Source organism: Pseudomonas sp. D(2018) (genome assembly GCF_005502555.1).
GTDB classification, from domain to species: domain Bacteria; phylum Pseudomonadota; class Gammaproteobacteria; order Pseudomonadales; family Pseudomonadaceae; genus Metapseudomonas; species Metapseudomonas resinovorans.
On record NZ_SCOK01000014.1, the window covers coordinates 1 to 54,723 of the forward strand.

The following is a 54,723-nucleotide window of genomic DNA, read 5'->3' on the forward strand; positions in this document are numbered from 1 at the left end:
GGCCAGTCACGGCCAGCAGGAGGAGGAGCGCCAGGCTGCGGCCGTTCACGGCTGCGCTTCCTGGCTGCGCGGAGCGTAGCGGTCGAGGGTGGGGACCAGCAGGTTCATTAGCAGGATGGCGAAGGTCATGCCGTCTGCGTAGCCGCTCCAGGTGCGGATCACGTAGACCAGTAGGCCGGCGCCGACGCCGAACAGCAGGCGGCCGCGGTCGCTGGCGGCGCCGGAGACCGGCTCGGTGGCGATGAAGAAGGCGCCGAGCATGGTGGCGCCGCTGAGCAGGTGGAACAGCGGCGAGCCGTTGGAGTCCGAGCCGGAGCCGTTCCAGCACAGCAGGCTGGCGATGAAGAGCCCCGCCAGCAAACCGACGGGTGCGTGCCAGCGGATGACCTTGCGTTGCAGCAGGAACAGGCCACCCAGCAGGAACGCCAGGTTGACCCATTCCGCGCCACGCCCGCCAAAGCCGCCGAAGGCGGAGTGGCTGGCGAAGAGTTCGTCGATGGTCAGGCGATCGTTGTGCTTGAGGCTGTCCAGGGCGGTGGCCTGGCTCCAGCCATCCACCAGTCCGCCGCCAAGGCCCAGTACCTGTTGCAGGGACTCACTCAGGCCAGGGTGCTGACCGGGTGTGGGCCACTGGTTGAGGTGGGCGGGGAAGGCCACCAATACCAGCGCGTAGCCGAGCATGGCCGGGTTGAAAGGGTTCTGCCCGAAGCCGCCGAACAGCGCCTTGCCGAACAGCAGGGCGAAGGCGCAGGCGCTGGCGGTCAGCCACCAGGGCGAGTAGGGCGGCAGGGCCAGGGCCAGCAGGGTAGCGCTGACCAGTGCGCTGCCTTCACCCAGCAGCGGCAGGTTGAACAGGGAGGCTTCGGCGGTGACGCCCTGCCCCGGCTGGCGGTGCACCAGGGCCTCGCACAGCAGGGCGACCGAAACAGCCACCAGCAGTTGCAGCACACTGCCCCAGCCGTATTGCCAGAACAGTGCGAGCAGGCCCGGCAGGCAGGCGACCAGCACCAGCTGCATGCTGGGGCGTGGGTCGAAGGCCGGGCGCGTGGTCATGGCGACGGCGACTGTTCGGCGAGGGCCCGTTCAGCCTTGGCCAGACGCTCGCGGGCCTGGGCCAGTGCCGCCGGATCGGCTTCGGCCTGGCGCTCCAGCTTGCTGACGTCGGCGCGGGCATAGGCCAGTTCGGTCTTCATGGCACGCACGGCCGGGTCCACCGGGCGCTTGTCGATGCGCTGCAGGTTGGGTGGCTGCTTGCCCGAGGCGTCTTCGGCGGCATGCAGGGCCGCTTCGGCGTCGACCAGAGCTTGGTGCAACGTCGCCAGTTGGGCCTCATCGGCACCGCGCAGCTCGGCGCTTTTCAGCTCGGCGCGACGGCTGGCGAGGGCGATCTTGGCCTGCTTGAGTCGTGCCTCTCCTTCACTGGCGGCAGGCGCGGTAGGGGTACCCTGGAGGCCATCCAGGCGCTGCTGGGCTTGGTCCACGGCATCGCGCAGTTCGGCCAGTTGGGCTTGTTGTTCCGCTGTGGGGGATTCACCGAAGGCTTTTTCGGCCTTGCTCAGTTGGGCCCGACTCATGGCCGCGGCGATCTTCGCTTGCTTGAGGGCCGCTTCGTCCACCTGTGGGGTCGGTGCTTGCATGGCGGCTTTGAGGGCAGCCTGGGCCTGGTCATTGGCGGCGCGCAACTCGGTGACCTGGGCCAGCAAGTCGGAGGTGCCATAGACCTCGTACTGGGCCTCGGCCTTCTTCAGCGCCACCTGGGCCATGGCCGCTTCGATCTTCAGGCGCTTCTGCTGGTCGCTCAGGCTCGGGGTAGCGGCTTTCTGCGCCTTCACCCGTTCGATGGCGGCCTGCACCGCGTCCGTTGGAGCCGCAGCGCTGCTTTGCTGGGCCTGTGCTGCGCGGGCCGCACGGGCTTCGCGTTCGGCCTGGCGGCGTGCTTCTTCCCGAGCCAGACGGGTATTGCGGAATTCGAAGCGCTGACGGAACTGGTCGGCGCGATGGCGCTGGGCGCTGGCGGCCGGTTCAGCCAGTGGCAGGATGTCGATGCAGTCGACCGGGCAGGGCACGACGCAAAGCTCGCAGCCGGTGCACTCATCAGTGATGACGGTGTGCATCTGCTTGGCGGCGCCGACGATGGCATCCACCGGGCAGGCCTGGATGCATTTGGTGCAGCCGATGCATTCGGCCTCTCGGATGAAGGCGATCTGCGGCGGAACCGGGCCATTGGGGGCTTCCAGGGGCAGCGGCTGAACGCTGAGCAGGTCGGCCAGTGCGATGATGGTCGCGGTGCCGCCGGGCGGGCACTTGTTGATCGCTTCGCCCTGGGCGATGCCTTCGGCGTAGGGCTTGCAGCCGGGGTGGCCGCACTTGCCGCATTGGGTCTGTGGCAGCAGGGCGTCGATGCGCTGGATCAGGCTGGCCTGGCTCATTGCGCCCCCATGCCGTTGAAACCGAGGAAGGCCAGGCCCATCAGGCCGGCGCAGACCAGCAGCATGGGCGTGCCGCGAAAGGCGGCGGGCACCCTGGACTCGTCCACTTGCCCGAGCAGGTCGTCGAACAGGGTCAATACCAGCCAGAAGCCCAGGCCACCGCCAAGGCCAAGGCCGAGGGCTGCGCTGAAGCTGCCAGCGCTGCCGATCAGCATGGCACCCAGCGCCGCACCGTTGGCCAGCAGCAGCGGCCAGAGGCCGTCCTGAGTGAGCGCTGGGCGCAGGCGTGCGAGCAGGCGCAGGCAAAGCCAGGCGAGCGGTGCCAGCAATGGCAGGAAGAGGAACAGTCGCAACGAATCGAGACCCAATGGCGCCAGCATGAGCTGGTCGAGCAGCCAGGCAAGCGGCGTGGCGAGGGCGATCAGCGCACCACCGGCCAGGGCCAGTGCCCGGCTGCGCGGCTGGCGCAGACTGTCGGCACCCAGGGGCAGGCCGAGAATGAGGTTGTTGACCAGCGCTGCACCGAGCAGGGCAAAGATGAAGTCGGTCATAAGGCGTGGCGTCGCCGGGCTGAAAAAGGGCCGCGTATTATCCGGAATGCTGCCGCAGCGGTACAGGGGCGCGGCCGCGGTGGCCAGTGTCCTGATACAAGGCTAGCTCAGGTCCATGCGGATTCGGTTGGCGGGCTTAAGCCAGCGATCGGTCTCGCTTCGCTCCACCACAGCCTACGTATCCGGTGCTCCTGAACAAAAATGCCCGCAGGAGCGGGCATTTTTGCTGGAGCGAGTGGTGTTACTTGACGCGCTGACCCGGCTTGGCGCCGCTGTCGGGGCTGAGCAGGTAGATTTCCTCGCCGCCGGGGCCGGCAGCCAGGACCATGCCTTCGGAGATGCCGAACTTCATCTTGCGCGCCGCCAGGTTGGCGACGTACAGGGTGAGGCGGCCTTCCAGCTTGCTCGGGTCCGGGTAGGCGCTCTTGATGCCGGAGAAGACGTTGCGCTTGGCATCACCGATATCCAGGCTCAGGCGCAGCAGCTTGTCGGCGCCCTCGACGAACTCGGCCTTCTCGATCAGCGCGATGCGCAGGTCGACGGCGGCGAAGGTGTCGAAGGCGATTTCCGCCGCCAGGGGGTCTTTCTCCAACTCGCCATTGCCTTTAGGGGCTGAGGCGGCAGCCAGGTCTTCCTTGGAGGCGGCGACCATGGCTTCGATCTTCGCCGGCTCGATGCGGGTCATCAGGGGGTTGAAGGCATTCAACTGATGGTCGGCGAGCAGTGTCTCGTGGTCGTCCCAGGTCAGCGGGGCGACATTGAGGAACTGCTCAGCGGCGGCGGCCAGTTGCGGCAGTACCGGCTTGAGGAAAATCACCAGCTGGCGGAACAGGTTGACACCCGCTGCGCAGACGGCCTGCACCTCGGCCTGCTTGCCTTCCTGCTTGGCCAGGGCCCAGGGCGCCTTGTCGGCGATCCAGGCGTTGGCACGGTCGGCGAGCGCCATGATCTCGCGCATGGCGCGGGCGAAGTCACGGTTCTCATAGGCTTCGGCGATGCTCGGCACGGCGGCCTTGAAGTCGGCGAACCGTTCCGGTGCGGCGTTTTCAGCCACCAGCTTGCCGGCGTTGCCCTTGTGGATGAACCCGGCGCAGCGGCTGGCGATGTTGACTACCTTGCCCACCAGGTCGGAGTTCACCTTCTGCACGAAGTCGTCGAGGTTCAGGTCGAGGTCGTCGACGCTGCGGCTCAGCTTGGACGCGTAGTAGTAGCGCAGGTACTCCGGCTGCAGGTGGTCCAGGTAGGTGCGCGCCTTGATGAAGGTGCCGCGGGACTTGGACATTTTCTGCCCGTTCACGGTCAGGTAGCCGTGTACGTTCAGCGCGGTCGGCTTGCGGTAGCCGGCGCCTTCGAGCATGGCGGGCCAGAACAGGGCGTGGAAGTTGACGATGTCCTTGCCGATGAAATGGTACAGCTCGGCGTTGGAGTCCTTGTTCCAGAAGGCGTCGAAGTCCAGCTCGGGACGGCGCGCACAGAGGTTCTGGAAGCTGGCCATGTAGCCGATAGGGGCGTCCAGCCAGACGTAGAAGTACTTGCCGGGGGCGTCCGGGATCTCGAAGCCGAAGTAGGGCGCGTCACGGCTGATGTCCCATTCCTGCAGGCCGGCGTCCAGCCACTCGGCGATCTTGTTGGCCACCGACTCCTGCAGGGCGCCGCTGCGGGTCCATTCCTTCAGCATGGCGTCGAAGTTCGGCAGCTTGAAGAAGTAGTGCAGGGATTCCTTGAGCACCGGCGTGGCGCCGGAGATGGCGGATTTCGGGTTCTTCAGCTCGGTGGGCGAGTAGGTCGCGCCGCAGGATTCGCAGTTGTCGCCGTACTGGTCTTCGGTGCCGCACTTCGGGCAGCTGCCCTTGATGAAGCGGTCGGCCAGGAACATCTGCTTTTCCGGGTCGTAGTACTGGGTCACCGGGCGGGTGCCGATGTGGCCGGCGTCGCGCAGCTTGGTGTAGATGCTGCTGGAGAGCGCGCGGTTTTCTTCGGAATGGGTGGAGTGGTAGTTGTCGAAGTCCACCAGGAAGTCGGCGAAGTCGGTGGTGTGCTCGGCGCGGACGTTGTCGATCAACTGCTCGGAGGTGATGCCCTCCTTCTCGGCGCGCAGCATGATGGCGGAGCCGTGGGCGTCGTCGGCGCAGACGTAAACTGCCTGGTTGCCACGCATCTTCTGGAAGCGCACCCAGATGTCGGTCTGGATGTACTCGACCATATGCCCGAGGTGGATGGACCCGTTGGCATAGGGGAGGGCGCTTGTCACAAGGATTTTGCGGGGCTCGGTCATGGTGCTCGGCTACCGGATACGAAACAAAAGGGAAGTCGGCAACTATATAGGCCCGGCGCGATTTTTTCACGCCTGGAGGACCAAGCGGGCGGGTGGTCGGGTAGGATAGCCGCCTGATTTGCTCGGTCTTTATTTGGAGTCCTGCCATGAGCACCGTTTCCCGCGCCCAAGTCGAAGCGACCCTGCGCCAGTTCACCGATCCCCACCTCGACCAGGACCCGGTCAGCGCCGGTTGCCTGCGCGAAATCGATATCCAGGGCGGCAAGGTCCGTGTGCGCCTGGAGCTGGGTTACGCCGCCGGGCTGTTCAAGTCCGGCTGGGCGCAGATGCTGAAGATGGCCCTGGAGAACCTGGACGGCGTGGACAGCGCGGACGTGCAGGTGGATTGCGTGATCGAGGCGCACAAGGCGCAGGAGCAAGTGCCGGCCCTGGCCAACGTGAAGAACATCATCGCCGTGGCCTCCGGCAAGGGCGGCGTGGGCAAGTCCACCACCGCCGCCAACCTGGCCCTGGCGCTGGCCCGCGAAGGCGCGCGGGTGGGCATCCTCGATGCCGATATCTACGGCCCCAGCCAGGGCATCATGTTCGGCATCCCCGAAGGCACCCGGCCGAAGGTGCGTGACCAGAAGTTCTTCGTGCCCATCGAGGCCCATGGCGTGCAGGTGATGTCCATGGCGTTCCTCACCGACGACAGCACCCCGGTGGTGTGGCGCGGCCCGATGGTTTCCGGCGCACTGATCCAGCTGATCACCCAGACCGCCTGGGAAGACCTCGACTACCTGGTGGTGGATATGCCGCCGGGCACTGGCGACATCCAGTTGACCCTGGCGCAGAAGGTGCCGGTGGCCGGCAGCGTGATCGTCACCACCCCGCAGGACCTGGCCCTGCTGGACGCCAAGAAGGGCGTGGAGATGTTCCGCAAGGTGAACATCCCGGTACTGGGCGTGGTGGAGAACATGGCCGTGCACATCTGCTCCAACTGCGGTCACGCCGAGCACCTGTTCGGCGAGGGCGGCGGCGAGAAGCTGGCCGCGCAGTACGGCGTGGAACTACTGGCGTCGCTGCCGCTGTCCATCGCCATCCGCATGCAGTCCGATGGCGGCAAGCCCACCACCATCGCCGACCCGGAAAGCCAGATCGCCATGATCTACCAGCAGATGGCCCGCTGCGTCGGCGCGCGTATCGCGCTGTCCGACCAGGCGGCCACCGCCATGCCGAACATTACGATCAGCGACGACTGACGTTCCGGCCATCCGGCGGGGCCTTTGCCCAGGCCTGCGCCGGACTGTAAGATTCGCGGTCAATTTTTCAGCCCCTGACAGGACGCCCGCCATGACCATCAAATCGGATAAGTGGATTCGCCGCATGGCGCTGGAGCACGGCATGATCGAGCCGTTCGTCGAGCGCCAGGTGCGCGGCGCGGACGATAGCCGGGTGATTTCCTACGGCGTTTCCAGCTACGGCTACGACGTGCGCTGCGCCGCGGAATTCAAGGTGTTCACCAACATCCATTCCGCCGTGGTGGACCCGAAGAACTTCGATGAGAAGAGTTTCGTGGACATCAACAGCGACGTCTGCATCATCCCGCCGAACTCCTTCGCCCTGGCGCGCACGGTCGAGTACTTCCGCATTCCCCGCGATGTGCTGACCATCTGCCTGGGCAAGAGCACCTATGCCCGTTGCGGCATTATCGTCAACGTGACCCCGCTGGAACCCGAGTGGGAAGGCCACGTGACCCTGGAGTTCTCCAACACCACCAACCTGCCGGCGAAGATCTATGCCCACGAAGGCGTGGCGCAGATGCTCTTCCTGCAGTCGGACGAAGCCTGTGAAGTGTCCTACAGGGACCGTGGCGGCAAGTACCAGGGCCAGACCGGGGTAACCCTGCCCAAGGCTTGAGGCCGATCCGCAACGAAGAAGCCGGGCAATGCCCGGCTTTTTAGTGCCTGCGATAGACGTTCAACTGCGCTGGCTGCACTTCCACTCAGGGGGAGATGCGCCTGCCGAGCCTGATCTCAGGCCCGGTTTCATAGGTTGCGTAGAGGAACGAAACCCAACGTGTCCCTGCCCATCACCGCGCACTCTGACGGGGCAGGCCTTCGGCCTGCCCCTTCTAAAGGTAAGCGAAGAGCATCAGGCGCGAGCCACCCTTCGTCACATCAGGGCACCAGCGGCAGGATGCGCTTGTGCTGGGTGTTGTCGTAGGTGCGGACGATGGTGGCGTACGCCTCGGGGCTGACTTCCTGGCCGTGGAGGAAGGCGTCGATTTCCTCGTAAGTCACGCCATGGGCCTCTTCGTCCGGCTTGCCAGGACGCAGTTCTTCCAGGTCGGCGGTGGGCACCTTGTGTACCAGGGAGTCCGGCGCGCCGAGGTAATCGGCAATGCTGCGCACCTGGTTCTTCACCAGGCCGGAGAGCGGAGCGAGGTCGCAGGCACCGTCGCCGAACTTGGTGAAGAAGCCCATCACTGCCTCGGCGGCGTGGTCGGTACCGATCACCAGGCCGTTGTTGGCGTTGGCGATGGCGAACTGGGCGACCATGCGGATGCGCGCCTTGATGTTGCCGGTGACGAAGTCGCGGCGGGCATCGGTGAGGTGGTTCAGGTGGGTGACCTGTTCGGCCAGGCCGATCACGCTGTCGGCGATGTTGACGGTCTCTTCTTCATCGGCGCGGATGAAGTTCATCGCTATCTGGGCGTCCGACTCGTCGTGCTGGACGTTGTAGGGCAGGCGCACGGCGATGAAGCGGTAGCCTGCATCGCCGGTTTCGGCGCGCAGTTCCTCGACGCTTAGCTGGGCCAGGCGCCCAGCGGTGGTGGAATCGACGCCGCCGCTGATGCCCAGCACCAGGACCTTGAGGCCGGACGTGCGCAGGCAGTTCTTGATGAAGGCCTTGCGGCGTTCGATTTCGGCCACCAGGGCGGCTTCGTTGGCGAAGGGCGGAACAACGTCCAGGGCTTTGGCGATTTCTTGCTGGCGGTTGCTGCTCATGTGCGGAGTCCTTACTGGGCGTCGGTGACGCGGAAAACGTGTTTCAGGTAGGTGACGAAGTTCTCGTCACGGCATTGGGTCTTGCCCTGCGCATCAGAAATCTTCGCCACCGGCTGGCCGTTGCAGCCGGTCATCTTGATCACGATGTTCATGGGCTCGACGCCGGGGATGTCGCAGGTCAGGTTGGTACCGATGCCGAAGCTGACGTGAATCCGCCCGCGCAGGGCACGGTAGAGCGCCAGCGCTCTCGGCAGGTCGAGGCCGTCGGAGAATACGAGGGTCTTGGTCAGCGGGTCTATGCCGAGCTTCTCGTAATGCCGAATCGCTTTTTCCGCCCACTCCAACGGATCGCCGGAGTCGTGGCGCAGGCCATCGAAAAGCTTGGCGAAGTACAGGTCGAAGTCGGTGAGGAAGGCCTGCATGTTGATGCAATCGGTCAGGGCGATGCCAAGCAGGCCTCGGTATTCGCGCACCCAGCAGTCGAGGGCGGCGATCTGGCTGTCGATCAGGCGCGGGCCGAGTTGCTGGTGGGCCATCAACCATTCGTGGGCCATGGTACCGATGGGCTTGAGGTCGTACTCGCGAGCCAGGTGCACGTTGCTGGTGCCGACGAAACGCCCGGGAAAGTCACGCTTGAGGATGTGCACCACTTCCTCCTGGACCCGGTAGGAGAAGCGCCGGCGAGTGCCGAAATCGGCCAGTTGGAAGCCTTCCAGTTCGTCGTCGGTGGCGTTGGCCTTGAGCCAGTCGAGCTTGCGGTAGAGCTGCTCGCGGGCCTGGACCAGCCGGACATCTCGATAACGGTAGCGGTTGCGCACCTCGCTGATGATCGCCAGTAGCGGGATCTCGAAGAGGATCACGTGCAGCCACGGGCCGCGCAGGCGCACGCAGAGCTGTCCGTCCTCGATGCCCAGTTGCAGGTAGCGCAGGTTGAAGCGAAAGAGGCTGAGGAAACGGGTGAAATCCGGCTTGATGAAGGGAATGCGTTCGAGGAAGTTCAACTGGTCCGGGGTGATGGAGATGTCCGCCAACTGCTCGATCTGGTAGCGAATTTCCGCCAGGTAGGGCGTCAGGTCTTCATCGTTGCGGCAACGGAACTCCCACTCGACTTCCGCGTTGGGGTAGTTGTGCAGCACCGCCTGCATCATCGTCAGCTTGTAGAAGTCGGTGTCCAGCAGGTTCTGAACGATGCGGCCGGAAAAGGCGCTGTCAGCCATGGTCGGGTCTCGAAGCTCCGGGCAGCCGGAAAGGGGCAGGGCGCAGGATGCGGCAAGGTCCCGGCGATGTGCAAGACGGCTGGAATCGGCCAAGCCTTGTAGGGGCCAATTCATTCGCCAACCGGAATGCAGTTCCGGCCAGCGGCATCGAAGGGGGATGCGGTGCATCCCTTGGCAAACGAATTCGCCTCCACAGGAAAAGCGGCTCCCTGCCGGCGGCAGGCAAAAGAAAAGGCGCCCGGGGGCGCCTTGAAATGTGATCTATGGAGTAAGTCCACTGGATCAGAGCGACGGGGCGGTGGGAAGTTCCGCCAGCGCCCGATCATTTTTGCGGGGTCAGCATCAGGCGTTTGGTGCCGTAGACGGCATCGAGGTTCTGCGGCTGGAAGGGGAACTTCATGTAGCGCGCCTTGAGCCAGGCATCGATGCCGTCGGCGTAGTGCGGGCTGGCCGGGTTGCCGGACTGGCCGGAGCTGTTCATGCCGAGCATGGGTTCGGGCTGGCCGAAGTCGACGATGATGCGCATGGCCGGGATCAGCCAGGTGTTGAAGTCCTGCCCCCAGTGGTAGGCCGAGACGTTGAGGGTGCTGTGGTCGCCGCCGGCCGGGTAAGGGCCGCGATCCAGATAGCCCTTCAGGGCATTCAGGCCGGTGCGCTGGCTGGCGCTCATGTACGGCGCCAGTTGGGTGCTTTCGGTCACCCATTCATAGGTGTGCAGCTTGCCCCATTGCCAGGCCTTGCGGTCTGCGCCCAATCGGCTTTCGGCGTAGCTGACGGCGGCGGCCAGGCTGCGCGCGAGGATGGCCGGTTTGTCTTCCGTCTGCGGGGTGCTGACGTCGTCCCAGAACGGGCTGTCGACGCGGCCCAGCAGGTGGTCGGCCTGGGCCGAGTAGGAGAGGTCGGCGGTCTGCACCAGGGCGCGCCAGGCCGGGTTGGTTTCCGGGCCGAGTTCGTCGAGGAAGATCTGCCGCGCGCTTTCGTGGAGGAAGGCGCCGTAGTAGGCGGCGTCGGCCGACGTGGGGCTGAGACGGCCGTCGAAGGCCAGCAGGCGGTCGAGTCCTTCCTGGGCCTTGGCGCGGTCGGCGGATGGCAGGGCGTTGATGGCCTGCCTGAGTGGCTGGGCCATACCGGGGTCTTGCAGCATGGCCTTGAGCTTGGCCGGGAAGGGGCTGGTCTGGTCGTACTGCATGGCGATCATGCTCTGCCAGTCGTGCTTGCCACTGCCGGCGAGTTCGGCAATGCGCTCGGCGCGCTCCGGGTAGTACCAGGAGTTGGACAGCTGCACACCGTAGCCGCCCTGTACGGTGCGGTGGTTGGCGGTGCCGAGCCAGCCCTGGGCCGGGTCCTGGTCGTAGGGGTGGAGCATGGGGTCGGCGTAGCCGTCCCAATCGTAGCGGCCATCCCAGCCGGGGGAGGGCAGCAATCCGCGGCCTTCGCGGCGGTTCGGATAGCGGCCGGTGACCTGCCAGGCGATGTGCTGGGCGTCGGCATAGAGGATATTCAGGGCCCCGGCGCGAATGTTCCGGGTCGCTTCATGGGCTGCTTCCACCGATTGTGCGCGCGACAGGGCGAAGAAGGCGTCCAGGGACTGGTCGGCCTCGAACTGGCTGGTCTGCAGGGCGATGCCGTAGCCGCTCTTGATCTCCAGTGGCTGCAACGGGTGCTTGCGCTGCCCCAGTACCGAGTTCAGCAGCGGGCCGTGGCGGGTTTCGTAGATCACCTCACGCACCGGGCGCTCGCCCTTGATGAAGAAGGTTTCCATGCGCTCGCTGGCAGGTACCCATTTGCCGTTGGCCTGGTAATAGAGGCGGCTGCCCTCGCGCTTGATCTTTTCCAGGAACAGGTCCTGGTTGTCGCCCATGACCATGGTCATGCCCCAGGCCAGTTTGCCGTTGTAGCCGGCGACCACGGCTGGCACGCCAGCGATGGAAACGCCCGCTGCCTGGAATTTCGGCGAGCGGATCTGCACGAAGTTCCACACCGAGGGCATGGACAGCGGCAGGTGGGTGTCGTTGGCCAGGATGCTGCGGCCGGTTCGACTCTTCTGCGGTGCGATGGCCCAGTTATTGGAGGCCGCGACGCCGAGCATGTTCAGCGCAGCGATCTGGCCGGCGGCGTCGTTCAACGCGGTCAGGCCGGGAATCTGGCCACCGAGCTGCAGGCCCTTGAGCTTCTCGGCTTCTTCGAAGGGCAGCGGCTCATCCGGGTAGATTGGGGTCAGCCAGGCCAGCTTGTCGGCGCCGACCTTCTGCGCCATGACCAGGGAGGCGATTTCTTCCTGCAGGTTCACCGCCAGGCCGAAGTTCAGCAGGCTGAACACCAGCGCCGAGTCTTCCGGCTTCCAGTACGCCGGCTTGTAGCCGGACTCGGCCAGGTCCATCGGCAGTTTGTCGCGGTAGCGGTACAGGTAGGCGTTGACACCGCGGGCGTAGACCGCGAAGAACTCCTTCAGGCGCGGCGAGGCGTTCTTGTAAAGGATGTCGGCGCTCTTGCGCAGGTTCACCGCGCGCATGAAACGGTCGATTTCCAGCACACCGGGGCCGGCCATTTCGGCCAGGCGGCCCTCGGCCATCAGACGCAGGCCGACCATCTGGCTGAGGCGGTCGGAGGCGTGGACGTAGCCAAGGGTGAACAGGGCGTCGTGGAAGGTGGTGGTTTCGATCAGCGGCATGCCCAGCGGGTTGCGGCGGATCGAGACGCTCTGAGCCAGGCCCTTGACCGGTTGGATACCGGAGGTGGGCGGCAGGCTGCTGGAGTAGCGATTGTCCAGCCAGGATTGGCAGCCGCTGAGGCCGATCATGGCGCCAGCGGCGGCGGCAACGCAGAACCGGGGAAGGAAGCGCTTGAAGGCTGGCAAAGCCATGGAACGGGCTCTCCTGAGAGGGGCATCTGATCAAACGCGCTACGTTAGTGAGCCGCCCCGCGCCGTGCAAGCGCCGTCCAGCCTACTTTTTCACAGCAGCCGGATTCACCTGTTCCACCAGCGCGTAGGCGCGAACAGTAGCCGGACGGGCCTGGATGTCCAGGTACCAGCGCTTGAGGTTGGGGAACTCGTCCAGGTTCTGCTCCTGCCACGGGTGGCGGTCGATCCAGGGGTAGATGGCCATGTCGGCGATGCTGTATTCGCTGCCGGCAACATAGCTGCGGTCTGCCAGGCGCTTGTCGAGTACGCCGTAGAGGCGCGCGGTCTCTTTCACGTAGCGCTGGATGGCGTAGGGCAGCTTCTCCGGGGCGAAACGGTTGAAGTGGTGGTTCTGCCCGGCCATCGGGCCAAGTCCGCCCATTTGCCAGAACAACCACTGCAGGCATTCCTGGCGGCTGCGCAGGTCCTCGGGGATGAAGCGGCCGGTCTTCTCGGCCAGGTAGAGCAGGATGGCGCCGGACTCGAACAGCGACAGCGGCTCACCGTCGTCCGCCGGCTCGTGGTCGACGATGGCGGGGATGCGATTGTTCGGCGAGATTTTCAGGAAGTGCGGCTGGAACTGCTCGTCCTTGCCAATGTTGATCGGGTGGATGCGGTAGGGCAGGCCGGTTTCTTCGAGGAACAGGCTGATCTTGTGGCCGTTGGGGGTGGTCCAGTAGTACAGGTCGATCATCTGGAAGTCTCCAAGGGGTATTTGCTTGGTCCTGAAACGAACAGGCCCGCACTAGGCGGGCCTGGGAAAGTGCGCGGGCGTCAGGCGCCGTGGCACTTCTTGAATTTCTTTTGACTGCCGCAGGGGCAGGGATCGTTGCGGCCCACTTCTTTCAGCGGGTTGCGCACCGGCTCCTGGTGGCCGTGGTTGCAATGCGGGCCATGGACGTGGTGCTGATGATCGTGGTCGTGGTCATGGTCGTGGTTGCAGTTCGGACCATGGACGTGGGGTTCTTGACTCATGAAAGTTCTACTCCGGGATGAAACTGCCGGGGATTATCTCGCCATTGCGGCTGAGGTGCACGCTCTTGCCGAACATCAACCCGGTCTTCACTTCGCCCTGGAGGCGGTACTTGATGGGCTCGTCGGGTTTTTCCAGGAGCTTGACGATGTACTTCATGTGGCGCCACAGGTTGGTGCGCACCGGGACATCGAACGTCTGGCTGCCATGGGCAGGCACGGTGAACCAGGTGCTGGATTCGCCTGAAGCGAGCTTCACGTCATTGAGGTGAACGGTGTAGACGAGCCCGCGCACTGGCAGGCTGACATCGTTGGGATTGTCGATGCGAAAGCGCAGCACGAACTGTTGTTCCAGCAGCTTGGCACGCACCACGTCCACCTTGAGCAGGCGCACGTCGGGGTCCTGGAAGCTGTCGCTGATCCAGGTGGAACATCCGCTGAGGCCCGAAAAAGGGAGGGCCAAGAAAAACAATAGGCTGAGAATTCTTATCATTTGCGCCTGGGAAAACATTGCAATACTCCAAGTGACGCTCCAGTGTAACAAGCAACTGCTTGGCCGCAACCTGTTGTGGGCCGAAAAAAACCTGCGCCATACTGCAGGGCAATTCGGACAGGAGTGTGACCAATGGGGCGTTACGAGATCGCCTTTTCCGGGAAGCTGGTATCCGGTGCTCGACTGGAACTGGTGCAGGCCAACCTCGCCAAATTGTTCCAGGCGGATGCCCAGCGGATTGCCATGCTGTTCTCCGGGCGGCGCGTAGTCCTGAAGAGCAACCTGGATGAAGCCGCCGCAGAAAAATACCGCTCGACCCTGGAGCGCGCAGGCGCGCTGGTCGAGGTGGTGTTCATGGAGCCGGAAATCGAGGAAGTCGAACTGGCCCCGCCGCCCGAACCCCAGGTCCAGTCCGCGCCGGCAGCTTCCCGGGTCCAGTCCGCCGCGCCGGGCCGTTTGAAGGTGGCGCCGCGCGATGAGTACATGGCCGCCTTTGTCGGAGTGGATGCACCGGACTTTGGTATCGCCCCGGTCGGCGCGGACCTGCAGGACGCCAAGCCGCAGGCAACGGCCCCGCGTTTCGACCTGTCGGCCCTGAGCTTGGCGCCAGTCGGTAGCGATATGGGCCAGGAGAAGTCGCCTCCGGCTGCCCCTCCGCCAGACACCTCCCATCTGCGCCTGGAAGAGCGCAAATAGAGTGCAAGAGGCCCGCAGTTCGCGGGCCTCTTCGTTGGTGGTTCAGAAGTAACTCGAACAGCACTTCTTGAATTTCTGGCCACTGCCGCAGGGACAGGGGTCGTTTCGCCCTGCCTTGACCACGACGGTCGGGTCGAGGAAGTACCAGCGGCCATCCGTTTGGACGAAGGCGGACTTTTCACGGTGGCTGTGTTCACCCGACTGGTCATGCCAGCGCGCGGTGAAGGTGACGAAGGCGTGCTCGGGCTGGCCGCCAAGGAGCTCATGGCCTTCCACCTCCAGGCCGAGCCAGGTACTGGAAAGGCTCCAGGCGCGAATTGCATCGACGTCCAGGTCCGCGCGCTGGGCGGGCAGTGTAGTTTCCACCAGATAGTCCACCAGCCCCAACACATAGGCGCTGTAGCGCGAACGCATCAGCGCCTCGGCGCTGGCGGCGGGGTGGCCGGCGTGATGGCGTCCGCAGCAGACATCGAGGAGGTTGCCGCTACCACAGGGACAGATCGCAGTGCTCATGGCTTACCACCAGTACTTGCCGAAGTTTTCCGGGTTGGCCCAGAACTTGGCGTTCAGCCAGTCGGGGACCTGCTTGTACTCGCGCAGGTCGTAGGTGAAAAGGGTCAGGGTCTGCTGGTCGCGGCGGAAGCGTTCGCTGGCCTGCAGCGCCAGGGAGAAGAAGTCGGTGTCCTGCCAGCCACAGGCGTTGAGGTCCGCGAGCACGGCTACCCGGCTGGCATTCAGGTTGCGAATGCCACCCAGCAGTTGCAGGCCGGTGCGTTTGGGCAGGTGCTCCAGGCAGTCCGCCAGCAGCGCAAGGTCGAAACGACACCCTGCCTGCTCCGGCGGCAACGGGCCGGCGGGGACCTGCATCACCTGGCTGTCCGGGTGGGCGGCAGCAAAGGCTTCCAGTGCAGGGAGGGGGCTGTTGCCTACCAGAAGCAGGCTGCGCGGGGCATAACGTTCGAGCAGAGCCGCGAGGGCTTGCTGGGGCGTGCGGGAAGAGAAGCTGTCAGTCATTGAAAATCCTCGAACCAGTGGGGCAAGACTAGCCTGAAGGCAAGACATGGCCTAGTGCTGGCGGTTTCCGGGGCTGGCGTCTTTACTCCCTATTTGTCGGTATGGGCCGATTCTAAGAGGAGACTCGCTTATGAGCATTACACGGACAGCTTTACCCCTTCTTCTTGTGACCAGCTTGCTGACCGGCTGCGCCGGCTTGCAGAAAACCGACTGGCCCAAGTGCGCTGCAGTAGGGGGTGTGGTAGGTGCGGGACTGGGTGCGATTGAAAGCAGTACCTATGCTGGCTGGGGCGCCCTGATCGGCGCGGGTACTGCAGCCGCCTATTGCTGGGTTCATGGCGATGGCGACGAAGATGGCGATGGTGTGCTTGATAGCCGCGACAAGTGCCCTGGCACTCCGCCCGGTACCCAAGTGGACGCCGATGGCTGCCCGCTCAAGGTAGAAGAGCCGGTGGTCGAAGAGGTCGTCGAGCATGAAACCATTGTTGTCCGCGACCTGCTGTTCGCATTCGACTCCGCCAAGCTTGACCCGGCCGACGAAGCCAAGCTGGACACCGTTGCCAGTCGCCTGAAGAACGAAGCCCCCGACGCCAAGCTGACCATCACTGGTCACACCGACAGCGTTGGCTCCGATGCCTACAACCAGAAACTCTCGGAGCGCCGTGCTCAATCGGTTGCCGACTATCTGGTGAGCAGTGGTATCCCGGCTTCCAACATCCTCAGTGTGGGTGGTGCGGGTGAAAGCCAGCCGTTGGCCGACAACGCCACTAAGGACGGTCGTGCGATGAACCGTCGAGTGGAAATCCAGATCGACCGCTAAACCCCAGGGAAATCCACGGCGTACGCCTTGTGCGCCGTGGTCTCCGGGTCTTAACTCCTGTGTTACCGGTTTGGCCGGTGGCACAGGAGAATCATCATGGGCAAGCAGCTTCCCCGGGTTGCGATTTCCCTTCTTCTGGTCAGCAGTTTCCTGTCTGGTTGCGCCTCCACGTCCAGTGACGGCAGTGCGGCGTTGAATCAGGGGAATTGGCCAATCTGCAGTCTGATCGGTGGTCTGGTGGGCGGTGGCCTGGGTGCCATCGAGAGTTCCGCGTGGGCGGCCGGCGGTGCCGCAGCCGGCGCGATTGCCGGTGGACTCATCTGTTATGCCCAGGATGGCGATGCCGATGGCGACGGCGTTTTCGATCGCCGTGACAATTGCCCGAACACACCATCCGGTTTGACTGTCGACTCTCGCGGCTGCCCGGAGCGAACCTACCCACAAGCGCCTGTCGAAGCCCCGCCACCCCAGGATGAAGTGATCGTACTCAGCGACATGGGCAATGTGCTCTTCGCCTTCGATTCCGCCGAGCTGACCTCCACGGCCAAGGAGCAACTGGTGGCCATTGCCAACCGCCTGACCGGTGCCAATCTGGTCAGCGTCAAGGTGGTAGGCCACACCGACAGCACCGGGGCCGACGCTTACAACCAGGGATTGTCCGAACGCCGGGCGCAGAGTGTGGCGGATTTCCTGGCGAGCGAGGGCGTGCCGGCCGGCAAGTTGACGGCTGAGGGCATGGGCGAAAGCCGGCCCGTGGCGGACAACGGAACGGATGCCGGACGTGCGCAGAATCGCCGGGTAGAAATCCATGTTGATCGCTGAATGACGCTTACACCCGAAACCTAGGGGCCGGCCCCAGTCCCACGCTTATCCCGGCGACGCTCTGGTGCGCCGCCGGCCTTCGGCGTATGTTCCGCAAAACTAAAACAATGCTAGGGGGAAGGCATGCGTCTAATCATGGGGCTGGGCAAGCTGGTTGCCCTGTTGTTCTGGCTGGTGGTGATCGCCAATCTGATCTCACCTTTCGCCAGGCCATTCGAGATGCTGCTGAACGGTGCCGGGTTGTTGCTGATCCTGGTGCACCTGTTCGAAATCATGCTGTTCAATTCGCTGCTTCGCGGCCGTGCCAGTCCCTGGCTGGATCGCATGCAACTGCTCCTGTTCGGCGTTTTTCACCTGCTCAGCATTCCACGTCACGCCGCCAAGGAGGCCGGTCATGCGTAAGTTTTGCCTGCTGGCGGTCCTAGTCGCGCCGATGGCCTTGGCCCAGGGTCAGGTGAAAGTGGATGCCCACAACTTCCTCAAGCTACCGCAGAGAGTAGGCAGTCTCAGCCTCGATCAGGTCGAGGTTGCCGACCACGCTACGCTGCTGATCCCGGCGGGTGTCACCGAGCTGAAGATCGGTGAACTGCGCATGGGGCGCGACGCGCGTCTGGGCATTGCGCCATCCGCGCAGGCGTTCCGCCTGGAAGTGCAGCGAGGAGAGATCGGCACCGGTAGCCATATCACGGCATCGGGTGCGGCCGGCAGCATGAACAGGCTGGCCAGCGCTGGCCGTAACCTCGATCTGCGCCTGGTGGATGTCCGTGTGGACGAGATCACTCTGGACGTGCGTGGCGGCATCGGCGCGCCTGGTCGTCCGGGGCTGGATGGCGCCGATGGTGACGCGGCTGGATGCCTGTGGGGCCAGGCAGAGCGGGGCTGGGATGGCCAGCCCGGCGAGAATGGCGAAACGGGTGGCGCCGGTGGCCAGGTGCGCCTGGAAGTGCCTGAAACCTTCCCGGTGGAGCAGGTGCGCGTCCGCCTGGAAGGCGGTGCCGGTGGTGCGCCGGGCGAGGGGGGCGCGGGTGGGCATGGCGGAGCCAGCAAGGGCTGTCTGCTCTACAAGGCTGACGGCGCCAGGGGTGGACGCGCCGGGCAGCCCGGCCACCCCGGTGCTGCCGGCGCTACCGGCAGCCTCAAGGTCGTACGCTTCTGAGCGAGAGATGGCGCACAGGGACGTGCGTCTGAATTCAGAAACTGGGGCGGATGGCGACAATCGTCACCAGCGCCAGCCCGATCAGCAGATTGAACCCCACCACCCGGCGGATGCGACCCAGCACCGCACCACCCTCCGGCCAGTTCTCGGCATTCACCGCCGTGCGCAGCTGCGGCAGCAGCAGGGCGCTGACCCGCAGGAACAGCGCCAGCATCGCCACGTACAAGCCAATCATCATGTGCACGTAGCGCGGCGCCGCTTCCATGCTGGCGTACGACAGGTGCAGCATACCGACCCCGGTAAAGGGCAGTACCAGCACCGCCGGCCATACCCATTGGAAGAAACGGCGGAACACGTCCAGCCACAGGCGTAGTCGGGCCGGGGGTTCCAGGGTGGTGACGGCGGCCGGCCGCAAGATCATCCAGGCGAAAAACATGCCGCCGACCCAGATCAGGGCGGCCAGCAGGTGCAGGGCGTAAAGGGCAGCGTGGGCAGTCATCCGGTGAACTCCATTCGGCGGGCAAAATAAGGCGCGCTATCATAGCCGCCCTGTTAAAGTACTGAAAATTTATCCAGCTCCCGCCTTCATTACTGTCCATGCTCAGCACCGAACTCAAGTCCCAGATCCAGGGCGCCTACAGCCGTTTTCTCGAAGCCAAGGGGCTCAAGGCCCGCTATGGCCAGCGCCTGATGATCGCCGAAGTGGCCAAGGTCCTGGGCGCTATCCCTGTCGACGACGAAGGGCATCGCGAGGGCGAGCCCGCGGTGGTAGCGGTGGAAGCGGGGACGGGTACCGGCAAGACGGTGGCCTACAGCCTGGCGACCATTCCTGCCGCCAAGGCCGCGGGCAAGCGCCTGGTGATTGCCACCGCCACCGTGGCCCTGCAGGAGCAGATCGTCCACAAGGACCTGCCCGACCTGATGCGCAACAGCGGCCTCAACTTCAGCTTCGCCCTGGCCAAGGGCCGTGGTCGCTACCTCTGCCTGTCCAAGCTCGACATGCTGCTCCAGGAAGGCCAGGCGCAGAGCGCCACGGCGCAGTTGTTCGAAGACGAAGGTTTCAGGATCGACGTCGATGAGAAGGGCCAGAAGCTGCTCAACCAGATGATCGAGCGCCTCGCCGGCAATCGTTGGGACGGTGATCGCGATTCCTGGCCCGAAGCCATCGAGGACCCGGATTGGGCCCGTGTCACCACCGACCACAGCCAATGCACCAAGCGCCATTGCCCGAACTTCCAGCAATGCGCCTTCTATAAGGCGCGGGAAGGCATGACCAAGGTGGATGTGATCGTCACCAACCACGACATGGTGCTGGCGGACCTGGCCCTGGGCGGCGGTGCCGTGCTGCCGGACCCGCGCGACACGCTTTATGTATTCGACGAAGGCCACCATCTGCCGGACAAGGCCATTGGCCACTTCGCCCATTACACCCGCCTGCGCTCAACCGCCGACTGGCTGGAGCAAGTAGCCAAGAACCTGACCAAGCTGTTGGCGCAGAACCCCTTGCCGGGTGACTTCGGCCGCCTGATGGAAGGCGTGCCGGAGCTGGCGCGGGAGATCCGTACCCACCAGCAGTTCATGTTCAACGCCTGTGAGGAAATCGCCGACTTCCGTGCCGGCGAGGACATGGAAGGTCGCGACCGCCCGCGGCACCGATTCGAGGCCGGCGTCGTACCCGAGCACCTGCGGGAACTGGGCATCGAGTTGAAGAAGGGCTTCTCCAGGCTGCATGACGTCTTTACGCGGCTCACCGAACTGCTCAAGGAAGCCATGGACGGTGAAGCCAGCATCGGCATCGCCAGCCACCAGGCCGAGGAGTGGTATCCGCTGTTCGGCAGCTTGCTGTCCCGCGCCCAGGGCAATTGGGAGCTGTGGACCGCGTTCACCGCCGAAGACCCGGAAGACAGCCCGCCGATGGCGCGCTGGCTGACTCTGGCCGAGAGCGGTGCCTTGCATGACATCGAGGTCAACGCCAGCCCGATCCTGGCGGCGGAGACCCTGCGTCGCAACCTGTGGAACGTGGCCTACGGTGCCCTGGTAACCTCCGCCACCCTGACCGCCCTGGGCAAATTCGACCGCTTCCGCATGCGCGCCGGCCTGCCCAAGGTTGCCGTCACCGCCGTTGTACCGAGCCCGTTCCATCACGCCGATGCCGGTCTGCTGCGGGTGCCTGATCTCAAGGCCGACCCCCGCGATGCCGCTGCCCACACCGCGGCTATCGTCCGTGAGCTGCCTGACCTGGTAGAGGGAGCGCGCGGCACCCTGGTGCTCTTCGCCTCGCGCCGGCAGATGCAGGACGTGTTCGAAGGCCTTGAGCGTGACTGGCGCAAGCGCGTGCTGATCCAGGGCAACCTGTCCAAGCAGGAAACGCTGAACAAACACAAGGCGCGGGTGGACGATGGCGAGTCCAGCGTGCTTTTCGGCCTGGCCAGCTTCGCCGAGGGCGTCGACTTGCCGGGCGCCTATTGCGAGCACGTGGTGATCGCCAAGATTCCCTTCGCCGTGCCGGACGACCCGGTGGAAGCGGCGCTTTCCGACTGGATCGAGGCTAGAGGCGGCAATCCCTTCATGGAGATCGCCGTCCCCGATGCCTCACTGCGCCTGGTACAGGCATGCGGTCGACTGCTGCGCACCGAGGCAGACCGCGGCACCATCACCCTGCTGGATCGACGAGTGGTCACCCAGCGTTACGGTCGCGCCATCCTGGATGCCTTGCCGCCGTTTCGTCGCGAGATCGCCTGAGCGCCCTGAGCTCGACAGCCCGCCCTTGACGCTGTGCTCCCCCCATCTGCGATGATGCCGGGGTTTTGCGGGTGCCCCGTGGCATCCGCCTCGCCCGCTTCGTTTTGTCGCACCCATGGCGAGAGACGAACTTACTGCGGTCTATGCACTGCATTCTCTTGGGAACTCCGGTCCGATGCTTTCGACATCCAAACACCCCCTTCTCCTGGCCATCCTTCTCGGGCTGTCGGGAATCCCCCTGGCTGCCCAGGCAGAGACCCTGTTCAATTTTGTCCGTCCGCTGGACGCCGTGCAGGTGACCACCCAGGACGCCAGCCTGCCGAGCGTGACCGCCGAATCGACTGCCGATGGTGAGATCCTGCGCCGGCTCACCTTCAACGTCGCCGAGAAGCCCAGCCTGCGCCTGACCCCGCAGAGCGGCAGCTGGGACTGGTCCAAGGCTGAGGCCATGAGCCTGCGTATCCAGAGTGCGCAAGACTGGGCGATCACCCTGGACGTTGCCATCGAGAGCACCGACGGCAAGGTCCTGACCACCCAGGTGGCGCTGCCGGCCGGCCCGGCGCAGACCCTGCTGGTGCCCCTGGCTGCCACTTCGCCCAATGCCCATGGCATGCGCGCGGCACCTCCAGTGCCCTGGACACGCGACGGCCAGCGGTCGCTGCCTGCCACGTTGGTCAATGGTGGGTTGGACCGCAGCAAGGTCGCGTCCGTGACGCTTTCCCTGAACCAGCCGAACGCCGCCCAGAACGTGCTGCTTGGACGCTTCGGCACGGTGGAGGACGACCAGCAGGATGCCCTCTATGACGGCCTGATGGACGCCTATGGCCAGTACGCCCGCGCTGATTGGCCGGGCAAGGTGAAGAATGACGAGCAACTGAAGAAGGGCGCCGAGGATGAAGCGAAGCAGCTCGCCGGCTGGACGGCCAAGCTGCCGCAGCAGGATGTCTATGGCGGTTGGCTAGGCGGTGAAACCTTCGAAGCCAGCGGCTTCTTCCGGACGGAGAAGCGCAATGGCCGTTGGTTCCTGGTGACGCCGGAAGGCCATCCGTTCTTCTCTCTGGGCGTGAACGCAGTGACCCCCGGCCTGAGTCAGACCTACGTCGAGGGCCGCGAAGCCATGTTCAAGGCGCTGCCCAAGGACAACGAGCCCCTCGCCACTCACTTCGGCAAGGGCGACGACCGCGCCGAAACCGACGCCAACAAGGGCCGCGCCTTCAACCAGGGTCGTTGGTACGACTTCTATGGCGCGAACGTCGAGCGCACCTACGGCGGCAATGATCCTCAGCGTTGGATCAGCCACAGTCTCGACCGTCTCAAGGCCTGGGGCTTCAATACCGTCGGCAACTGGAGTGATCCGGCCTTCAACAACAGCCAGCGCATGCCCTACACCTTGCCGCTCTCCATCCATGGTGACTACGCCACCATCAAGACCGGCTTCGATTGGTGGGGCGGCATGCCCGATCCCTTCGATCCGCGCTTTGCCATGGCGGCGGAGCGAGCCATTGCCATTGCCGCCCGCGACCACCGTGACGACCCCTGGCTGCTTGGCTTCTTTGCCGATAACGAACTGGCCTGGGGCGGCCACGGTGAAGACCCGAAAGCGCGCTACGCCTTGGCCTATGGCACCCTGCGCCTGACCACCGACGTGCCCGCCAAGCGTGCCTTCCTCAAGCAATTGCGCGACAAGTACCGCAATCAGGCGGGCCTCTCCAAGGCCTGGGGCATCGAGCTGCAAGCATGGGAGCTGATGGAGGACCCGGGTTTCGAACCGCCGTTGCCGAATCCCGAACACCCGGCCATCGAGGAAGACTTCCAGCGCTTCCAGCGCTTCTATGCCGACACCTACTTCAAGACCATCGCTGACTCGATGAAGTGGCACGCGCCCAATCACATGCTGCTGGGGGGACGCTTCGCTGCCACCGTGCCCGAGGCCATCGAGTCCTGCGCGCAGTACTGCGATGTCATCAGCTTCAACCGCTACACCCGCGAGCCGCAGCATGGACTGGACATGGACCTGCTGCGTCGTCTGGACAAGCCGCTGATGATCACCGAATTCCACTTCGGCTCCCGTGACCGTGGCCCGTTCTGGGGTGGCGTTGCGGAGGTCTACAAGGAAGAGGAACGCGGCGCGGCCTATGCCAACTACCTGAAAAAGGCCGCCGAGGAACCGCTGATTGTCGGCGCACACTGGTTCCAGTACCTCGATCAGCCGGCGACAGGTCGCCTGCTCGATGGCGAGAACGGCCACCTGGGGCTCGTCGCTATCACCGACCGTCCCTGGCAGGGCTTTGTCGATGTCGTGCGCAAGGCCAACCTGGGCCTGGCAGCCGGTATCAACAAGCAGGTGGAGCCGAAGGCGCCGGCCAAGCCTGCGGCAGCGCAGAAACCGGCCGCGCCAGTGAAAGAGGCCAGTCAACCCAAGGACGCACCGGCGGAGCAAACCAAGGCCGAGGAGCCCGCCCAGCCGGCGGCGCCCCAGCAGGAGGAAGCCGGGAAGCCCTGATGGGCGACCCGTCTTCGGCACGGTTCACAAGGGGCGGCAAGGCTGGAACAATGCCGCCTCCATTCATTTTTCAGGAGCAACCCGGTGCAGACCCAGGGCTATTTCGACTTGCGCTTCGAGGCGGCGAGAGACGCGTTCGCCGAACTCTTCGCTGACCCGCAGGAGCGCGGGGCCGCCCTTTGTGTGCAGGTGGGTGGGGAGACGGTGCTCGACGTCTGGGCAGGTGTGTCCGACAAGGATGGCCAGGAAGCCTGGCACAGCGACACAATCCTCAATCTGTTCTCTTGCACCAAGACCTTTACGTCAGTGACCCTGCTGCAGTTGGTAGGGGAGGGCAAGCTCAACCTGGACGCCCCAGTGGCGCGCTATTGGCCCGAGTTCGCCGCCGCCGGAAAGGAAGGCATCAGTGTGCGTCAGTTGCTCTGTCATCGCTCCGGCTTGCCGGCGATTCGAACGGCGCTGCCGGCTGAAGCGCTCTACGACTGGGACGCGATGACCGCTGCACTGGCCGCCGAAGCGCCCTGGTGGACGCCGGGAAAAGCCCACGGTTATGCACCCATCACCTACGGTTGGCTGGTAGGCGAGCTGATTCGTCGTGCCGATGGCCGTGGTCCGGGGGAATCCATCGTGGCGCGTGTCGCCAAACCCTTGGGACTGGATTTCCACGTCGGCCTGGCGGATGAGGAATTCCACCGCGTGGCCCACATCGCCCGCGCCAAGGGCAACATGGGCGACGCGGCAGCGCAGCGGCTGCTCAAGTGCATGATGACCGAGCCGAATTCACTTAGTACCCGCGCCTTTACCAATCCCCCGTCCATCATGACCAGCACCAACAAGCCGGAATGGCGGCGCATGCAGCAGCCGGCGGCCAATGGCCACGGCAACGCGCGCAGCTTGGCTGGCTTCTATGCCGCCTTGCTGGACGGCCAGTTGCTGGACTCGGAACTGCTCTCCGAACTGACCCGGGAACACAGTCAGGGCGAAGACCTTACCCTGCTGACTGCCACCCGTTTCGGCCTCGGCTGCATGCTCGACCAACCGGACGTGGCCAACGCCACTTACGGCCTGGGCCGTTACGCCTTCGGCCATCCCGGTGCTGGTGGCTCCACCGGCTTCGCTGATCCGGAGCGCGAGCTGGCGTTCGGCTTCGTCACCAACACCCTCGGCCCCTATGTGCTGATGGACCCTCGCGCACAGAAGCTGGCGCGAGTGGTCAAGGACTGCCTGGGCTGAGCCACTCGTCAGATAGACTGTTTTTTTCTTTGCTGATTAAAGGCTTGCCGCCAGAATTTAAGCCAGATTGTGAAATTAAATCGCCATCATCCCGATGTTGGCGTGCGGCCTTCAGCGACTACGGAATCCTGCCCATGAAGCTGTTCAAGATATCCACCTTGATCCTCTGCATGTCTGCGTCCGGCTGCAGCATGCTTGGCCACCAGAAGGCCGAAGCCCCCGCCCAACCCGAGAAGGTTGCTTCTGGCAGCCACGGGTGGTGGCCGTTTGGCGGTGAAGCAAAAGCCAAGGCACCGAAGGTGGCCAAGGTGGACGTCAAGGCCACCCAGGCATGGCTCGACCAGTACGAACCGCGCCTGCGTGAAGCCGCGAAAGACAGCAAGCTGGAAGTGGAGCGCCGCGAGAACGTGCTGGTGGTGATCCTGCCGGTTGACCCATCGTTCAATCCGGATCGCCCGAGCATGCTCCTGCCCGTTACCCTGGGCCCGATTACCCGGGTGGCCAAGCTGGTGGAAGGCGATCCCAAGACCGCGGTGCTGGTGCTCGGCCACGCCGATACCTCCGGCAAGGATGAGACCAACCGCAAGATCAGCCAGGAGCGTGCCCAGTCCGTGGCCGCCATCTTCCGCCTGAGCGGCCTGCAGCGTGATCGCCTCTCCCTCAAGGGACTGGGTTCGGATATGCCGCGCGCGGCCAATGACAGCCAGCAAGGCCGTTCGCTCAATCGTCGTGTCGAGATGGTCCTGACGCCGCAAGCCACACTGGTTGCGCTGCTCGCCCAGTACAACACACCGGCCAAGCCGCAGCAGTCGGGCAAGGCCGAGCAGGTGGTTGCGGCAGATCAAACCAAGTAGGCCGGGCTTGGGTAAGCTATTGGCTTTCCGACCACAGGACCGCCAATCATGACCCAGACCCTGGCCGATATGCGCCGTGACTACACCCGTGACGGGCTCAGCGAGGAGCAGGCTCCCGCCGAGCCTTTCAGCCTGTTCCAGAGCTGGTTCGGCGATGCGGTGAAGACCGAGCAACTGCCAGTCGAGCCCAACGCCATGACCCTCGCCACGGTGGATGCCGAAGCCCGACCCCATTGCCGGGTGTTGCTGCTCAAGGGCCTGGATGAGCGCGGCTTCACCTTCTTCAGCAATTACGACAGCGCCAAGGGCGAGCAGCTCTCGGCCAATCCCTTTGCGGCCATGACCTTTTTCTGGCCGGCCCTGGAGCGCCAGGTGCGCATCGAGGGAAGGGTAGAGCGAGTGACGCCAGCTGAATCCGACGCCTATTACCAGGTGCGCCCGCTGGGTAGCCGCCTGGGGGCCTGGGCTTCGCCGCAGAGCCGGGTGATCAGAGATCGTGTCGAGCTTGAGTCACTGCTGGCGCAGGCTGAACAACGTTTCCTCGACACGGCGCCCAGTTGTCCGCCGCATTGGGGCGGCTATCGCCTGCTACCCGAGCGCATCGAGTTCTGGCAGGGGCGGCCAAGTCGCCTGCACGACCGCCTCAACTATCGACTTGTCGACGGTGCCTGGGTGCGTGAGCGCCTGGCCCCCTGAACAGGCTCAGCCCTGCGCCTGGTAGCGATCGGCTGCCTGGCGCAGCCAATCCGGAAGCTGGCGCCGCTTGATGCCGGCCTCACGCGCCAGCGCCAGTTGCTCCAGCATGAAGGCCTGCTTGGCCTTGTCGCCTTCAGCCAGGGACAATGCGAGGTCGCGATCCATCCAGCGCTTGATGCGTACATAGAGCCACCAATGGAAGTACAGCCCGGCGGCGGTGGTGATTACGATGATGAAGTAGTCCATGGGCTAACCTTGGGTTACATGGGGCGTGGGAAATTTCCCAGGCTGCTGTCAGAAAACTGAATTCCGGCTGAACGAACCCTGAGTAGTTTGCCTGTTCGAGTGACAGCCTCCGCGGCGCGGAGTCTAATGGATAGGTACTCAATCCTGGAGGAAATGCTATGCGTAAACCCGTCCTGCTGGTCGCCTCTTTCACGGCAGTGGCACTGGCATTGGGTGGCTGTCAGTCGAGCCTGACCGGTGACACCTATTCCCGTGACGAGGCTCGGCAAGTGCAGACCGTGCGCATGGGCATGATCGAATCCCTGCGCCCGGTGAAGATCGAAGGTACCAAGACGCCAATCGGCGCCGGTGCCGGTGCGGTGGTCGGCGGTATTGGCGGCAGCACCATCGGCGGTGGCCGCGGCAGCGCGGTTGCAGCGGTGATTGGCGCGGTCGCGGGTGGCCTGTTGGGTGCTGCGGCTGAAGAGGGCATTACCCGTACCCAGGGTGTAGAAATCACCGTACGTGAGGACGATGGCTCGATGCGCGCCTATGTCCAGGAAGTCCAGCCCAACGAAATCTTCCGCGTTGGCGAGCGCGTGCGCATTCTGACGGTCAACGGCACCAGCCGCGTCGCCCACTGAAGCTAAGCTGCCCCAATCGGGACAGCTTGTTCGTTCCCGTCCAGTCCCGAAAAGAAGGCGACAGCGCCATTGGCCTGTCGCCTTCTGGTCTGGGCGCTATTCGGCGTTACTAGCGTTTTGAAATAATTCAATCTATCGCGATGAATCGATAGTAATGGATAATCGCTGGGTTTTTCGCTTGCCATTTCCGTGACTTGGAAGGAAATGGCGCTGACCTAGGGGAGATATGGATGATCCTGGCGCTCATTGTCGCGCTGCCTTTTCTCGGGGCGCTATTTCCGCCACTGGCCGAGCGCCTTGGTCGTTCCGTATGCGCGGGTGTTGCCGCGCTGGTGCCGCTGACCGGCCTCATCCTGCTGCTGGCCCAGACCGACAGCGTCTTCGCTGGCCATACACTGACATTCGTCCAGCCCTGGCTGCCGGGGTTCGGCCTCAGTTTCAGCTTGCGCCTTGACGGGCTGGGCTACCTGTTCGCCCTGCTGATTCTCGGCATCGGCCTGCTGGTCATCCTCTACGCCCGCTATTACCTGTCGAAGGAAGAGCCCATGGGGCGCTTCTTCGCGTTCCTGTTGCTGTTCATGGGCGCGATGCTCGGCGTGGTGCTGTCCGAGAACCTGCTGCTGATGCTGGTGTTCTGGGAGCTGACCAGCTTGTCGTCGTTCCTGCTGATCGGCTTCTGGGGCTATCGCTCCGACGCGCGCAAAGGCGCGCGTATGGCCCTGGCGGTGACAGGCGGCGGTGGCCTGGCGTTGTTCGCCGGGGTGCTGCTGGTGGGGTACATCACAGGTAGCTTCGAACTGACTCAGGTGCTCGCCGCGGGCGAGCAGATCCGCGCCCACAGCCTCTACCCGGTGGCCCTGGTATTGGTGCTGCTGGGTGTGTTTACCAAGTCCGCGCAGTTCCCGTTCCATTTCTGGCTGCCCCACGCCATGGCGGCACCCACGCCGGTGTCGGCCTATCTGCACTCGGCCACCATGGTGAAGGCCGGGGTGTTCCTCCTGGCGCGCCTCTACCCCGCATTGGCCGGCTCCGACCTCTGGTTCTATCTGGTCAGCCTGAGCGGCCTGGCGACGTTGCTGTTCGGTGCCGGCATGGCCCTGTTCCAGCATGACCTCAAGGGCTTGCTGGCCTACTCGACCATCAGCCACCTGGGCCTGATCACCCTGTTGTTCGGCCTCGACTCGCCGTTGTCCAACGTCGCTGCGGTGTTCCACATCATCAACCATGCCACGTTCAAGGCCTCGCTCTTCATGGCGGCAGGGATCATCGATCACGAAACCGGCAGCCGTGACATGCGCCTGATAAACGGGCTGTGGAAGTACCTTCCGCACACGGCCGTGCTGGCGATGGTGGCGTCGCTCGCAATGGCCGGTGTGCCGTTGCTCAACGGCTTCCTCAGCAAGGAAATGTTCTTCGGCGAAACCTTGCAGCAGGACCTGTTGGGTAGCTTCAGTTGGGTGGTGCCAGCGGCAGCGACCCTGGCCGGGGTATTCTCGGTGGCCTATTCGCTGCGCTTCGTCCATGACGTGTTCTTCAATGGCGAGCCGGTGGCCCTGCCCAAGTTCCCACCCCACGAACCTCCGCGCTACATGAAGGTGCCGGTGGAGATCCTGGTGTTTCTCTGCCTGGTGGTTGGCATGCTGCCGGGCTACACAGTGGCGCCGTTGCTGGCCGCCGCAGCCTCCGCGAGTCTCGGTGGCACGCTGCCGGAGTACGACCTGGCGATCTGGCATGGCTTCAACCTGCCGTTGGCCATGAGCCTCGTGGCGCTGGTCGGCGGTGTGCTCGTCTATGTATTGCGCAAACCGTTGTTCCGTTGGTATGCCGATTTGCCCGACACCGACGCCAAGGAAGTGTTCGAACAGCAGGTGCAGCGCGTCACCCAGGCCGCCCGCTGGATTACCGGATATCTGGAAAACGGTTCCCTGCAACGCTACCTGGCCTGGTTGCTGGGCAGTGCGGTGGTGCTGGTGGCGCTGTCCCTGGCGCCGCTGCCGCAGATAGCCGGCGAGCGCCCACTGACTCCGCTGGATGGCATCACTGCCCTGGGGCTTGTGGTGCTGGCCGCCTCGGGCGTGTTGACGGCGATCTTTCATCGCCAGCGACTGATTTCGCTGATGGTTCTCGGCGTGGCCGGTCTGCTGGTCGCCTTGGCTTTCGCCCGCTTTTCCGCCCCGGATCTGGCCCTGACCCAGTTGGTCGTAGAAGTTGTGACACTTGTACTGCTGATATTGGCGCTCTATTACCTGCCATCCCGAACACCGGGCGAGAGCTCCAGCCTGCGCGGCCTGCGCGACTTCGCTCTGGCCTGCGGCGTTGGGGTAATGGTGGCGTTGCTGGCCTACGCCGTGTTGACTCGTCCCTATGACGGTATTGCCGGGTTCTTCCTGGCCAACAGTGTGTCCGGCGGAGGCGGCACCAACGTCGTCAACGTGATACTGGTGGATTTCCGCGGCTTCGACACGCTGGGCGAGATCACCGTCCTGGCCATTGCCGCCGTCGGCATCTTCGCCATGCTCTCGGGCTTGCGCCTGACCAATCCCACCTGTGATCCCCAGGGACGCCGATGGGCTCACGCCAAGCACCCGCTGATCCTCGAAACCCTGTCGCGCCTCCTGCTGCCGCTGGCACTGCTGATCTCGGTGTTCATCTTCCTGCGCGGGCACAACCTGCCAGGCGGTGGATTCATCGCCGGGCTGGTGACCGCCGTGGCGTTGGTGCTGCAGTACATCGCCAGCGGCATCGCCTGGGTGGACCAACGCATGCCACTGGATTACCAGCGCATGGCTGGCGCAGGTGTACTGATCGCCGCCCTCACGGGCCTCGGCAGCTGGTTCTTCGGGCGTAATTTCCTCACGTCCGCCTTCGGTCATTTCGAATTGCCGCTGGTTGGAGAATTCGAACTGGCCACCGCCATGCTGTTCGACCTGGGTGTCTATCTGACCGTTGTCGGTGCCACCCTGCTGGTGCTGGTCAACCTGGGGCGGGTGAGCCTGGCTCCCGCAGCGATCAAGGAGATTCACTGATGGAGGCGCTGTTCGCCGTTACCCTCGGCCTGCTTACCACCAGTGGTGTCTACCTGCTGCTGCGGGGCCGGACCTTTCCCGTGGTCTTGGGGCTGACCCTGCTGTCCTATGCCGTCAACCTGTTCCTCTTCGCGATGGGGCGCCTGGTCGGTGAGGCCGCGGTGCTTGGGCGTGACGTGCAGTACGCCGACCCGGTTCCCCAGGCCCTGGTGCTAACCGCAATCGTCATCGGCTTCGCCATGACTGCCTTCGTGGTGGTGCTGGCCCTGCGCGGTGTTGGCGATCTGGGCAGCGATCACGTCGACGGTCGCACCGACGAGGAGTCGGCGCCATGACGCACCTGACGATCCTGCCCATCCTGATTCCCCTGTTCACCGGCGCGCTGCTGCTGGTGCTGCCGTCCAATGAGCGTTTGAAGCGAAGCCTCTCCGCACTCGCCACCCTGGCCCTGGTGCCGCTGGCGTTGCTGCTGATGCAACAGGCCGACGATGGTCAATTGCGCGTCTACGCGCTCGGCAGTTGGCAGCCGCCGTTCGGCATCGTGTTGATGCTCGACCGCCTGGCCGCGCTGATGCTACTGGCCACCGCCGTGCTGGCCAGCGCCGCGGTGCTCTACGCCGTGCGTGGCGACGACCGCATCGGCCTGCGCTTTCATGCGCTGTTCCAGTTCCAACTGCTGGGGATCAACGGAGCCTTCCTGACCGGCGATCTGTTCAACCTGTTCGTATTCTTCGAGATCCTGCTGATTGCCTCTTACTCGCTGCTGCTGCATGGCGGCGGTGGCGAGCGGGTGAGGGCAGGGATGCACTACGTGATCCTCAACCTTGCCGGCTCGGCGCTGTTCCTGATTGCGGTGGGCTCCCTCTATGGCATCACCGGCACCCTGAACATGGCCGACATGGCTCGCCAAGTGGCCGCTGCCGGGCCGGAGAACACCCCGGTCCTGGCCGCCGCCGGGCTGGTACTGTTGCTGGTCTTTGCTCTCAAGGCGGCGCTGCTGCCGCTGTATTTCTGGCTACCACGTGCTTATGCCGCAGCCAGCGCGCCGGTGGCTGCACTGTTCGCGATCATGACCAAGGTCGGCATCTACTCCATCCTGCGTGTCTACAGCCTGGTATTCGGCCCAGGTGCCGGCGAGCTGGCCAACCTCGCCCAGCCCTGGCTCTGGCCACTGGCGCTGGCCACGGTGATCCTCGGCGCCCTGGGTGCGCTGGCCGCTACTACCCTGCAGGGACTGCTGGCCTACCTGGTGGTGGTGTCCGCCGGTACGCTGCTGGCGGCGATTGCCCTGGGTACGCCCGAGGCGCAGGGCGCGGCACTCTTCTATCTGCTGCACAGCACCTGGGTGGCGGGGGCGCTGTTCCTCCTCGCCGACCTGGTCAGCCGCCAGCGTGGCGTCAAGGCCGGCAACCTCGTCCAGGGCCCGGCGCTGCAGAATCCGGGCATCCTGGGGGCGGCGTTCTTCTTCGGCGCCATCGCCGTAGCAGGCCTGCCGCCGTTGTCGGGTTTCTTCGCCAAGCTCTTGCTGCTCCAGGCCGTGCTGCCGGGCAGCGGGGCGTTGCCGTTGTGGAGCGTGCTGTTGATTGGTGGATTCGTCAGCCTGGTGGCCTTGAGCCGCGCGGGTAGCACCCTGTTCTGGCGCACCGGTCACCAGGTGCTTGGCAGTGCCGAACTGGATAGCGGTCGGGTGTTCGCCACCCTGTTGCTGCTGGCTGGCAGCCTGGTACTGGTCGCCTTTGCCCAGCCGCTGATGGATTACGTTCAGGCCAGCGCTTTGCAGTTGCATGACCTGGACCTGTATCGCGCGATTCTCGAGGAGGCCGGAGCATGATGCGTCGACTCTTCCCTCATCCCGCCGAGAGCCTGTTGCTGCTGTTCGTGTGGCTGCTGCTGGTGGATTCCTTCGCCTTCGGCCACTGGCTGCTGGGCGCCTTCCTCGGCTGGCTGATTCCGTTCTGTTTCCAGCCGCTGCTGATCGAACGGCCCAAGCGTTGGCACCCGCTCAAGCTGATGCGTTTCCTGCTGATGGTGATGGGTGACGTGCTGGTGGCCAACTTCCAGGTGGCGCGGCTGACACTGGGGCGCGTCGAGACACTGCGTCCGGCTTTCGTCGAGGTGCCCATCGAGCTGGACAACGAAGTGGCCATCAGTGTGCTGGTGAGCGTGGTGTCCCTGACGCCGGGTTCGCTGGCGGCCGACCTCAGCGCCGATCGCCGCACCCTGCTGGTGCACGGCCTCGACGTGCCGGACAAGGCCGCCATGGTGGCCGGGATCAAGTCGCGCTACGAGGCGCCGCTGAAGGAGATCTTCCCATGCTCGCCTACGTGATACCGCTTTGCCTGGCCATGCTTGGCCTGGCGCTGTTGCTGGCCCTGGCCCGGCTCATCAAGGGACCCTGCCTGCCCGATCGCGTGCTGGCACTGGACACCCTCTACATCAACGCCATTGCCTTGCTGATGCTCTATGGCATCTGGAAGGGCAGCGACCTGTTCTTCGAGGTGGCGCTGCTGATCGCGGTGCTCGGCTTCGTCAGCACCGTGGCAGTGGCCAAGTACATGCTGCGCGGAGACATCATCGAATGAGTGGCGAACCCTTGTCCCTCTGGGCGGAAATACTCGTATCGGTGCTGCTGCTGCTCGGCAGTGCCTTCGTGCTGATTGGCGCCTTCGGCCTGTATCGCCTGCCGGACTTCTTCATGCGTCTGCATGGCCCGACCAAGGCCACCACCCTGGGGGTGGGCGGCGTGGTGGTTGCGTCGCTGGTGTTCTTTTCTGCCGATACCGACGGACTCAGCCTGCACGAACTGCTGATCAGCCTGTTCCTCTTCATCAGCGCCCCGGTCAGCGCCTACATGCTGGCCAAGGCCGCGGTCCTGCAGCAGTTGCCCCTGGACCAGAAGACCCGTGGCAAACCCTGGAACCAGTAAGCGCTACAGTTTTTCCCGCTTGCTGTGCCTGTCTGGCCTTGCGAGCGGCCGCCTAGACTGACGCTTTTCTTCCGGAGGTGAAGCATGGCGCAGCAAGGTCGACTGGTGGCGGTGGCCTGCCTGGTGCTGGCCATGGCGCTCTGGGGCAGCTCCTTCATCGCCCTCAAGCTGGCGTTCCAGGAAGTCGCCCCGCACTGGGTGATCTTTGCCCGAATGGCCCTGGGGAGTCTGGTCTTCCTGGCGGCTTGGCGCTGGCGCGGAGCCCTCGACTACCGTCCCGGTGACTGGAAGTACCTGCTCGGCCTGGCCGCTTGCGAGCCCTGCCTCTACTTCATCTTCGAAGCCCTGGCGCTGCAGCACACCAGCGCTTCCCAGGCCGGGATGATTACCGCGCTATTGCCGCTGCTGGTGGCGGTGGGTGCCTACGCGCTGCTGCATGAACGCATCACCCGCAGCACCCTGGCCGGTTTCCTCCTCGCCGTGGTTGGCGCGGTCTGGCTGAGCCTGGCCAGTGAGTCCGACGGCCATGCGCCGCAGCCACTGTTGGGCAACTTCTATGAGTTCCTCGCGATGCTTTGCGCCACCGGCTACACCCTGCTGCTCAAGCACCTGTCGTCGCGTTATTCGGCATTCCTGCTTACCGCTCTGCAGGCGTTCATCGGCAGCGTTTTCTTCCTGCCCCTGGCCTGGATCACCTCGCCGTTGCCGGAGTCCGTCAGCCCGTTGGGTATCGGCGCCATGATCTACCTCGGCACCGTGGTCACGGTGGGCGCCTACGGCCTCTACAACTTCGGCGTATCGCGCCTGCCGGCCAGCCAGGCCACGGGATTCATCAACCTGATCCCGGTGTTCACCCTGGTCTTCGCCTGGGGTCTGCTCGGTGAGCGTCTGACCAGCCTGCAGATGCTTGCCGCCGGCCTGGTCTTTGCCGGGGTGGCACTGAGCCAATGGAGAAGCGCATCCCCGGCGCCGGCCGGGGTGCTGGATTGATGGCCTTGAACAGCCGCAAGCGCACGGCTGGCCTTTACGGGGTGTCGACCGTTGACCATCCGCCCCGGCGACCCAACGGCTCACGCGTCGCCACGCTCTGTCACTGAACCCCAAGCTAGGGATTCAGCCAGGCCAGCACTACATCCAGCATCCGGTTGGCGAAGGCCCATTCGTTGTCGTACCAGGCCAGCACCTTCACCAAGTCACCCTGTACGCGGGTGTGATTGAGGTCCACCACGCAGGAAGTCGGGTAGCCATTGAAGTCGCTGGACACCAGTGGCAGCGCGTTGCACTCCATCACCCCTGGCAGCAACTCGCGCGCACCGACCTCCAGGGTGGCATTGATTGCCTCGCGGCTGGTTAGGCGTTCGGCAATGAACGTAAGGTCCAGCAGCGACACGTTTGGCGTCGGCACACGCACCGCCAGGCCATCCAGGCGGCCGGCCAGTTCCGGCAGGACCAGGCCGATGGCCTTGGCCGCGCCGGTGCTGGTGGGAATCATCGACACGGCCGCCGCGCGCGCCCGGTACAGGTCGCCGTGGCTTTTATCGAGCAGGCTCTGGTCGTTGGTGTAGGCGTGCACCGTGGTCACCAGGCCGCTGCGGATACCCACCTTGCGATGCAGCAGCATGGCCAGCGGTGCCAGGCAGTTGGTCGTGCAGGAGGCGTTCGAGACGATCTGCTGGCTGCCCAACTGCTCATGGTTGACCCCGTAGACCACCGTCAGGTCAGCGGTGTCCAGAGGGTGGGACAACAGTACCCGCGGCGCGCCGGCGGTCAGGTGCTGCTCCACCTGCGCGCGCTTCTTCATCTTGCCCGAGCATTCCAGCACAAGGTCTACGCCCAGTTGGTCCCACGGCAGGTTCACCGGGTCGCGTTCGCGCAGCAGGTGGATGATCTGGTTGTTCACTTGCAGGCGTTCGTCGTGCAGTGCGACATGGCCGGGAAAGCGGCCGAACGTGGAGTCGAAGCGGGTGAGGTGGGCGAGTGACTCGAAGTCACCGAGGTCGTTGATGGCTTCGATGCGCAGGCGCTGGTCGAGACCCCGCTCGAACAGCGCACGAACCAGCGCGCGACCGATGCGCCCGTATCCATTCAGGGCGATACGCAGCATGGTGTTCTCCTTTCCGGTTGTCCTTCACTCAGCTTAGCGATGAAGGACAAGCGAGGAGTCGCTGCAGGGCCTCAGTCGTTGCGGGCGCCGCCGAAAGACGCACAGCCACGCTGCGGTTCGCCGTCCAGGCGCAACTCGGCGGCCAGGTGCTGGACCGCGCCGCTCATGCTGTCGACGCAGCGTTGCGGCGCCACCCAGAGCTCCAGGCGCTGGCCGTTGGCCTCGCTGGACAGGTTGAAGCGACCGTCTGGCAGCTGTTCTTCCATGTAGGGCAGTGCCAGGGAGGGTTGGCCGGGGCGGTCGAGCACCAGGCCCTTGCCGCTGACGCTGACACTCCAGTCCGGCTCATGGCCGCTGGCGCGCAACAGCAGGCGCTTGAAGTTGAGGTCTTCGCAGCCATGACCTTCGCGCTGCAGGCGGTAGAGGGTATGCAGGGCCAACTGGCCGTCGGCGCCTTGCACGCTGGTCGATCCCATGCTGGCGCGAATGTCCGCGAACAGTGTGCCTGGGCCGTCCGCAGAGAGGTTGGCCGCCTCAGGCAGCAACCCGGTGGCGCCGCTGTCCACCAGGGTAAAGCGGCGTTTCTCGCCACAGGGGCTGAACATCACCTGGCCCGCGTCTACGCTCAGCTCACCCTGTAAGCGCACCAGATTAGTGGCGGGGGCGGGGGCTTTCTCGGCGAACATCTGGCAAGCGCCGAAGAGAGGCAAGAGGCTGAATAGCAAGGGGCGGGCAAAGCGCATCACGGGTCTCCTTCAGGGAGCGGCCACGTTACCGGTGCAGGACGCCCAGCTCAAGGGTGGAGAGGGCGAATGATCCAGTGCAAGCGCGTCTATGAAGCTGCCTACACCAGCGACAGCGGGTATAGGTTGATCGCCGTTGGCCCCGTGGCTGTTGCAAGGAGGCCCTGGGGCTGGCGGCATGGTTGGAGGAGGTAGCTGAGAGGCGTGCTTACCACACGCGATAGGTCTGCCCCGTTTGCGCGCCTTCCACGCTCTTGGCATAGGCCAGCGCCGCGTCGGCGGCCGGTACCGCCTTGTAGCCGCGGAAGTAGGGCCCGTACCCCGGCAGGGCTTCCTCGACCACTGTGGGGCTGACGCTGTTGATGCGCATGCCGCGCGGCAGTTCCAGTGCTGCGCTGCGCACGAAGGAATCGATGGCGCCGTTGACCATGCTGGCCGAGGCGCCGTAGCGGATCGGATCGTGACTCAGCACCCCGGAAGTGAGGGTGAACGAGGCGCCGTCGTTGGCGAACTCGCGACCGATTAGCACCAGATTGACCTGGCCCATCAGTTTGTCTTTCAGGCCGACGGCGAACTCGGCTTCGCCCATCTCCGCCAGGGCACCGAAATGCACCTTGCCGGCGGCGCTGATCAGCGCATCGAAAGGGCCGACCTGCTCGAACAGGCGGCGGATCGACGCTGGGTCAGTGATATCCGCCTGTTGGTCACCGCTGCTGCGGCCGACGCGGATGATCTCGTGGCGTTCCTTGAGTTCCTGCTCGATGGCTTGGCCGATGGTGCCGCTGGCACCGACGAGGATGATTTTCATAGGACCGGTTCCTGTGTGAGGGAAGGGATGACCGGTTCAGTGTAGAGTGCCGACTTTGGTCGATAATCCATGCAATTGGAAAACTTTGGTTTTCAAATGGAAACAATGGAACGGTATTTCCCATGAGCGAACTGGACGATCTGGCTGCCTTCGCAGTGCTGATGGACGCAGGTAGTTTCACGGCGGCATCGGAGCGCCTGGGCTGCAGCAAGGGCCAGTTGTCCAAGCGCATTCGTCTGCTGGAGCAAGGGCTGGGCGCCGCGCTGTTGTATCGCACCACCCGGCGCCTGGACCTGACCGCTGCCGGCGCTGCGTTATTGCCGGAAGCGCAGGCCCTGGCCGCCCAGGCCGAGCGCGCACGGCAGTCGGTACGTCGCCTGCAGGAGGACCTGGCCGGCTGCGTGCGGCTGACGTTGCCGGTGTCCCTTGGCGAAACCTTCTTCGATGCGTTGCTGCTGGATTTCACCCGCCAGTACCAGCAGATCCGCATCGAGCTGGACCTGCACAACGGTTATCGCGATCTGGTGGCCGACGGCTTCGATCTGGCCATCCGTTCCGGCATGGACGTGGACGAGCGACTGGTGGCCAAGCCGCTGTTCTCCCTGCAGGAAATCACCTGCGCCACACCGGCTTACCTCGCGGCCCACGGGGAGCCCCAACAGCCGGCGGACCTCGCTCGTCATCAGTGCCTTTTGAATACCCACTACAGCGGCTTCGAGGAATGGCTCTACCACCGCCAGCACCAACTGGAGCGGGTCAAGGTGGCCGGGGCGCTGGCCAGCAACCACTACAGCCTGCTGAAAAAGGCGGCCATGTCGTCGGCCGGTATCGCGCGGCTGCCGTCCTACATGATCTACGACGAACTGGCCGACGGCCGACTGGTGTGGCTGTTCCGCGACTGCCAGACGCGGCAGACCCCGGTGTTCCTGGTCCACCCCTGGCAGGGCGGCCTGCCTCGGCGCACGCAGGTACTGGCGGACTACCTGCTGGTCTGGTTCGAACGCAGCCGCCGGATGCTGGATCAGGCAGGGAACCTGTAGGGGCTACCCGCGCGCACCCAACCTCAGGCTGAACTCTGCTACCGCTCTCTCATCGGCCTCGACCCGTTCCGGGACGAACTCGCGGAGAAACTCCACCCAGGTGCGGATCTTCGCGTCGAGGAACTGCCGCGACGGGTAGAGGGCGTAGATGCCCAGCGGGAACAGATTGTGGTTGGGCAGCACACGCACCAGGCTGCCGTCCTTCAGGCCGCTGATGGCCGAGTACACCGGCACCACGCCCATGCCTATCCCGGCCTTGATGGCTTCGGTCATGGCGTCCGCTGTATTCACCTGGAAGGGCGTCTGGTTGACGCTGACCATCTCCTGGCCGTCCGGGCCTTCGAACAGCCACTTGTCCAGGGACATCACGTTGTTCACCAGGCGCAGGCAGCGGTGCTTCGACAGCTCTGAGGGTAGGCGCGGCGCGCCGTGCTTCTCGATGTAGCCGGGGGAGGCGCAGAGCACGCTGTAGGTGGTGCCCAGCTGCTTGGAGATGAAGCCCGAATCCGGCAGCTCCTGGGCGATCACCACGGAAATGTCGTAGCCCTCGTCGAGGATATCGGTGGTGCGGTTGGCCAGGGTCAGGTCGAAGCTCACGTCCGGGTACTTCTCGCTGTACTGGGCGATGGCCTTGATCAGGTAGTGCTGGCCGATGCCGGTCATGGCATGCACCTTCAGGTTGCCCACTGGCCGCGCATGGGCCTCGCTGGCTTCCGCTTCGGCTTCCTCGATGTAGCCGAGGATCTGCTCGCAGCGCAGCAGGTAGCGCTGGCCGGCTTCGGTCAGGGCGATGCGGCGGGTGGTGCGGTGCAGCAGGCGGGTGCGCAGGTGGGTTTCGAGGGTCGCCACCGCGCGGGAAATATACGAGGTGGTGAGATCCATGCGCTGGGCAGCGGCGGTAAAGCTGCCGGTCTCCGCCACACAGACGAAGGCGCGCATGTTGAAGAGGATGTCCATGGAGGGTCCTGGCCCGGAAGGGAGGGCGAATTTTGTCACGAAGTGTGTCGGTGGATTATGGCTGATTCAGTACACAATCCTTCATCTATCCGTCGCCTTATCCTTCGCTTGGCCCATCTCTAGAATCGCCGCCGATCCAGGCCCCGTGTCTGGCTACCCAGCATTCAGGATATGCCGCAGTGCACCGCAATCCTTGGCCCGGCGTCGCCCGCGCCAGTCTGTTCGCCGTCATTTCTCTCCTATCCGCTTGTATCGATAGTCAGGGCATAGCCCCCCAGGCCGAACGCCTGGACGTTGCCCAACTGGACCCCGGTTCGACCATTCGCCGCGCCGAGCAAGAGGCCGCCTGGCCCCATGCCCAGTGGTGGCGCGCCTATGGCGACCCGCAATTGAACGCCTGGATGGACCAGGCCCTGGCCGACAGCCCCAGCCTGGCGATGGCCGCTGCCCGCGTGCGCCAGGCCCGTGCCCTGGCCGGGGTGGTGGAGTCGGCCGAGCAGCCGCAGGTGAACCTCGACGCCGACCTGCAGCGCAAGCGCTGGCCCGACGACTACTTCTACGGCCCCGGCGAGCTCGCCCGCACCACCAGTTGGAACAACACCAGCCTGCTGGGCTTTTCCTATGATCTCGACCTCTGGGGACGCGAGCGCAGCCGCAGTCACCAGGCGTTGGACCAGGCCCGGGTGGCGGTGGCCGAAGCGCGCCTGGCCGCGCTGGAGTTGCAGGGCAACCTGGTACGCAGCTACATCCGCCTGGCGCTGCTGCATGGGGAAAAGGACGTTGCCCAGGCCAGCCTTGCACAGCAGGAACACATCCTGCGCCTGGCTGAGCAGCGTTTGCGGGACGGCATCGGCACGCGGTTGGAAATCAGCCGCGCCGAGGCGCCCTTGCCGGAAACCCATCGGCAGATCGATGCGCTGAACGAATCCATCGCGCTCACCCGCAACCAGCTCGCCGCCCTGGCCGGCAAGGGGCCGGGGGAGGGCGAGCGCCTGCAACGTCCGACCCTCGACCTGCAACGCCTGCCCAGCCTGCCGGCGCAGCTGCCGCTGGAATTGCTCGGTCGCCGGCCGGATCTGGTCGCCAGCCGCTGGCAAGTGGCGGCGCAGGCCCGGGGCATCGAGGTCGCCAAGGCCGGCTTCTACCCTAACGTCAATCTGCTGGGCGGCATCGGTTCCAGCGCCACCCAGGGCGGCGTGCTGGACTTCCTGCGTTACGACAAGCTCACCTACAACCTCGGCCCGGCCCTCAGCCTGCCGATGTTCGACGGTGGCCTGCGCCGTGGCCAACTGGGCGCCGCTGCCGCCGAGTACGACCTGGCGGTGGAGCACTACAACCAGACGCTGGTCGGCGCCCTGCAACAGGTGGCCGATGCGCTGGTGCGCATCAAGTCGCTGCGCCAGCAGCAGGCACTCGCCGCCGAGGCAGTGGTTGCCGCACAGAAAACCTGCGACCTCGCCTTGCTGGCTCAGCAGCGCGGCCTCACCGGCTTCGACGCCGTGCTGGAAACCCAACCCACCCTGTTCCAGCGTCAGCTCCAGCAACAGCAGGTGCGCGCGGCCTTGCTCAATGCCCAGGCCGACCTGCTGCTGGCCCTGGGCGGCGGCGCGCTGCCCGAGTCGGTCGGTCCGAGCGCCGCCAGCCTGGCGCCGCGGGAACCGCGCCTGCGCTTTCTTCCCAAGCCCTGAGGACCCTTCATGGTGCAATCCTTCAATCGCGCGCTGGCCGATTGGGCACGCAGTGACGGCCTGACCTGGGCCTTCATCTTCAAGGCCCTGCTCACCGCCTTCCTCGCCCTCTGGCTCGCCTACCGCCTGGAGCTGCCACAACCGGGCACCGTGCTGGTGACCGTGTTCATCGTCATGCAGCCGCAGAGTGGACAAGTCCTGGCCAAGAGTTTCTACCGGATCATCGGCACCCTCCTGGGGCTGACCGTGATGGTGGCGCTGATCGCCCTGTTCAATCAGGAGCGGGTGCTGTTCATGCTCTGCCTGGCCATCTGGATCGGCCTGTGCACCGCTGGCGCCGCACGCTATCGCGACTTCCGTGGCTACGCCTGCGTGCTGGCCGGCTACACGGCGGTGATGATCGGCCTGCCGGCCACCACCCACCCGGACGACGCCTTCATGCTCGCCCTCTGGCGCGTGCTTGAGATCAGCCTGGGCATCCTCTGCACCGGTCTGGTCAATGGCCTGATCCTGCCGCAGAGTACCCGCACCGACCTGCGCAACACCCTGCACGGGCGCTTCCGCGACTTCGCCATTTTTGCCTGCGAAGGGTTGGCTGGTGGACTGGACAGCACGCGTTTCGATGCCAGCAATGCGCGCTTCGCGGCGGCCGCCGTGAGCCTGGAAAACATGCGCAGCGCCACCGCCTTCGAAGACCCGCACATGCGCATGCGCAGCGGCCGCCTGGCACGCCTGAACAACGAGTTCATGGTGCTTTCCACCCGTTTTCACGGCCTGCACCAGTTGCTGCGGCGCCTGGCTGTAGGAGTGAGCTTTGCTCGCGAAGGCACGGAGCAGGAAGCGTTCGCCAGCAGAGCTGGCTCCTACGGCGACGCAGTACTGGCGGCTCTGCAGCCTTGCCTGGCGGAAGTCTCACGGCTGCTGGCGCCATTGCGCGACCGCCTGAGCAGCGAGGCCGACGCGGCGCAGCTCGCCATCCGCCTCGAGGCCTGCAAGCAGGAACTGATGCAGTTGATCCGCAGCGGCCGCGCGCAGCTTGCCATGCAGCGGCCCAGTGAAGCCCAGACGCTGGACTACGACACCGCTGCTGAGCTGCTCTACCGCTTCGCCGACGACCTGCACAACTACGCCCAGACCCACGCTTCGTTGCTGGACGATCACCACGTCCGCGAACAGTGGAAGGAGAACTTCCGGCCCCGCGCCAACGCCGTGGCCGCCGCTGTGGCGGGCCTGCGCAGCAGCCTGCTGATCCTGTCGCTCAGCGTGTTCTGGATGGCTACTGCCTGGCCCAGCGGCGGCACCTTCGCCATGACCATCGGCATGGTTTCCGCGCTGGCGTCTTCCTCGTCCAACCCCAGGCGGCTGTCTCTGCAACTCACCCTGGGTGCGACTGCCGGCGCTTGCCTGGGCATCGTTCTGACCTTCTGCGTGTTGCCCGAAATCGACGGATTCGCGCTGCTCTGCTGCGCCCTGGCGCCGGTGGTCGCCCTGAGTGCCTACCTGCTGGCGCGGCCGCAGCTGGCTGGCGCCGGCCTGGGTCTGCTGGTGTGGTTCAGCATGACCTCGATGCCGGCCAACCAGACCCTGTTCGACCCCCATCGGGTGCTCAACGAATACCTTGCCTCGGTGCTCTCCATGGCGTTGGCCACCGCCGCTGCCGCCGTGCTCCTGCCGCCCAACCGGCCCTGGCTCTGGCGCCGCCTGGAGCGCGACCTGCGCATGTGCGTGGTGCGCGCGGTAAGCGGCCGTTTGAAGGGGCTGGTGTCCGGCTTCGAGAGCGGCACCCGTGATCTGCTGAACCAGGCCTACCTGTATTCCGCCGGCCGTCCGGACGTGCAGCGCCAGCTGCTGCGCTGGATGTTCCTGGTGCAGGAAGTGGGGCACGCGGTGATCGAACTGCGCCTGGAACAGGCGCGTCTACCGGCGCTGTCCTGCTATGCCGAATCCATGCCCTGGCGCAACGCCATCCGTGCCATGGGGCGCGCCCTGGTGCGCCTGTTCATCCAGCCTTCGCAAGCCAATCGCCAGCGCGCCTTGGCTGCCGTGGAACAGGCCATCGAGAGCGTGCGCATTACCGCCGAGCCCTGTGCGCCGCAGTTCGACACCTCGCCCCTGCGGCGCCTGCAAAGCTACCTGCATTTCATCCGCAGCTCGCTGCTGGACCCGCAGAACCCCCTGGCCGGTGATGAAGCCCCGGTCCGTTTGCAAGGAGTCGCCCATGCCGCGTGAGATCGCCCTGCACGGCGTCTACATGCCGAGCCTGACCGTCCTGTTCCTGGTCACCTTCCTGTTGGGCTGGGGGCTGGACCGCTTCTTCGCCTGGTGCGGCCTGTATCGCCACGCCTGGCACCCGGCGCTGCTGCGCGTCGGCCTGTTCACCTGCCTGTATGGCGCCCTGGCGCTGACCATCTACCGTTGAGGCCCTCATGTCCCTGAAACGAATCATCAGCGTTGGCGCGACCCTGCTCATCCTCGCCCTGGCGGTCGTGCTGGTGCGCACGCTCTGGTCGCACTACATGGACTCGCCCTGGACTCGCGACGGCCGTGTGCGCGCCGACGTGATCAACATTGCCCCGGATGTGGCCGGTCTGGTGGTGGATGTCAGGGTGCGGGACAACCAGCAGGTGAAAGCCGGTGACCTGCTACTGCGTATCGACCCTTCCCACTATGAGGTGGTCGTAAAGCTGGCCGAAGCGCGGGTGGCGGCGCGCAAGGCCGCGCTGGACATGCGTAAGGTCAACGCCGACCGCCGGGCCGACATGGACGACCTGGTGGTCTCCCGTGAAAGCCGCGAGGACGCCGGGCACCTGGCCGCAGCCGCCCTGGCCGAGTACCAGGAGGCGGTCTCCGCCCTGGATGCCGCCCGGCTCAATCTGGCACGTACCGAAGTCCGTGCGCCGGTGGCCGGGCACATCACCAACCTCAACGTCTACAAGGGCGACTATGCCGAGCGCGGCGAAGCCAGCATGGCCCTGGTGGATGACCGCTCCTTCTACGTCAACGGCTACTTCGAGGAAACCCGCCTGCCGCACATCAAGGTAGGGGATCTCGCCGAGCTCAGGCTGATGAGCGGCGAGCGCCTCACCGGGCGTGTGGACAGCATCGCCCGGGGCATCTACGACCGTGACAACCCGGAAAGCCGCGAGCTGATCGCCGACGTGAACCCCACCTTCAACTGGGTGCGCCTGGCCCAGCGGGTACCGGTACGTATCCATCTGGACGAGGTTCCCGAAGGCGTGCTGCTGGCCGCCGGCATGACCTGCACGGTGGTGATAGGGGAGAAGGGCGCCAGGCCGGAAACTTCCGGCTGGCTCGATGGATTGTTGTTCACCCAGTAAACAGTGCTTGTTGTATCCGGCGCTGTTTGTGAATTTTCCCGACTATTAAAATTAACCCGCCTCCCACGATGAGGCGCTTGCTGCCGTAAACATCACCGAAAGGTGTTGCGCTGTACCTTCGGCCAGTTCGTGGAGAGCTGGCCGAAGTTCAAACTTACAAGCACTCGGAAAGCTATCCAATGAAAGCTCTTGCCTTGCTGGCGCTCGCCGGCATGTCTGCCTTCGCCTTGGCTGAAGAACCGGCGGAAACCGCTATCGCCGGAGAAGTTGCTATCGAGCAGTATCACTATGGGATGGAGCTCGATATCGCCAGGGTTATTTCAAAAAGTGAAATCCCCGACGTTTGTGGCGTTGTTCCGGCTTATATGACTTACGAAGACCATCAAGGCAAAATTCATCGCCTGGAATATGTGGTTTTCGGCCAGGGTTGCGGTAGTGGTTGATTCGCAGGAAGTAATTGTTTGAGCCGAACTATCGGTTTGCTTGGCGAATGAATTCGCCTCCACGGAAGAGCTCCTCCCTCAACCCTTCTGTGCCTTCAAGAACAGGCTGAACAGCTCCGACTGCGACTTGATCCCCAGCTTGCTGTAGATGTGCTTGCGGTGGACCTTCACCGTCTCTGCCGAGATATCCAGCTTGCGGGCGATCTCCTTGCTGGAGCAGCCACTCAGCATCAGCCGGCCGACTTCCAGCTCGCGCGTGGTGAGGGCGGACTCCACCTTCTGCCCAGCCGCTTCCAGCTGCGCCTCCCAGGCGGGTGCCGGTGGCGGTGGGCTGGCCATGAGTTCTTTCTCGAAGGTCAGGCGCTGGCGCATCAATCCGGCAACCCAGGGCTGGATCAGGCCGAGCAGGGCAAGTTGCTCCGGGGAGAAGGGCTGGCGCGAGCCGAGGGACAGGCAGAGGGTCCTGCCGCCGTCCAGGGCCACGTTCAGTTGTACCTCGTCAGCCACCACATTGAGGCGAAAGTAGCGCTGGTAGTAATCGGTCTGTTCGAAGCATTCCGGCGCCACGTCGGCCAGGCGGAACAGCCCGCTGGCGTGTTGCTCGCGGCTGGCGATATAGAAGGGGTCGAGCTGGTAGAGGCCGTGCAGGTAGTCCTGGAACAGCGAGTCGGGCCCGCCATCGGCACCGGGGCATTCGGCGAACACCTGCGGCCGGCCATCGCTGAAGAGCAGGGCGACCCAGCTGTCGAAGGGCACATACTGCTCCAGCTGGCGCACCAGTGCGAGCCAGAAACCAGGACGGTCGAGCTGTTCGACCAGGCGGCCGATGGCCTGGTGCCAGGCAATGTCCTGCAAGGTTGGATTCATGTTTCTACCCCCGATGGGTTACCACGCCCGCGTAATTACTCCCGGCCCCGACGCGTTCCATACTCCGGACATGCCAGGGCGAGTGCCGAGCATTGTGACCGTTGCTCGCCCGCTGACAAGAACCAGGAGTACCCATGAAGGTCGAACTCGTCCAACTCGCCGGCCGTGACGGCGACACTGCCTACAACCTCGAACGCACGCTCCAGGCCATCGCTGGCTGTGCACCGGATACCGACCTCGTGGTCTTCCCGGAAACCCAGCTGATGGGCTTCCCCACAGAAGAGAGCGTCGCTGCCGTTGCCGAGCCACTGGACGGCCCCAGTGTCCAGGCGGTGCAGCGCGCGGCGCGCGAGCGCAATGTCGCGGTGGTCGTCGGCGTAGCCGAGAACGACGCGGGTACCTTCTACAACACCACGCTGCTGATAACCCCGGAGGACATCGCTCTGCGTTACCGCAAAACCCACCTCTGGGCCTCGGATCGCGGTATTTTCACGCCCGGCGACCGTTACGCCACGGCGCTGTGGAAGGGCGTCCGCGTCGGAATCCTGATCTGCTTCGATATCGAGTTCCCGGAGAGTGCCCGCGCCCTCGGCCAGTTGGGTGCCGAACTGATCCTGGTGACCAACGGCAACATGGACCCCTATGGCCCTACCCACCGCACCGCCATCATGGCCCGCGCCATGGAGAACCAGGCTTATGCGGTGATGGTGAACCGTGTGGGCGAGGGCGACGGCGACCTGGTGTTCGCTGGCGGCAGCGCGGTGGTCGACCCCTTCGGCCAAATGCTTTGCGAGGCTGGACGCGACGAGTGCCGGCAGATCGTCGAGCTGGACATGTCCCGCCTAGAGGCTGCCCGCCGCGACTACCGCTACCTGGACGAGCGGCGGTTCGTGCTGCCGGGTGAGCGCATCGACCACGCCGACGGCCGTCGCGAATTGCTGATCACCTGATTCCTTTTCGGCCGCCTATCGCAGGGTGGCCGCTTCCTGCCGACATCGGCTCTGCCACAACAATCAACAATTCGGAGTAGCGGTAATGGCTCATCTTCAGCGCACCCTGTCGCTGGGGTCGGTGGTGCTTTTCGGCATCGCCTACATGACCCCGATCATCGTCCTGGGCACCTTCGGCATCCTCGCCGACACCACTGGCGGCCTGGTACCGGCCGCCTATGTCGCAGCCTCCGTGGCCATGCTCTTCACCGCCCTGAGCTATGCGCGAATGGCCGCCGCCTTCCCCGTGGCGGGTTCGGCGTACAGCTACGTGCGCAAAGCGATCAACCCCAAGCTGGGCTTCCTCGCCGGCTGGGCAGTGCTGCTGGACTACCTCTTCCTGCCCATGGCCATCTGGCTGATCGGCGCGGCCTACTTGCACTCGGCCTTTCCCGCCGTGCCCCAGGCGGTTTGGGTGCTGGCCTTCATCGGTGTGACCACTGCCATCAACGTGGTCGGCCTGCGCCTGGCGAAGAACATCAACGGCGCGCTGATGCTGGTGCAGTTCCTGGTATTGGTCGCTTTCGTCGTGCTCTGCGTGCACTACGTGCTAGGCGATGCGAGCAAGCCGTTGTGGTCGCTGGAACCCTTCCTCAAGGAGGGTATGCAACTGCCGCTGATCATGAGTGGTGCGGCTATCGCCTGCTATTCCTTCCTCGGCTTCGACGCGGTCAGCACCCTGACGGAAGAAACGCGCGATCCGCGCCGCACCATTCCCCGCGCCATATTGCTGATCACGCTGATCGGCGGCCTGATCTTCATCGTCACTTCCTACTTCGTGCAACTGGCCCATCCATCCACCGAGTTCCATAGCGCCGACTCGGCCGCCTACGAGATCGCCCGCAACATCGGTGGCGACTTATTCGTGTCGATCTTCCTCATCGGCCTGGTCGTCGGCCAATTCACTTCAGGTCTTTCCGCGCAGGCCAGCGCCTCGCGCCTGCTGTTCGCCATGGGGCGCGATGGCGTGCTGCCGCACTCCCTGTTCGGCCGCCTGAGCGAGCGCTTTGGCACCCCGGTGGGCAGCATCGTGCTGTGCGGCGTCGTGGCCCTGCTGGCGCTGCAAATGGACGTGACCACTTCGACTTCGTTCATCAACTTCGGCGCCTTCCTGGCCTTCACCCTGGTGAATCTGTCGGTGATCTTCCATTACTGGTTGAACGGCGAGCGCCGTGGCCCGCGCGAGCTGGTGCAGTTCCTGATATTTCCGCTGATCGGAATGCTCGCGACGCTCTGGCTGATGGTCAGTCTCGACCACTTGGCGATCATCCTCGGCCTGTCCTGGCTGGCGCTGGGGTTGATCTACCTTGGCTGGCTCACCGGCGGTTTCCGCCGCCAGCCGCCGGAACTGAGCTTCGAGGAGGCCTGATGCAGCGGGGGCGGGCCCGACGGTTTCGCCCCTTCATCTTGCGGGAACTGTGGTGGTCCGGCTATTTTCGTTAAAATCTTCACGATACGTCCCGGACCACAGCCACCATGCCCGAAACCAGACCCTCCCTGACCCTCACCCTGTTGCAGGCCCGTGAAGCGGCCATGAGTTTCTTCCGCCCGTTGCTCAACCAGCACGACCTGACCGAACAGCAATGGCGGGTGATTCGCCTATTGCGACAGCACGGCGAACTGGAAAGCTACCAACTGGCTGACCTCGCCTGCATTCTCAAGCCGAGCATGACCGGCGTGCTGGCGCGCCTGGAGCGCGATGGCATGTTGGTGCGCCGCAAGGCCCCGCAGGACCAGCGCCGCGTGTTGGTGAACCTGACTGAAAAAGGCCAGCAGTGCTTCGTGTCCATGAGCTCGGGCATGGAAGCCAACTACCAGAAGATCCAGGATCAGTTCGGCGAGGCGAAGCTCAAGCAGCTCTTCGAATTGCTCAACGAACTCAAGCAGATCAAGCCCTGACGGGTGACCTTGTGGGGGTGAATTCATTCGCCAAGCAGGCCGAAGGTCTGCCTGACGGATTTCATGGGGGCAACTGCGTTGCCCTTGGCGAATGAATTCGCCCCCACAGCAAGTCGCTATGAAAAGTGCAATCGAGACTTCGTAACGTCCATTCTGAGGCCCGGGCCTCGCTTCCATAATCGCCCTGCACCCCACTTGGGTTACCGCCTGCGGCAGCGGCCTGATCCGGCTATCCGGACCGCTTCGGCCCAACGGCGCCACCTCTAACAATAAGCAGGGCCCGACATGAAAAAGCCAAACCCCCTTCTCGACGACCTCAAGGCCATCCTGCCGGCCATCGCCGCCAATGCCGCGAAGGCCGAGCAACTGCGCCAGGTGCCGGACGAGAACATCGCCATGCTCAAGGGCATCGGCCTGCACCGCGCGCTGCAGCCGAAGAAGTACGGCGGCATGGAAATCTCCCTGCCGGAGTTCGCCGATTGCGTGGTTGCCCTGGCCGGCGCCTGCGCCAGCACCGCCTGGGCCTTCAGCCTGCTGTGCACCCACAGCCACCAACTGGCGATGTTCTCTGCACGCCTGCAGGAGGAAGTCTGGGGCGAGGATTCCGACGCCACGGCCAGCAGCTCCATTGCACCGTTCGGCAAGGTCGAGGAAGTCGAGGGCGGGGTTCTGTTCAACGGCGAAATGGGCTGGAGCAGCGGTAGCGACCATGCCGAATGGGCCATCGTCGGCTGCCGTCGCAAGAATGCCGAAGGCGAGCCGGTCTACTGCTTCGCCGTGCTGCCGCGCAGCGACTACGAGATCCGTGACGACTGGTACGCCGCCGGGATGAAGGGCAGCGGCACCAAGACCCTGGTCATCAAGGACGCCTTCGTCCCCAACTACCGCATCCAGGCCGCCAAGGACATGATGGAGGGCCGCTCCGATGGCTTCGGCCTCTATCCGGACAGCAAGATTTTCTACGCGCCTTACCGCCCCTACTTCGCCAGCGGTTTTGCGGCGATCAGTCTGGGCATCGCCGAGCGCATGCTGGAGGCCTACAAGGAAAAGACCCGGAACCGCGTGCGGGCCTACACCGGCGTCAGCGTGGGCACCGCCACGCCAGCGCTGATGCGTCTGGCGGAGTCCACCCATCAAGTGGCCGCCGCCCGTTCCTTCCTTGAGAAGACCTGGCAGGAGCACGCCGAGCACGGCGAGCGCCACCAGTACCCGAGCCGCGAGACCCTGGCCTTCTGGCGCACCAATCAGGCCTACGCGGTGAAGATGTGCATCCAGTCGGTGGACCGCCTGTTCGAGGCTGCCGGCGGCACCAGCTGGTTCGAGAGCAACGAGATGCAGCGGCTGTTCCGCGACTCCCACATGACCGGTGCCCATGCCTACACCGACTACGACGTTTGTGCGCAGATCCTCGGCCGCGAGCTGATGGGGCTGGAGCCGGACCCCTCCATGGTGTGAGCCGTCGCGCCACCATTCCCACCTGCGTGCTACTTGTTCGAACCATCGCGCGGCCGTCCCATGGGGCGGCCGCCAGGAGCTGCGTCATGTCGTCTCAAGAGAATGCTTTCGACTCCCGTGCCTTCCGCCGCGCCCTGGGCAACTTCGCCACCGGGGTCACCATCGTCACCGCCACCGCACCCGATGGCACGCGTGCCGGCGTCACCGCCAACAGCTTCAACTCGGTTTCGCTCGACCCACCGCTGATCCTCTGGAGCATCGACAAGCGCTCCAGCAGCCTGGCGGTGTTCGAGCAGGCCAGTCATTTCGCGGTGAACATCCTCGCCGCCGACCAGATCGAGCTATCCAACCAGTTCGCCCGCCCGCGCGATGACAAGTTCGAGGGCGTGGCGTTCGACAGCGGCATTGGTGGTGCGCCTCTGTTTCCGGATTGCGCCGCACGTTTCCAGTGCGAGTTGCACCAGCAGGTCGATGGTGGCGACCACGTCATCCTGATCGGCAAGGTAATGGCCTTCGACGACTTTGGCCGCTCGCCGTTGCTCTATCACCAGGGCGCCTATTCCATGGTCCTGCCGCACACCCGCATGACCCAGAAGGCTGAAGGCCAGCCAGCGTCCAGCGCCTTTCAGGGACGCCTGTCGCACAACCTCTACTACCTGATGACCCAGGCGGTGCGCGGCTACCAGGCCAACTACCAGCCGAAACAGCTGGCCACCGGCCTGCGCACCAGCGAAGCGCGCATGCTGATGGTGCTGGAGAACGACGCCGGCCTCAGCCTGTGCGACTTGCAGCGCGAAGTGGCCATGCCGATGCGCGAAATCGAGGAAGCCGTGGCCATCCTCAAACGCAAAGGCATGGTGGCCGACGCTGAGGAGCGCTACGTGCTGACACCCGTTGGTGTGGACCAGGCCGAGGAACTCTGGCGCATCGCCCGTGAGCAACAGGAGAAGGTTTTTGCGCAGTTCAGCGAGGAGCAGGTGGAGACCTTCAAACAGATGCTCAAGGCGGTGATTGCGCTGGGTTGAAGCCCTGCCTGGCAATGAAAATGGCGCCCAGAGTGGGCGCCATTTTGCGGGTATGGGGATGGGGTTCGCTGCCGATCCCATCCCGCAAGGCATGTTCAGCGCGCCGCCGTAGGATGGGTGGAGCTTGCGAAACCCATCAAACCTGGGTTTCGCTTCGCGCTGCCCATCGCTGCAGGCAATTCGCTGGCACAAAAAAGCCGGCGCAATCCGCCGGCTTGCCGTTTCTACCCGGACGATTCAATACACCCCACCACCACTCACCGGAGCCTGCGTCCCTTTGAACGCCGCCGCCAGGCTCTGCAGCCCACGCATCAGCACCGTGGTATCCACGCCCACGGCGACGAAGGCGGCGCCCAGCTCGATGTAACGCCGCGCCAGGGCCTGGTCGGCGGAGAGGATGCCAGCGGCCTTGCCGGCGTTGCGGATGCGGACGATGGCGTCTTCGATGGCGGCCTGTACCTCCGGGTGGCTGGGGTTGCCGCGGTGGCCCATGGCGGCCGAAAGGTCGGCCGGGCCGATGAACACGCCATCGACGCCGTCCACGGCGGCGATCACGTCCAGGTTGGCCAGGCCTTCGAGGTTCTCGATCTGCACCAGCAGGCACATCTGCTCGTCAGCGTTATCCAGGTAGCCGGGGATGCTGTTCCAGCGCGAGGCACGCGCCAGGGCGCTACCTACGCCACGGATGCCGAATGGCGGGTAGCGCATGGCGCGGACGAGCTCGGCGGCTTGCTCGGCGGACTCCACCATGGGCACCAGCAGGGTCTGGGCGCCGATATCCAGCAGTTGCTTGATCAGCACCGCGTCGCCGACCGGTGGGCGGATGATCGGCTGCGAAGGGTAGGGCGCAATGGCCTGGAGCTGGGCCAGCAGGCTGCGCAGGTCGTTGGGCGCGTGCTCGCCGTCCAGCAGCAGCCAGTCGAAACCAGCATTGGCCGCCAGCTCGGCGCAGTAGGCATCGGCCAGACCCAGCCAGAGGCCAATTTGCGGCTGGCCGGATTGCAGGCGCTGTTTGAAGGTGTTGATCGGCAGGTCCATGGGGACTCCTTGGAAGGCGCTGACTGTAGGAGCCAGCTCTGCTGGCCAAAAGCTTCGCGAGCAAGCTCGCTCCTACAGGAGAGGCTCAGACGAAACGGCAGGCAATGGAGCCCAGTTGGTCGTAGTCGACGTGGAAGGTGTCACCGGGGTTGGCGGCCACCGGGCGGGTGAAGGAGCCGCCGAGGATGATCTGGCCGGCTTCCAGGGTGACGTCGTAGGGCGCCAGCTTGTTGGCCAACCAAGCCACGCCCTTGGCGGGGTGGTTGAGCACGGCGGCGGAAACGCCGGACTCCTCGATCACACCGTTGCGGTAAAGGATCGCCGGGACGCGGCGCAGGTCGATCTCGGTCGGGCGCACGGCGCGGCCGCCCATCACCACGCCGGCGTTGGCGGCGTTGTCGGAGATGGTGTCGAAGACCTTGCGGGTGACCTTGGTGTCCGGGTCGACCTGGTGGATGCGCGCGTCGATGATCTCCAACGCCGGGATCACCCACTCGGTGGCCTCCAGCACGTCGAAGACGGTGCAGTTCGGGCCGCGCAGGGGCTTGCCGAGGATGAAGGCCAACTCCACTTCCACGCGCGGGACGATGAAGCGGTCGAAGGGGATGTCGCTGCCTTCGTCGAAGAACATGTCGTCCAGCAACGCGCCGTAATCCGGCTCGGTGATGTTGGAGGACACCTGCATGGCGCGGGAGGTGAGGCCGATCTTGTGACCCACCAGCTTGCGACCGTCCTTGATCTTCTGCGCCACCCAGGCGCGCTGGATCGCGTAGGCGTCGTCGATTCTGATGGCCGGGTAGTCGAGGGAGAACTGGCGCACCTGCTCGCGGGAGCGCTCGGCGGTGTCGAGGCGGGCGGCGGCTTGCTGGATGATGCTGGCGTCGAGCATGGAAACCTCAGGAACTCTTGTTGAACAGGGGATGCAGGCTGCTGTGCTTGGCATCAAAGACCTGGCCGGGGCTTTCATCGATCTGCAGGGTGACACCGATGGGGCGGCGTTCCAGCAGCTCATCGAGGTGCCCGCGCAGCACTGCCAGCAGGGCGTCACCGACCTGCTTGTGCACGGCCGGACTGCGCCCGGCACCCATGCGCAAGTTGGCGTAGAGGAAGCCGTAGTCGCCCTGGCCATCGGCCACGGCGGCGTGTGCCGCGGGGTAGGCCAGCACGCGAGTGCCGCCGGTGGGGAACACCTGGCGGTCAGCCTCGTCGCGCTGTTCCAGCATGCGGTCGGCCAGCGCGCGGCACAGGCCGCCGATGTCCGTTTCGCGCTCCAGGTCGGGGGTGTAGAGCAGGACCAGATGGGGCATGGCGACGTTCCTTACAGGCGGCTGGTGGAGACGACGCCGGCCGGGTTGGAGGCCTGCGCGGCGGGAATGGCCGAGCCATCCTGCGGGGTGACCGGGAAGATGGCGTTGATCTGGCCGGTGCCGGACGAGCCGAAGTAGGGGGTGACTACCTCCGCTTTGCCGTCGTACTTCGACCAGCCCAGCGCGCCCAGCAGCATGGCGGTGTCGTGCATGAAGCCTTCGCCGTGGCCCTTGACCGCGTACTCCGGGAGCATGCCGCAGAAGTCTTCCCACTCACCGTCTTCCCACATCTGCACCACACGGTGGTCGAGGGTTTCCAGGAAGGGGCTCCAGACTTTGGTAGCGAAGTCCGGTGCTTGTCCGTTCTGGGCGAAGCGGTGGGACAGCGAGCCGCTGGCGAGGAAGGCGACGGTGCCGTCGTAGTGTTCTTCCACCGCCTTGCGCATGGCCCAGCCGAGGCGGGCGCTGTCGTTCAGGTAATGGGAGGTGCACAGCGCCGAAACCGAAACCACCTTGAAGTGGCGGTCGGTGTTCATGTAGCGCATGGGCACCAGGGTGCCGTACTCAGGGCCCAGGGTGGTGGCGTCGTGGGCCATGGTTTCCACGCCGAGGCGGTTGCACTCCTCGGCCAGCAGGCGGCCCAGTTCGGGGTTACCCGGGAAGCCGTATTCCATGTTGGCGATGAAGTGCGGCAGCTCGTTGCTGGTGTACAGGCCTTCGAAGTTCGGCGCGCAGTTGATGTGGTAGTTGGCGTTGACCAGCCAGTGGGTGTCGAACACGACGATGGTATCGACGTTCAGCTCGCGGCAGCGGCGGCTGATCTCGATGTGCCCGTCGATGGCGGCCTGGCGGAAGCCCTGGCGCGGGCCCGGCAGTTCGGACAGGTACATGGAGGGGACGTGGGTGATCTTGGCAGCCAGAGCAAGTTTGCCCATGACGGTAACTCCTGGTCTTGTTGTCGGTCGGTTGCACGCCGGCACGGGGAGGGGAGCGGTACTCCCCTCTTTATGGAGTAGCAGTTATCTCACAGGCCCCATCGCGGGATGTGGTGACTACCCATGGAAACGCACACGTTCTTGATCTCGGCGAAGACCTCGAAGCTGTACTGGCCGCCTTCGCGGCCAGTGCCCGAGCCCTTCACGCCGCCGAACGGCTGGCGCAGGTCGCGTACGTTCTGGCTGTTGATGAACACCATGCCGGCCTCGATGCCACGGGCCAGGCGGTGGGCCTTGCCGATGTCCTGGGTCCAGATGTACGAGGCCAGGCCGTATTCGGTGTCGTTGGCCAGGCGCAGCGCTTCGGCTTCGTCCTTGAACTTCATCAGGCAGACCACCGGTCCGAAGATCTCTTCCTGGGCGATGCGCATGCGGTTATCCACATCGGCGAACACGGTGGGCTGGATGAACTGGCCGCGAGCCAGGTGCGCCGGCAGGTTCGCCGGGCGCTCCAGGCCGCCCGCCAGCAGGGTGGCGCCTTCTTCGATGCCGATGCGGATGTAGCCGGTGACCTTGTCGTAGTGGGCCTGGGTGATCATCGAGCCAACCTGGGTCTTCGGGTCCTGCGGGTCGCCGACGATCAGGCGCTTGGCACGGGCGGCGAACTCGGCGACGAACTGGTCGTAGACGCCTTCCTGGATGAAGATCCGCGAGCCCGCGGTGCAGCGCTCGCCGTTCAGCGAGAAGATGGTGAACAGCGCGGCATCCAGGGCGCGGTCGAGGTCGGCATCATCGAAGATCAGCACCGGGCTCTTGCCGCCCAGCTCCATGGAGTACTTCTTCAGGCCGGCGGTCTGCATGATCTTGCGCCCAGTGGCGGTGCCGCCGGTGAAGGAAATCG

General features: G+C 64.7%; 54 protein-coding genes and 2 pseudogenes (1 of these 56 only partly in view). 32 read left to right on the forward strand and 24 right to left on the reverse strand.

The genetic code is table 11. From position 1 onward, the window contains the following. Positions 1-45: 45 nt before the first annotated feature. The 4 genes from FFS60_RS11355 to metG form a co-directional block, all read right to left on the reverse strand. Positions 46-1,053: an RnfABCDGE type electron transport complex subunit D gene (locus FFS60_RS11355; RefSeq protein ID WP_137822014.1), complete on the reverse strand. Its 1,008-nt coding sequence runs from the start codon at positions 1,051-1,053 to the stop codon at positions 46-48. Then, positions 1,050-2,429 (reverse strand): electron transport complex subunit RsxB, encoded by a 1,380-nt coding sequence (gene rsxB, locus FFS60_RS11360; protein ID WP_137822015.1) that lies wholly within the window; start codon positions 2,427-2,429, stop codon positions 1,050-1,052. The genes FFS60_RS11355 and rsxB overlap by 4 nt, the downstream gene beginning before the upstream one ends. Then, positions 2,426-2,980 (reverse strand): Rnf-Nqr domain containing protein, encoded by a 555-nt coding sequence (locus FFS60_RS11365; RefSeq protein WP_028631037.1) that lies wholly within the window; start codon positions 2,978-2,980, stop codon positions 2,426-2,428. Before FFS60_RS11365 ends, rsxB begins: the two co-directional genes overlap by 4 nt. A gap of 241 nt (positions 2,981-3,221) precedes the next feature. Then, on the reverse strand, positions 3,222-5,255 hold the full coding sequence (gene metG / locus FFS60_RS11370) for a methionine--tRNA ligase (RefSeq protein WP_137822016.1): 2,034 nt from the start codon (positions 5,253-5,255) through the stop codon (positions 3,222-3,224). Positions 5,256-5,401: 146 nt separating this feature from the next. Between metG and apbC the strand changes: the two genes are divergently transcribed. Both apbC and dcd read left to right on the forward strand, forming a co-directional pair. Then, positions 5,402-6,496: an iron-sulfur cluster carrier protein ApbC gene (apbC, locus tag FFS60_RS11375; RefSeq protein WP_028631035.1), complete on the forward strand. Its 1,095-nt coding sequence runs from the start codon at positions 5,402-5,404 to the stop codon at positions 6,494-6,496. Positions 6,497-6,587: 91 nt separating this feature from the next. Further along, positions 6,588-7,154: a dCTP deaminase gene (gene dcd / locus FFS60_RS11380; protein WP_028631034.1), complete on the forward strand. Its 567-nt coding sequence runs from the start codon at positions 6,588-6,590 to the stop codon at positions 7,152-7,154. A gap of 260 nt (positions 7,155-7,414) precedes the next feature. On the opposite strand, the gene nadE is transcribed toward dcd, so the two are convergent. The 6 genes from nadE to FFS60_RS11410 all read right to left on the reverse strand — a co-directional run bounded on the left by nadE (position 7,415) and on the right by FFS60_RS11410 (position 13,847). Further along, a complete protein-coding gene (gene nadE / locus FFS60_RS11385) occupies positions 7,415-8,245 on the reverse strand; it encodes an ammonia-dependent NAD(+) synthetase (RefSeq protein ID WP_137822017.1) in 831 nt (276 codons plus the stop codon). A gap of 11 nt (positions 8,246-8,256) precedes the next feature. Further along, positions 8,257-9,462 (reverse strand): nicotinate phosphoribosyltransferase, encoded by a 1,206-nt coding sequence (gene pncB, locus FFS60_RS11390; protein ID WP_137822018.1) that lies wholly within the window; start codon positions 9,460-9,462, stop codon positions 8,257-8,259. Between the two features lie 322 nt (positions 9,463-9,784). Continuing rightward, entirely contained in the window at positions 9,785-12,325 is a 2,541-nt protein-coding gene (locus FFS60_RS11395; protein WP_137822019.1) for a penicillin acylase family protein, read from the reverse strand. Between the two features lie 82 nt (positions 12,326-12,407). Then, positions 12,408-13,058 (reverse strand): glutathione binding-like protein, encoded by a 651-nt coding sequence (locus FFS60_RS11400; RefSeq protein ID WP_137822020.1) that lies wholly within the window; start codon positions 13,056-13,058, stop codon positions 12,408-12,410. An 80-nt stretch (positions 13,059-13,138) separates the two neighbouring features. Continuing rightward, complete coding sequence (locus tag FFS60_RS11405) at positions 13,139-13,339, reverse strand: SEC-C metal-binding domain-containing protein (RefSeq protein WP_028631029.1); 201 nt, start codon at positions 13,337-13,339, stop codon at positions 13,139-13,141. Positions 13,340-13,346: 7 nt separating this feature from the next. After that, complete coding sequence (locus FFS60_RS11410; RefSeq protein WP_028631028.1) at positions 13,347-13,847, reverse strand: LEA type 2 family protein; 501 nt, start codon at positions 13,845-13,847, stop codon at positions 13,347-13,349. Between the two features lie 114 nt (positions 13,848-13,961). Between FFS60_RS11410 and FFS60_RS11415 the strand changes: the two genes are divergently transcribed. Continuing rightward, positions 13,962-14,525: a hypothetical protein gene (locus tag FFS60_RS11415; protein WP_137822021.1), complete on the forward strand. Its 564-nt coding sequence runs from the start codon at positions 13,962-13,964 to the stop codon at positions 14,523-14,525. Between the two features lie 42 nt (positions 14,526-14,567). Here FFS60_RS11415 and FFS60_RS11420 read toward each other — a convergent pair whose 3' ends face one another. Continuing rightward, positions 14,568-15,038, reverse strand: a complete 471-nt coding sequence (locus FFS60_RS11420) for a YchJ family protein (protein WP_137822022.1) — start codon at positions 15,036-15,038, stop codon at positions 14,568-14,570. 3 nt (positions 15,039-15,041) lie between these two features. Next, a complete protein-coding gene (locus FFS60_RS11425; RefSeq protein ID WP_028631025.1) occupies positions 15,042-15,539 on the reverse strand; it encodes a DUF6231 family protein in 498 nt (165 codons plus the stop codon). A gap of 130 nt (positions 15,540-15,669) precedes the next feature. Here FFS60_RS11425 and FFS60_RS11430 point away from each other — a divergent pair, with 130 nt between their 5' ends. The 4 genes from FFS60_RS11430 (at position 15,670) to FFS60_RS11445 (ending at position 18,337) form a co-directional block, all read left to right on the forward strand. Next, positions 15,670-16,359 carry an OmpA family protein gene (locus FFS60_RS11430; protein WP_028631024.1) on the forward strand — a complete coding sequence of 230 codons (690 nt, stop codon included), beginning with the start codon at positions 15,670-15,672 and terminating at the stop codon, positions 16,357-16,359. Between the two features lie 96 nt (positions 16,360-16,455). Further along, positions 16,456-17,181 (forward strand): OmpA family protein, encoded by a 726-nt coding sequence (locus tag FFS60_RS29235; RefSeq protein ID WP_028631023.1) that lies wholly within the window; start codon positions 16,456-16,458, stop codon positions 17,179-17,181. Between the two features lie 123 nt (positions 17,182-17,304). Next, a complete protein-coding gene (locus FFS60_RS11440; RefSeq protein WP_028631022.1) occupies positions 17,305-17,583 on the forward strand; it encodes a DUF1145 domain-containing protein in 279 nt (92 codons plus the stop codon). Further along, complete coding sequence (locus FFS60_RS11445) at positions 17,576-18,337, forward strand: collagen-like protein (protein ID WP_137822023.1); 762 nt, start codon at positions 17,576-17,578, stop codon at positions 18,335-18,337. Before FFS60_RS11440 ends, FFS60_RS11445 begins: the two co-directional genes overlap by 8 nt. A 34-nt stretch (positions 18,338-18,371) precedes the next feature. Here the strand turns inward: FFS60_RS11445 and FFS60_RS11450 are convergent, their stop codons facing one another. Next, the gene (locus FFS60_RS11450) at positions 18,372-18,836 is read right to left on the reverse strand and encodes a CopD family protein (RefSeq protein WP_028631020.1); all 465 of its coding nucleotides are present in this window, start codon (positions 18,834-18,836) and stop codon (positions 18,372-18,374) included. Positions 18,837-18,934: 98 nt separating this feature from the next. On the opposite strand from FFS60_RS11450, the gene dinG reads away from it, so the two are divergent. The 5 genes and pseudogenes from dinG (at position 18,935) to pdxH (ending at position 26,365) form a co-directional block, all read left to right on the forward strand. Further along, a complete protein-coding gene (dinG, locus tag FFS60_RS11455; protein WP_028631019.1) occupies positions 18,935-21,079 on the forward strand; it encodes an ATP-dependent DNA helicase DinG in 2,145 nt (714 codons plus the stop codon). 175 nt (positions 21,080-21,254) lie between these two features. Then, complete coding sequence (locus FFS60_RS11460; RefSeq protein WP_137822024.1) at positions 21,255-23,582, forward strand: beta-galactosidase; 2,328 nt, start codon at positions 21,255-21,257, stop codon at positions 23,580-23,582. A gap of 84 nt (positions 23,583-23,666) precedes the next feature. Continuing rightward, positions 23,667-24,815: a serine hydrolase domain-containing protein gene (locus FFS60_RS11465; protein WP_137822025.1), complete on the forward strand. Its 1,149-nt coding sequence runs from the start codon at positions 23,667-23,669 to the stop codon at positions 24,813-24,815. A 191-nt stretch (positions 24,816-25,006) separates the two neighbouring features. Then, positions 25,007-25,666, forward strand: a pseudogene (locus tag FFS60_RS11470) (OmpA family protein); the annotation flags it as partial. Positions 25,667-25,717: 51 nt separating this feature from the next. Continuing rightward, entirely contained in the window at positions 25,718-26,365 is a 648-nt protein-coding gene (pdxH, locus tag FFS60_RS11475) for a pyridoxamine 5'-phosphate oxidase (RefSeq protein WP_137822026.1), read from the forward strand. Positions 26,366-26,371: 6 nt separating this feature from the next. On the opposite strand, the gene FFS60_RS11480 is transcribed toward pdxH, so the two are convergent. Next, entirely contained in the window at positions 26,372-26,611 is a 240-nt protein-coding gene (locus tag FFS60_RS11480) for a hypothetical protein (protein WP_028631014.1), read from the reverse strand. 158 nt (positions 26,612-26,769) lie between these two features. On the opposite strand from FFS60_RS11480, the gene FFS60_RS11485 reads away from it, so the two are divergent. The 8 genes from FFS60_RS11485 (at position 26,770) to FFS60_RS11520 (ending at position 34,176) form a co-directional block, all read left to right on the forward strand. Further along, positions 26,770-27,234 (forward strand): glycine zipper 2TM domain-containing protein, encoded by a 465-nt coding sequence (locus tag FFS60_RS11485; RefSeq protein ID WP_028631013.1) that lies wholly within the window; start codon positions 26,770-26,772, stop codon positions 27,232-27,234. A 230-nt stretch (positions 27,235-27,464) separates the two neighbouring features. Next, the gene (locus FFS60_RS11490; RefSeq protein WP_137822027.1) at positions 27,465-30,260 is read left to right on the forward strand and encodes a monovalent cation/H+ antiporter subunit A; all 2,796 of its coding nucleotides are present in this window, start codon (positions 27,465-27,467) and stop codon (positions 30,258-30,260) included. Beyond that, positions 30,260-30,595, forward strand: a complete 336-nt coding sequence (locus FFS60_RS11495) for a Na+/H+ antiporter subunit C (protein ID WP_028631011.1) — start codon at positions 30,260-30,262, stop codon at positions 30,593-30,595. The genes FFS60_RS11490 and FFS60_RS11495 overlap by 1 nt, the downstream gene beginning before the upstream one ends. After that, positions 30,592-32,091 carry a monovalent cation/H+ antiporter subunit D gene (locus FFS60_RS11500; protein ID WP_137822028.1) on the forward strand — a complete coding sequence of 500 codons (1,500 nt, stop codon included), beginning with the start codon at positions 30,592-30,594 and terminating at the stop codon, positions 32,089-32,091. Before FFS60_RS11495 ends, FFS60_RS11500 begins: the two co-directional genes overlap by 4 nt. Continuing rightward, complete coding sequence (locus FFS60_RS11505; protein ID WP_137822029.1) at positions 32,088-32,588, forward strand: Na+/H+ antiporter subunit E; 501 nt, start codon at positions 32,088-32,090, stop codon at positions 32,586-32,588. Before FFS60_RS11500 ends, FFS60_RS11505 begins: the two co-directional genes overlap by 4 nt. Continuing rightward, entirely contained in the window at positions 32,573-32,842 is a 270-nt protein-coding gene (locus tag FFS60_RS11510; protein WP_028631008.1) for a K+/H+ antiporter subunit F, read from the forward strand. The genes FFS60_RS11505 and FFS60_RS11510 overlap by 16 nt, the downstream gene beginning before the upstream one ends. Further along, positions 32,839-33,186, forward strand: a complete 348-nt coding sequence (locus FFS60_RS11515; RefSeq protein ID WP_137822030.1) for a Na+/H+ antiporter subunit G — start codon at positions 32,839-32,841, stop codon at positions 33,184-33,186. The genes FFS60_RS11510 and FFS60_RS11515 overlap by 4 nt, the downstream gene beginning before the upstream one ends. 84 nt (positions 33,187-33,270) lie before the next feature. After that, positions 33,271-34,176: a DMT family transporter gene (locus FFS60_RS11520; protein ID WP_137822031.1), complete on the forward strand. Its 906-nt coding sequence runs from the start codon at positions 33,271-33,273 to the stop codon at positions 34,174-34,176. 115 nt (positions 34,177-34,291) lie between these two features. On the opposite strand, the gene gap is transcribed toward FFS60_RS11520, so the two are convergent. Both gap and FFS60_RS11530 read right to left on the reverse strand, forming a co-directional pair. Beyond that, entirely contained in the window at positions 34,292-35,290 is a 999-nt protein-coding gene (gene gap / locus FFS60_RS11525; RefSeq protein ID WP_137822032.1) for a type I glyceraldehyde-3-phosphate dehydrogenase, read from the reverse strand. Positions 35,291-35,361: 71 nt separating this feature from the next. Next, on the reverse strand, positions 35,362-36,033 hold the full coding sequence (locus tag FFS60_RS11530; RefSeq protein ID WP_028631004.1) for a COG3650 family protein: 672 nt from the start codon (positions 36,031-36,033) through the stop codon (positions 35,362-35,364). A 134-nt stretch (positions 36,034-36,167) separates the two neighbouring features. On the opposite strand from FFS60_RS11530, the pseudogene FFS60_RS29430 reads away from it, so the two are divergent. Next, positions 36,168-36,257, forward strand: a pseudogene (locus FFS60_RS29430) (DUF488 domain-containing protein); the annotation flags it as partial. On the opposite strand, the gene FFS60_RS11535 reads toward FFS60_RS29430, so the two are convergent. Next, positions 36,242-36,841 carry a short chain dehydrogenase gene (locus tag FFS60_RS11535; protein WP_137822033.1) on the reverse strand — a complete coding sequence of 200 codons (600 nt, stop codon included), beginning with the start codon at positions 36,839-36,841 and terminating at the stop codon, positions 36,242-36,244. The pseudogene FFS60_RS29430 and the gene FFS60_RS11535 sit on opposite strands and share 16 nt — an antisense overlap. A 122-nt stretch (positions 36,842-36,963) precedes the next feature. Here FFS60_RS11535 and FFS60_RS11540 point away from each other — a divergent pair, with 122 nt between their 5' ends. After that, positions 36,964-37,881 (forward strand): LysR family transcriptional regulator, encoded by a 918-nt coding sequence (locus FFS60_RS11540; RefSeq protein ID WP_137822034.1) that lies wholly within the window; start codon positions 36,964-36,966, stop codon positions 37,879-37,881. Positions 37,882-37,884: 3 nt separating this feature from the next. On the opposite strand, the gene FFS60_RS11545 is transcribed toward FFS60_RS11540, so the two are convergent. Next, positions 37,885-38,838 (reverse strand): LysR family transcriptional regulator, encoded by a 954-nt coding sequence (locus tag FFS60_RS11545; RefSeq protein ID WP_028631001.1) that lies wholly within the window; start codon positions 38,836-38,838, stop codon positions 37,885-37,887. A 179-nt stretch (positions 38,839-39,017) separates the two neighbouring features. On the opposite strand from FFS60_RS11545, the gene FFS60_RS11550 reads away from it, so the two are divergent. From FFS60_RS11550 to FFS60_RS11570, 5 genes are all read left to right on the forward strand, one after another. Beyond that, positions 39,018-40,526 (forward strand): efflux transporter outer membrane subunit, encoded by a 1,509-nt coding sequence (locus FFS60_RS11550; RefSeq protein ID WP_137822035.1) that lies wholly within the window; start codon positions 39,018-39,020, stop codon positions 40,524-40,526. A gap of 9 nt (positions 40,527-40,535) precedes the next feature. Continuing rightward, entirely contained in the window at positions 40,536-42,755 is a 2,220-nt protein-coding gene (locus tag FFS60_RS11555; RefSeq protein ID WP_137822036.1) for an FUSC family protein, read from the forward strand. Then, positions 42,745-42,945 carry a DUF1656 domain-containing protein gene (locus FFS60_RS11560; RefSeq protein ID WP_028630998.1) on the forward strand — a complete coding sequence of 67 codons (201 nt, stop codon included), beginning with the start codon at positions 42,745-42,747 and terminating at the stop codon, positions 42,943-42,945. Before FFS60_RS11555 ends, FFS60_RS11560 begins: the two co-directional genes overlap by 11 nt. Positions 42,946-42,952: 7 nt before the next feature. Beyond that, on the forward strand, positions 42,953-43,864 hold the full coding sequence (locus FFS60_RS11565; RefSeq protein ID WP_137822037.1) for an HlyD family secretion protein: 912 nt from the start codon (positions 42,953-42,955) through the stop codon (positions 43,862-43,864). A 179-nt stretch (positions 43,865-44,043) separates the two neighbouring features. Further along, positions 44,044-44,307, forward strand: coding sequence for a DUF2790 domain-containing protein (locus FFS60_RS11570; protein WP_137822038.1), 264 nt, complete (start codon positions 44,044-44,046; stop codon positions 44,305-44,307). 78 nt (positions 44,308-44,385) lie between these two features. Here FFS60_RS11570 and FFS60_RS11575 read toward each other — a convergent pair whose 3' ends face one another. Next, complete coding sequence (locus FFS60_RS11575; protein WP_137822039.1) at positions 44,386-45,174, reverse strand: LuxR C-terminal-related transcriptional regulator; 789 nt, start codon at positions 45,172-45,174, stop codon at positions 44,386-44,388. Positions 45,175-45,308: 134 nt separating this feature from the next. Here FFS60_RS11575 and FFS60_RS11580 point away from each other — a divergent pair, with 134 nt between their 5' ends. From FFS60_RS11580 to FFS60_RS11600, 5 genes are all read left to right on the forward strand, one after another. Next, positions 45,309-46,124 (forward strand): carbon-nitrogen hydrolase family protein, encoded by an 816-nt coding sequence (locus FFS60_RS11580; RefSeq protein ID WP_137822040.1) that lies wholly within the window; start codon positions 45,309-45,311, stop codon positions 46,122-46,124. Between the two features lie 85 nt (positions 46,125-46,209). After that, positions 46,210-47,532: an APC family permease gene (locus FFS60_RS11585; protein WP_028630993.1), complete on the forward strand. Its 1,323-nt coding sequence runs from the start codon at positions 46,210-46,212 to the stop codon at positions 47,530-47,532. A gap of 107 nt (positions 47,533-47,639) precedes the next feature. After that, positions 47,640-48,062: a homoprotocatechuate degradation operon regulator HpaR gene (gene hpaR / locus FFS60_RS11590; protein WP_028630992.1), complete on the forward strand. Its 423-nt coding sequence runs from the start codon at positions 47,640-47,642 to the stop codon at positions 48,060-48,062. A gap of 285 nt (positions 48,063-48,347) precedes the next feature. Beyond that, positions 48,348-49,517, forward strand: coding sequence for a p-hydroxyphenylacetate 3-hydroxylase oxygenase component (locus FFS60_RS11595; protein WP_137822041.1), 1,170 nt, complete (start codon positions 48,348-48,350; stop codon positions 49,515-49,517). 86 nt (positions 49,518-49,603) lie between these two features. Then, on the forward strand, positions 49,604-50,542 hold the full coding sequence (locus FFS60_RS11600; RefSeq protein WP_137822042.1) for a p-hydroxyphenylacetate 3-hydroxylase reductase component: 939 nt from the start codon (positions 49,604-49,606) through the stop codon (positions 50,540-50,542). 237 nt (positions 50,543-50,779) lie between these two features. Here FFS60_RS11600 and hpaI read toward each other — a convergent pair whose 3' ends face one another. The 5 genes from hpaI to hpaE all read right to left on the reverse strand — a co-directional run. After that, complete coding sequence (gene hpaI, locus FFS60_RS11605; protein WP_137822043.1) at positions 50,780-51,580, reverse strand: 4-hydroxy-2-oxoheptanedioate aldolase; 801 nt, start codon at positions 51,578-51,580, stop codon at positions 50,780-50,782. A gap of 85 nt (positions 51,581-51,665) precedes the next feature. After that, positions 51,666-52,469: a 2-oxo-hept-4-ene-1,7-dioate hydratase gene (gene hpaH, locus FFS60_RS11610; RefSeq protein ID WP_028630988.1), complete on the reverse strand. Its 804-nt coding sequence runs from the start codon at positions 52,467-52,469 to the stop codon at positions 51,666-51,668. A gap of 7 nt (positions 52,470-52,476) precedes the next feature. Further along, entirely contained in the window at positions 52,477-52,887 is a 411-nt protein-coding gene (locus FFS60_RS11615) for a 5-carboxymethyl-2-hydroxymuconate Delta-isomerase (RefSeq protein WP_028630987.1), read from the reverse strand. A gap of 11 nt (positions 52,888-52,898) precedes the next feature. Then, the gene (gene hpaD, locus FFS60_RS11620; RefSeq protein ID WP_137822044.1) at positions 52,899-53,822 is read right to left on the reverse strand and encodes a 3,4-dihydroxyphenylacetate 2,3-dioxygenase; all 924 of its coding nucleotides are present in this window, start codon (positions 53,820-53,822) and stop codon (positions 52,899-52,901) included. Between the two features lie 89 nt (positions 53,823-53,911). Then, positions 53,912-54,723, reverse strand: partial view of a 5-carboxymethyl-2-hydroxymuconate semialdehyde dehydrogenase gene (gene hpaE / locus FFS60_RS11625; RefSeq protein WP_137822076.1) — the 3' portion only. The gene runs 649 nt beyond the window's last position; 812 of the gene's 1,461 nt are visible here — the last part of the coding sequence; the start codon falls outside the window, past its right edge — the gene reads right to left on this strand; its stop codon occupies positions 53,912-53,914.

Excerpts from the sequence above, each read along its gene's own strand:
- FFS60_RS11400 (WP_137822020.1), bottom strand. The coding sequence starts at position 13,058 with ATGATCGACCTGTACTACTGGACCACCCCCAACGGCCACAAGATCAGC.
- FFS60_RS11530 (WP_028631004.1), bottom strand. The coding sequence starts at position 36,033 with ATGCGCTTTGCCCGCCCCTTGCTATTCAGCCTCTTGCCTCTCTTCGGC.
- FFS60_RS11600 (WP_137822042.1), top strand. The coding sequence starts at position 49,604 with ATGTCGTCTCAAGAGAATGCTTTCGACTCCCGTGCCTTCCGCCGCGCC.
- FFS60_RS11490 (WP_137822027.1), top strand. The coding sequence starts at position 27,465 with ATGATCCTGGCGCTCATTGTCGCGCTGCCTTTTCTCGGGGCGCTATTT.
- metG (WP_137822016.1), bottom strand. The coding sequence starts at position 5,255 with ATGACCGAGCCCCGCAAAATCCTTGTGACAAGCGCCCTCCCCTATGCC.
- FFS60_RS11580 (WP_137822040.1), top strand. The coding sequence starts at position 45,309 with ATGAAGGTCGAACTCGTCCAACTCGCCGGCCGTGACGGCGACACTGCC.
- FFS60_RS11560 (WP_028630998.1), top strand. The coding sequence starts at position 42,745 with ATGCCGCGTGAGATCGCCCTGCACGGCGTCTACATGCCGAGCCTGACC.
- FFS60_RS11440 (WP_028631022.1), top strand. The coding sequence starts at position 17,305 with ATGCGTCTAATCATGGGGCTGGGCAAGCTGGTTGCCCTGTTGTTCTGG.
- FFS60_RS11545 (WP_028631001.1), bottom strand. The coding sequence starts at position 38,838 with ATGGACATCCTCTTCAACATGCGCGCCTTCGTCTGTGTGGCGGAGACC.
- FFS60_RS11425 (WP_028631025.1), bottom strand. The coding sequence starts at position 15,539 with ATGACTGACAGCTTCTCTTCCCGCACGCCCCAGCAAGCCCTCGCGGCT.
- FFS60_RS11575 (WP_137822039.1), bottom strand. The coding sequence starts at position 45,174 with ATGAATCCAACCTTGCAGGACATTGCCTGGCACCAGGCCATCGGCCGC.
- FFS60_RS11365 (WP_028631037.1), bottom strand. The coding sequence starts at position 2,980 with ATGACCGACTTCATCTTTGCCCTGCTCGGTGCAGCGCTGGTCAACAAC.
- FFS60_RS11445 (WP_137822023.1), top strand. The coding sequence starts at position 17,576 with ATGCGTAAGTTTTGCCTGCTGGCGGTCCTAGTCGCGCCGATGGCCTTG.
- FFS60_RS11535 (WP_137822033.1), bottom strand. The coding sequence starts at position 36,841 with ATGAAAATCATCCTCGTCGGTGCCAGCGGCACCATCGGCCAAGCCATC.
- FFS60_RS11395 (WP_137822019.1), bottom strand. The coding sequence starts at position 12,325 with ATGGCTTTGCCAGCCTTCAAGCGCTTCCTTCCCCGGTTCTGCGTTGCC.
- pncB (WP_137822018.1), bottom strand. The coding sequence starts at position 9,462 with ATGGCTGACAGCGCCTTTTCCGGCCGCATCGTTCAGAACCTGCTGGAC.
- hpaR (WP_028630992.1), top strand. The coding sequence starts at position 47,640 with ATGCCCGAAACCAGACCCTCCCTGACCCTCACCCTGTTGCAGGCCCGT.
- dcd (WP_028631034.1), top strand. The coding sequence starts at position 6,588 with ATGACCATCAAATCGGATAAGTGGATTCGCCGCATGGCGCTGGAGCAC.
- FFS60_RS11510 (WP_028631008.1), top strand. The coding sequence starts at position 32,573 with ATGCTCGCCTACGTGATACCGCTTTGCCTGGCCATGCTTGGCCTGGCG.
- FFS60_RS11540 (WP_137822034.1), top strand. The coding sequence starts at position 36,964 with ATGAGCGAACTGGACGATCTGGCTGCCTTCGCAGTGCTGATGGACGCA.
- FFS60_RS11500 (WP_137822028.1), top strand. The coding sequence starts at position 30,592 with ATGACGCACCTGACGATCCTGCCCATCCTGATTCCCCTGTTCACCGGC.
- FFS60_RS11420 (WP_137822022.1), bottom strand. The coding sequence starts at position 15,038 with ATGAGCACTGCGATCTGTCCCTGTGGTAGCGGCAACCTCCTCGATGTC.
- FFS60_RS11480 (WP_028631014.1), bottom strand. The coding sequence starts at position 26,611 with ATGGACTACTTCATCATCGTAATCACCACCGCCGCCGGGCTGTACTTC.
- hpaI (WP_137822043.1), bottom strand. The coding sequence starts at position 51,580 with ATGGACCTGCCGATCAACACCTTCAAACAGCGCCTGCAATCCGGCCAG.
- FFS60_RS11565 (WP_137822037.1), top strand. The coding sequence starts at position 42,953 with ATGTCCCTGAAACGAATCATCAGCGTTGGCGCGACCCTGCTCATCCTC.
- FFS60_RS11405 (WP_028631029.1), bottom strand. The coding sequence starts at position 13,339 with ATGAGTCAAGAACCCCACGTCCATGGTCCGAACTGCAACCACGACCAT.
- FFS60_RS11595 (WP_137822041.1), top strand. The coding sequence starts at position 48,348 with ATGAAAAAGCCAAACCCCCTTCTCGACGACCTCAAGGCCATCCTGCCG.
- gap (WP_137822032.1), bottom strand. The coding sequence starts at position 35,290 with ATGCTGCGTATCGCCCTGAATGGATACGGGCGCATCGGTCGCGCGCTG.
- FFS60_RS11495 (WP_028631011.1), top strand. The coding sequence starts at position 30,260 with ATGGAGGCGCTGTTCGCCGTTACCCTCGGCCTGCTTACCACCAGTGGT.
- hpaD (WP_137822044.1), bottom strand. The coding sequence starts at position 53,822 with ATGGGCAAACTTGCTCTGGCTGCCAAGATCACCCACGTCCCCTCCATG.
- apbC (WP_028631035.1), top strand. The coding sequence starts at position 5,402 with ATGAGCACCGTTTCCCGCGCCCAAGTCGAAGCGACCCTGCGCCAGTTC.
- nadE (WP_137822017.1), bottom strand. The coding sequence starts at position 8,245 with ATGAGCAGCAACCGCCAGCAAGAAATCGCCAAAGCCCTGGACGTTGTT.
- FFS60_RS11355 (WP_137822014.1), bottom strand. The coding sequence starts at position 1,053 with ATGACCACGCGCCCGGCCTTCGACCCACGCCCCAGCATGCAGCTGGTG.
- FFS60_RS11485 (WP_028631013.1), top strand. The coding sequence starts at position 26,770 with ATGCGTAAACCCGTCCTGCTGGTCGCCTCTTTCACGGCAGTGGCACTG.
- FFS60_RS11410 (WP_028631028.1), bottom strand. The coding sequence starts at position 13,847 with ATGTTTTCCCAGGCGCAAATGATAAGAATTCTCAGCCTATTGTTTTTC.
- FFS60_RS11570 (WP_137822038.1), top strand. The coding sequence starts at position 44,044 with ATGAAAGCTCTTGCCTTGCTGGCGCTCGCCGGCATGTCTGCCTTCGCC.
- FFS60_RS11430 (WP_028631024.1), top strand. The coding sequence starts at position 15,670 with ATGAGCATTACACGGACAGCTTTACCCCTTCTTCTTGTGACCAGCTTG.
- FFS60_RS11460 (WP_137822024.1), top strand. The coding sequence starts at position 21,255 with ATGCTTTCGACATCCAAACACCCCCTTCTCCTGGCCATCCTTCTCGGG.
- FFS60_RS11505 (WP_137822029.1), top strand. The coding sequence starts at position 32,088 with ATGATGCGTCGACTCTTCCCTCATCCCGCCGAGAGCCTGTTGCTGCTG.
- hpaH (WP_028630988.1), bottom strand. The coding sequence starts at position 52,469 with ATGCTCGACGCCAGCATCATCCAGCAAGCCGCCGCCCGCCTCGACACC.
- rsxB (WP_137822015.1), bottom strand. The coding sequence starts at position 2,429 with ATGAGCCAGGCCAGCCTGATCCAGCGCATCGACGCCCTGCTGCCACAG.
- FFS60_RS29235 (WP_028631023.1), top strand. The coding sequence starts at position 16,456 with ATGGGCAAGCAGCTTCCCCGGGTTGCGATTTCCCTTCTTCTGGTCAGC.
- FFS60_RS11415 (WP_137822021.1), top strand. The coding sequence starts at position 13,962 with ATGGGGCGTTACGAGATCGCCTTTTCCGGGAAGCTGGTATCCGGTGCT.
- pdxH (WP_137822026.1), top strand. The coding sequence starts at position 25,718 with ATGACCCAGACCCTGGCCGATATGCGCCGTGACTACACCCGTGACGGG.
- FFS60_RS11615 (WP_028630987.1), bottom strand. The coding sequence starts at position 52,887 with ATGCCCCATCTGGTCCTGCTCTACACCCCCGACCTGGAGCGCGAAACG.
- FFS60_RS11555 (WP_137822036.1), top strand. The coding sequence starts at position 40,536 with ATGGTGCAATCCTTCAATCGCGCGCTGGCCGATTGGGCACGCAGTGAC.
- FFS60_RS11520 (WP_137822031.1), top strand. The coding sequence starts at position 33,271 with ATGGCGCAGCAAGGTCGACTGGTGGCGGTGGCCTGCCTGGTGCTGGCC.
- FFS60_RS11450 (WP_028631020.1), bottom strand. The coding sequence starts at position 18,836 with ATGACTGCCCACGCTGCCCTTTACGCCCTGCACCTGCTGGCCGCCCTG.
- FFS60_RS11515 (WP_137822030.1), top strand. The coding sequence starts at position 32,839 with ATGAGTGGCGAACCCTTGTCCCTCTGGGCGGAAATACTCGTATCGGTG.
- dinG (WP_028631019.1), top strand. The coding sequence starts at position 18,935 with ATGCTCAGCACCGAACTCAAGTCCCAGATCCAGGGCGCCTACAGCCGT.
- FFS60_RS11585 (WP_028630993.1), top strand. The coding sequence starts at position 46,210 with ATGGCTCATCTTCAGCGCACCCTGTCGCTGGGGTCGGTGGTGCTTTTC.